The sequence below is a fragment of the Nocardia niigatensis NBRC 100131 genome, from assembly GCF_000308655.1.
Lineage (GTDB): Bacteria > Actinomycetota > Actinomycetes > Mycobacteriales > Mycobacteriaceae > Nocardia > Nocardia niigatensis.
In genome coordinates, this window is sequence record NZ_BAGC01000003.1 from 1 (window position 1) to 57,671 (window position 57,671).

Annotated in this window: 48 protein-coding genes and 1 pseudogene (1 of these 49 running past the window's edge); 29 read left to right on the forward strand and 20 right to left on the reverse strand. The window is 68.6% G+C overall.

Annotated features, from left to right (window positions below):
• From ON33_RS01510 to ON33_RS01530, 5 genes and pseudogenes are all read left to right on the forward strand, one after another.
• Window positions 1-802, forward strand: a pseudogene (locus ON33_RS01510) (hypothetical protein); the annotation flags it as partial.
• Between the two features lie 256 nt (window positions 803-1,058).
• On the forward strand, window positions 1,059-2,270 hold the full coding sequence (locus ON33_RS01515) for an acetyl-CoA C-acetyltransferase (protein ID WP_040854022.1): 1,212 nt from the start codon (window positions 1,059-1,061) through the stop codon (window positions 2,268-2,270).
• 37 nt (window positions 2,271-2,307) lie between these two features.
• Window positions 2,308-4,461: a 3-hydroxyacyl-CoA dehydrogenase NAD-binding domain-containing protein gene (locus ON33_RS01520; RefSeq protein ID WP_040854025.1), complete on the forward strand. Its 2,154-nt coding sequence runs from the start codon at window positions 2,308-2,310 to the stop codon at window positions 4,459-4,461.
• A 258-nt stretch (window positions 4,462-4,719) separates the two neighbouring features.
• Complete coding sequence (locus ON33_RS01525; RefSeq protein ID WP_245550256.1) at window positions 4,720-8,250, forward strand: serine/threonine-protein kinase; 3,531 nt, start codon at window positions 4,720-4,722, stop codon at window positions 8,248-8,250.
• Between the two features lie 93 nt (window positions 8,251-8,343).
• The gene (locus ON33_RS01530) at window positions 8,344-9,798 is read left to right on the forward strand and encodes an alpha/beta hydrolase (RefSeq protein WP_083868521.1); all 1,455 of its coding nucleotides are present in this window, start codon (window positions 8,344-8,346) and stop codon (window positions 9,796-9,798) included.
• Between the two features lie 52 nt (window positions 9,799-9,850).
• Here the strand turns inward: ON33_RS01530 and ON33_RS01535 are convergent, their stop codons facing one another.
• From ON33_RS01535 to ON33_RS01545, 3 genes are all read right to left on the reverse strand, one after another.
• Complete coding sequence (locus tag ON33_RS01535; RefSeq protein WP_040854029.1) at window positions 9,851-11,167, reverse strand: class I SAM-dependent methyltransferase; 1,317 nt, start codon at window positions 11,165-11,167, stop codon at window positions 9,851-9,853.
• Window positions 11,164-12,594 carry an FAD-binding oxidoreductase gene (locus ON33_RS01540; RefSeq protein WP_051151528.1) on the reverse strand — a complete coding sequence of 477 codons (1,431 nt, stop codon included), beginning with the start codon at window positions 12,592-12,594 and terminating at the stop codon, window positions 11,164-11,166. Before ON33_RS01540 ends, ON33_RS01535 begins: the two co-directional genes overlap by 4 nt.
• Window positions 12,595-12,796: 202 nt before the next feature.
• Window positions 12,797-18,619 (reverse strand): WD40 domain-containing protein, encoded by a 5,823-nt coding sequence (locus tag ON33_RS01545; protein ID WP_063710927.1) that lies wholly within the window; start codon window positions 18,617-18,619, stop codon window positions 12,797-12,799.
• A gap of 414 nt (window positions 18,620-19,033) precedes the next feature.
• On the opposite strand from ON33_RS01545, the gene ON33_RS01550 reads away from it, so the two are divergent.
• Entirely contained in the window at window positions 19,034-20,191 is a 1,158-nt protein-coding gene (locus tag ON33_RS01550) for an SLC13 family permease (protein WP_245550257.1), read from the forward strand.
• Here the strand turns inward: ON33_RS01550 and ON33_RS01555 are convergent.
• Window positions 20,188-21,081: a hypothetical protein gene (locus ON33_RS01555; RefSeq protein ID WP_040854035.1), complete on the reverse strand. Its 894-nt coding sequence runs from the start codon at window positions 21,079-21,081 to the stop codon at window positions 20,188-20,190. The genes ON33_RS01550 and ON33_RS01555 overlap by 4 nt on opposite strands.
• Window positions 21,082-21,229: 148 nt before the next feature.
• Between ON33_RS01555 and ON33_RS01560 the strand changes: the two genes are divergently transcribed.
• Window positions 21,230-21,664: an SRPBCC family protein gene (locus tag ON33_RS01560; RefSeq protein WP_040854488.1), complete on the forward strand. Its 435-nt coding sequence runs from the start codon at window positions 21,230-21,232 to the stop codon at window positions 21,662-21,664.
• 12 nt (window positions 21,665-21,676) lie between these two features.
• On the opposite strand, the gene ON33_RS01565 is transcribed toward ON33_RS01560, so the two are convergent.
• Window positions 21,677-22,024 carry a VOC family protein gene (locus ON33_RS01565; protein ID WP_040854038.1) on the reverse strand — a complete coding sequence of 116 codons (348 nt, stop codon included), beginning with the start codon at window positions 22,022-22,024 and terminating at the stop codon, window positions 21,677-21,679.
• A 13-nt stretch (window positions 22,025-22,037) separates the two neighbouring features.
• Window positions 22,038-22,847, reverse strand: a complete 810-nt coding sequence (locus ON33_RS01570) for a MerR family transcriptional regulator (RefSeq protein WP_040854042.1) — start codon at window positions 22,845-22,847, stop codon at window positions 22,038-22,040.
• 101 nt (window positions 22,848-22,948) lie between these two features.
• Here ON33_RS01570 and ON33_RS01575 point away from each other — a divergent pair, with 101 nt between their 5' ends.
• Both ON33_RS01575 and recR read left to right on the forward strand, forming a co-directional pair.
• Window positions 22,949-23,281 carry a YbaB/EbfC family nucleoid-associated protein gene (locus ON33_RS01575; RefSeq protein ID WP_040854044.1) on the forward strand — a complete coding sequence of 111 codons (333 nt, stop codon included), beginning with the start codon at window positions 22,949-22,951 and terminating at the stop codon, window positions 23,279-23,281.
• Window positions 23,282-23,295: 14 nt separating this feature from the next.
• On the forward strand, window positions 23,296-23,904 hold the full coding sequence (gene recR, locus ON33_RS01580; RefSeq protein ID WP_040854047.1) for a recombination mediator RecR: 609 nt from the start codon (window positions 23,296-23,298) through the stop codon (window positions 23,902-23,904).
• 3 nt (window positions 23,905-23,907) lie between these two features.
• On the opposite strand, the gene ON33_RS01585 is transcribed toward recR, so the two are convergent.
• The 3 genes from ON33_RS01585 to ON33_RS01595 all read right to left on the reverse strand — a co-directional run bounded on the left by ON33_RS01585 (window position 23,908) and on the right by ON33_RS01595 (window position 25,120).
• Complete coding sequence (locus ON33_RS01585; protein WP_040854049.1) at window positions 23,908-24,099, reverse strand: hypothetical protein; 192 nt, start codon at window positions 24,097-24,099, stop codon at window positions 23,908-23,910.
• Between the two features lie 144 nt (window positions 24,100-24,243).
• On the reverse strand, window positions 24,244-24,885 hold the full coding sequence (locus ON33_RS01590; protein ID WP_040854052.1) for a hypothetical protein: 642 nt from the start codon (window positions 24,883-24,885) through the stop codon (window positions 24,244-24,246).
• A 16-nt stretch (window positions 24,886-24,901) separates the two neighbouring features.
• Window positions 24,902-25,120, reverse strand: coding sequence for a hypothetical protein (locus ON33_RS01595; protein ID WP_063710928.1), 219 nt, complete (start codon window positions 25,118-25,120; stop codon window positions 24,902-24,904).
• Window positions 25,121-25,496: 376 nt separating this feature from the next.
• On the opposite strand from ON33_RS01595, the gene leuA reads away from it, so the two are divergent.
• Window positions 25,497-27,299: a 2-isopropylmalate synthase gene (gene leuA / locus ON33_RS01600; RefSeq protein WP_040854054.1), complete on the forward strand. Its 1,803-nt coding sequence runs from the start codon at window positions 25,497-25,499 to the stop codon at window positions 27,297-27,299.
• Window positions 27,300-27,435: 136 nt separating this feature from the next.
• Window positions 27,436-29,268 carry a MinD/ParA family ATP-binding protein gene (locus ON33_RS01605; protein WP_245550258.1) on the forward strand — a complete coding sequence of 611 codons (1,833 nt, stop codon included), beginning with the start codon at window positions 27,436-27,438 and terminating at the stop codon, window positions 29,266-29,268.
• A gap of 62 nt (window positions 29,269-29,330) precedes the next feature.
• Here ON33_RS01605 and ON33_RS01610 read toward each other — a convergent pair whose 3' ends face one another.
• Window positions 29,331-30,320: an LLM class F420-dependent oxidoreductase gene (locus ON33_RS01610; protein WP_040854056.1), complete on the reverse strand. Its 990-nt coding sequence runs from the start codon at window positions 30,318-30,320 to the stop codon at window positions 29,331-29,333.
• Between the two features lie 34 nt (window positions 30,321-30,354).
• The gene (locus ON33_RS01615; RefSeq protein ID WP_040854058.1) at window positions 30,355-31,263 is read right to left on the reverse strand and encodes a LysR family transcriptional regulator; all 909 of its coding nucleotides are present in this window, start codon (window positions 31,261-31,263) and stop codon (window positions 30,355-30,357) included.
• Window positions 31,264-31,536: 273 nt separating this feature from the next.
• On the opposite strand from ON33_RS01615, the gene ON33_RS01620 reads away from it, so the two are divergent.
• The 7 genes from ON33_RS01620 (at window position 31,537) to ON33_RS01650 (ending at window position 39,817) form a co-directional block, all read left to right on the forward strand.
• On the forward strand, window positions 31,537-32,508 hold the full coding sequence (locus ON33_RS01620) for an EamA family transporter (protein WP_051151529.1): 972 nt from the start codon (window positions 31,537-31,539) through the stop codon (window positions 32,506-32,508).
• A gap of 125 nt (window positions 32,509-32,633) precedes the next feature.
• Window positions 32,634-34,400 carry a hydroxysqualene dehydroxylase gene (locus ON33_RS01625; RefSeq protein ID WP_040854060.1) on the forward strand — a complete coding sequence of 589 codons (1,767 nt, stop codon included), beginning with the start codon at window positions 32,634-32,636 and terminating at the stop codon, window positions 34,398-34,400.
• A gap of 83 nt (window positions 34,401-34,483) precedes the next feature.
• On the forward strand, window positions 34,484-35,107 hold the full coding sequence (locus ON33_RS01630) for a pyridoxamine 5'-phosphate oxidase family protein (RefSeq protein ID WP_040854062.1): 624 nt from the start codon (window positions 34,484-34,486) through the stop codon (window positions 35,105-35,107).
• Window positions 35,108-35,195: 88 nt separating this feature from the next.
• Window positions 35,196-36,446, forward strand: a complete 1,251-nt coding sequence (locus ON33_RS01635; RefSeq protein ID WP_040854498.1) for a Mur ligase family protein — start codon at window positions 35,196-35,198, stop codon at window positions 36,444-36,446.
• The gene (locus ON33_RS01640; RefSeq protein ID WP_040854063.1) at window positions 36,443-37,153 is read left to right on the forward strand and encodes a type 1 glutamine amidotransferase; all 711 of its coding nucleotides are present in this window, start codon (window positions 36,443-36,445) and stop codon (window positions 37,151-37,153) included. The genes ON33_RS01635 and ON33_RS01640 overlap by 4 nt, the downstream gene beginning before the upstream one ends.
• 168 nt (window positions 37,154-37,321) lie before the next feature.
• Window positions 37,322-38,935: a GMC oxidoreductase gene (locus tag ON33_RS01645; protein WP_505790763.1), complete on the forward strand. Its 1,614-nt coding sequence runs from the start codon at window positions 37,322-37,324 to the stop codon at window positions 38,933-38,935.
• A 90-nt stretch (window positions 38,936-39,025) separates the two neighbouring features.
• Complete coding sequence (locus tag ON33_RS01650) at window positions 39,026-39,817, forward strand: hypothetical protein (protein ID WP_040854066.1); 792 nt, start codon at window positions 39,026-39,028, stop codon at window positions 39,815-39,817.
• Between the two features lie 22 nt (window positions 39,818-39,839).
• On the opposite strand, the gene ON33_RS01655 is transcribed toward ON33_RS01650, so the two are convergent.
• From ON33_RS01655 to ON33_RS01670, 4 genes are all read right to left on the reverse strand, one after another.
• Complete coding sequence (locus ON33_RS01655; RefSeq protein ID WP_040854501.1) at window positions 39,840-41,048, reverse strand: low temperature requirement protein A; 1,209 nt, start codon at window positions 41,046-41,048, stop codon at window positions 39,840-39,842.
• Window positions 41,049-41,113: 65 nt separating this feature from the next.
• On the reverse strand, window positions 41,114-41,674 hold the full coding sequence (locus ON33_RS01660) for an SRPBCC family protein (protein ID WP_063710922.1): 561 nt from the start codon (window positions 41,672-41,674) through the stop codon (window positions 41,114-41,116).
• Between the two features lie 194 nt (window positions 41,675-41,868).
• Window positions 41,869-42,051, reverse strand: a complete 183-nt coding sequence (locus ON33_RS01665) for a DUF1918 domain-containing protein (protein WP_040854068.1) — start codon at window positions 42,049-42,051, stop codon at window positions 41,869-41,871.
• 32 nt (window positions 42,052-42,083) lie between these two features.
• The gene (locus ON33_RS01670; protein WP_040854069.1) at window positions 42,084-42,662 is read right to left on the reverse strand and encodes a TetR/AcrR family transcriptional regulator; all 579 of its coding nucleotides are present in this window, start codon (window positions 42,660-42,662) and stop codon (window positions 42,084-42,086) included.
• Between the two features lie 72 nt (window positions 42,663-42,734).
• Between ON33_RS01670 and ON33_RS01675 the strand changes: the two genes are divergently transcribed.
• Window positions 42,735-43,310 carry a dihydrofolate reductase family protein gene (locus tag ON33_RS01675; protein ID WP_040854071.1) on the forward strand — a complete coding sequence of 192 codons (576 nt, stop codon included), beginning with the start codon at window positions 42,735-42,737 and terminating at the stop codon, window positions 43,308-43,310.
• 34 nt (window positions 43,311-43,344) lie between these two features.
• Here the strand turns inward: ON33_RS01675 and ON33_RS01680 are convergent, their stop codons facing one another.
• Complete coding sequence (locus ON33_RS01680) at window positions 43,345-43,809, reverse strand: MarR family winged helix-turn-helix transcriptional regulator (protein ID WP_051151530.1); 465 nt, start codon at window positions 43,807-43,809, stop codon at window positions 43,345-43,347.
• Window positions 43,810-43,905: 96 nt separating this feature from the next.
• Here ON33_RS01680 and ON33_RS01685 point away from each other — a divergent pair, with 96 nt between their 5' ends.
• From ON33_RS01685 to ON33_RS01695, 3 genes are all read left to right on the forward strand, one after another.
• On the forward strand, window positions 43,906-44,364 hold the full coding sequence (locus tag ON33_RS01685; protein WP_051151531.1) for an SgcJ/EcaC family oxidoreductase: 459 nt from the start codon (window positions 43,906-43,908) through the stop codon (window positions 44,362-44,364).
• 112 nt (window positions 44,365-44,476) lie between these two features.
• Window positions 44,477-45,742, forward strand: coding sequence for an aspartate kinase (locus tag ON33_RS01690; protein ID WP_040854073.1), 1,266 nt, complete (start codon window positions 44,477-44,479; stop codon window positions 45,740-45,742).
• A 3-nt stretch (window positions 45,743-45,745) separates the two neighbouring features.
• Window positions 45,746-46,777 carry an aspartate-semialdehyde dehydrogenase gene (locus ON33_RS01695; protein WP_040854075.1) on the forward strand — a complete coding sequence of 344 codons (1,032 nt, stop codon included), beginning with the start codon at window positions 45,746-45,748 and terminating at the stop codon, window positions 46,775-46,777.
• Window positions 46,778-47,071: 294 nt separating this feature from the next.
• On the opposite strand, the gene ON33_RS01705 is transcribed toward ON33_RS01695, so the two are convergent.
• Window positions 47,072-47,368, reverse strand: a complete 297-nt coding sequence (locus ON33_RS01705; RefSeq protein ID WP_040854078.1) for a hypothetical protein — start codon at window positions 47,366-47,368, stop codon at window positions 47,072-47,074.
• Between the two features lie 160 nt (window positions 47,369-47,528).
• Between ON33_RS01705 and ON33_RS01710 the strand changes: the two genes are divergently transcribed.
• The 3 genes from ON33_RS01710 to ON33_RS01720 all read left to right on the forward strand — a co-directional run bounded on the left by ON33_RS01710 (window position 47,529) and on the right by ON33_RS01720 (window position 52,010).
• Window positions 47,529-48,779: a helix-turn-helix domain-containing protein gene (locus tag ON33_RS01710; protein ID WP_040854081.1), complete on the forward strand. Its 1,251-nt coding sequence runs from the start codon at window positions 47,529-47,531 to the stop codon at window positions 48,777-48,779.
• 849 nt (window positions 48,780-49,628) lie between these two features.
• Complete coding sequence (locus ON33_RS01715) at window positions 49,629-50,918, forward strand: ATP-binding protein (protein ID WP_040854082.1); 1,290 nt, start codon at window positions 49,629-49,631, stop codon at window positions 50,916-50,918.
• Between the two features lie 21 nt (window positions 50,919-50,939).
• Window positions 50,940-52,010, forward strand: coding sequence for a tetratricopeptide repeat protein (locus ON33_RS01720; RefSeq protein WP_040854086.1), 1,071 nt, complete (start codon window positions 50,940-50,942; stop codon window positions 52,008-52,010).
• Between the two features lie 359 nt (window positions 52,011-52,369).
• On the opposite strand, the gene ON33_RS01725 is transcribed toward ON33_RS01720, so the two are convergent.
• Window positions 52,370-52,969, reverse strand: coding sequence for a TetR/AcrR family transcriptional regulator (locus ON33_RS01725; protein ID WP_040854088.1), 600 nt, complete (start codon window positions 52,967-52,969; stop codon window positions 52,370-52,372).
• Window positions 52,970-53,088: 119 nt separating this feature from the next.
• On the opposite strand from ON33_RS01725, the gene ON33_RS01730 reads away from it, so the two are divergent.
• From ON33_RS01730 to ON33_RS40855, 3 genes are read left to right on the forward strand one after another with little or no spacing between them, the layout of a single operon-like run.
• Window positions 53,089-53,814 carry an SDR family oxidoreductase gene (locus ON33_RS01730; RefSeq protein WP_040854090.1) on the forward strand — a complete coding sequence of 242 codons (726 nt, stop codon included), beginning with the start codon at window positions 53,089-53,091 and terminating at the stop codon, window positions 53,812-53,814.
• 21 nt (window positions 53,815-53,835) lie between these two features.
• Entirely contained in the window at window positions 53,836-54,024 is a 189-nt protein-coding gene (locus ON33_RS01735) for a hypothetical protein (RefSeq protein ID WP_040854093.1), read from the forward strand.
• Entirely contained in the window at window positions 54,021-54,176 is a 156-nt protein-coding gene (locus ON33_RS40855) for a hypothetical protein (RefSeq protein ID WP_157184377.1), read from the forward strand. Before ON33_RS01735 ends, ON33_RS40855 begins: the two co-directional genes overlap by 4 nt.
• A 21-nt stretch (window positions 54,177-54,197) precedes the next feature.
• On the opposite strand, the gene ON33_RS01740 is transcribed toward ON33_RS40855, so the two are convergent.
• Window positions 54,198-54,941 (reverse strand): TetR/AcrR family transcriptional regulator, encoded by a 744-nt coding sequence (locus ON33_RS01740; protein ID WP_040854096.1) that lies wholly within the window; start codon window positions 54,939-54,941, stop codon window positions 54,198-54,200.
• Between the two features lie 156 nt (window positions 54,942-55,097).
• Between ON33_RS01740 and ON33_RS01745 the strand changes: the two genes are divergently transcribed.
• Complete coding sequence (locus ON33_RS01745) at window positions 55,098-56,639, forward strand: MFS transporter (protein WP_051151532.1); 1,542 nt, start codon at window positions 55,098-55,100, stop codon at window positions 56,637-56,639.
• Between the two features lie 112 nt (window positions 56,640-56,751).
• On the opposite strand, the gene ON33_RS01750 is transcribed toward ON33_RS01745, so the two are convergent.
• Window positions 56,752-57,671, reverse strand: partial view of a phosphotransferase family protein gene (locus ON33_RS01750; RefSeq protein ID WP_040854097.1) — the 3' portion only. It continues 106 nt past the right edge of the window; 920 of the gene's 1,026 nt are visible here — the last part of the coding sequence; its start codon lies off the right edge, out of view; the stop codon is at window positions 56,752-56,754.

The following is a 57,671-nucleotide window of genomic DNA, read 5'->3' on the forward strand; positions in this document are numbered from 1 at the left end:
GGCCGCGGCCGAACCGGTCGAGGCCGCGGCTCCGGTGGCGGCCGTGCCCGTCGGCGATGCCGTGCTGCAGGAGATCGAGGCGGCGTGGGCCGATATCCGCGCCAAGGTGCGTGATTTCGGTGCGGCGGTGCAGGCCTTGCTGACCGGGGCCAGTGTGGCCCGGGTCGAGGGGGAGACGATCGTCTTCGCGCATCTGCACGCGCCGCTGGCGCAGCGGTTGTCGCAGCCGCAGAACCTGGACGCGGTGCGGTCGGCGGTCCGGGCCGTGCTGGGCCGGGATCACGACGTGCGGTGGGAGGTCGGGGGACCGGCCGCCGGTGGCGGAGCGCCGGCCAAGGCGGCGGCGACCCGTGGCCCGGCGAGTGGTCAGCCCGCGCCGAAGAAGGCCGCGCAGAAGTTCTCACGGCCGAGTCAGGCCAAGGCCGCGGCGGCGCCGGTCGCCGAGCCCGCGGCGGCGAGCGGCTGGGGGAGCGCCCCCACACCCGCCGCGCCGACCGCTCCGGCGCCCGCGGACCCGGGTCCTGCGGGCGGGGATCCGTTCGATGCGGACAGTGCCCGTTTCGCGCCGCCCGACGACGATATTCCGCTGCCTGACGGGCCCGACCTTCCGGATGATCCCGGGCCCGGGGACTACTCGCCGGTAGGTTATGACGGCGTCCCACCTGCTACTACGCCGGAGGAGGAGCGGGAGATGCTGGAGGAGTCGGCGAAGCCGGTGCCTCCGGAGGAGCGCCGCGACCCGGATGAGGTGGCCCTTGCGCTGCTGCGGTCGGAGTTGGGGGCCACACCTCTCGAGGGTTGACAGTTCCCCTGGGGGCCGACTTAAGTTAACCGGAGTTCGCATAGTTCGGTACTATGATCGGGTGGCCGTGAGTATCGGTTTCGCGAGGTTCTAAGGTATGCCCAGGCGTACGGGTTACTGGAGCGTCAAGAAACCTGCTCGTGACGATGTTTGTACACCGTCAGGCGGTCGGTCGTAAGGCCGGTCGGCGAGGTTATGGCCATGGCACTGCCCGCACAACGCGGTGACGGCGCACCCAAGAGAGGAAAACTCCGATATGACCACAGAGGCCTACATTTACGAGGCCATCCGCACCCCGCGCGGCAAGAACCGCGGCGGTGCACTGCACTCGGTCAAGCCGATCGACCTGACCACCGGTCTGGTCCAGGAGCTGCGGAACCGGTTCCCGAACCTGGACGAGGATCGCATCTCGGACATCATCCTGGGTTGCGTCTCGCCGGTCGGTGACCAGGGCGCGGACATCGCCCGCACCACCGTGCTGACCGCGGGCATGCCCGACACCGTCGGCGGCGTGCAGCTGAACCGCTTCTGCTCCTCCGGCCTCGAGGCCGTGAACCTCGCGGGCGCGCGCATCCGCGCGGGCTTCGACGACCTGGTGATCGCCGGTGGCGTCGAGTCCATGTCCCGCGTGCCGATGGGCTCCGACGGCGGCGCCATGTTCATGGACCCGAAGACCAGCTACGACGCTTACATTGTGCCGCAGGGCATCTCGGCCGACCTCATCGCCACCATCGAGGGCTTCACCCGTGACGACGTGGACGCCTACGCCGTCCGCTCGCAGGAGCTGTCCGCCAAGGCCTGGGACAACGGCTACTTCGCCCGCTCGGTCGTCCCGGTCAAGGACATCAACGGCCTGACCGTCCTGGACAACGACGAGCACATGCGCCGCGGCACCACCGCCGCCGACCTCGGCAAGCTGAAGCCTGCCTTCGCGGGCATCGGCGAGATGGGTGGCTTCGACGCCGTCGCCATGCAGCGCTACACCTACGTCGAGAAGATCGACCACATCCACACCGGCGGTAACTCTTCCGGCATCGTCGACGGCGCCGCCATGGTGCTGATCGGCAACGAGGCCGCCGGCCAGGCGTCGGGCCTGAAGCCGCGCGCCCGCATCGTCGCCGCCGCCACCTCCGGCGCGGACGCCACCATCATGCTGACCGGTCCGACTCCGGCCTCGCTCAAGGCCCTGGCGCAGGCCGGCCTGAAGCCGGAGGACATCGATCTCTACGAGATCAACGAGGCCTTCGCCTCGGTCGTCCTGAAGTTCCAGAAGGACCTGCAGATCCCGGACGAGAAGCTCAACGTCAACGGCGGCGCCATCGCCATGGGCCACCCGCTGGGCGCCACCGGCGCCATGATCCTCGGCACCATGGTCGACGAGCTGGAGCGCCGCAACGGCCGCTACGCCCTGCTGACCCTGTGCATCGGCGGCGGTATGGGTGTCGCCACCATCATCGAGCGCGTCTGACGCCCACCGACTTTTCTCAAGGGAGACACGAAAAACTATGACCGAGAACATGATCGGCTGGGAAAAGGACGCCGACGGCATCGTCGTGCTGACCATGGACGACCCGAACCAGGGCGCCAACACCATGAACCAGCTCTACAAGGACTCCATGCGGGCCACCGTGGACCGCCTGGTCGCCGAGAAGGACGACATCACCGGTGTCGTCATCACCTCCGCGAAGAAGACCTTCTTCGCCGGCGGTGACCTCAAGAACATGATGCAGACCACCCCGGCGGACGCCGCGGCCATCATGGAAGAGCTGACCTTCATCAAGGACGACCTGCGTCGCCTGGAAACCCTTGGCAAGCCGGTGGTTTCGGCCATCAACGGCGCTGCCCTGGGCGGCGGCCTGGAGATCACCCTGGCCACCCACCACCGCATCGCGGCTGACATCAAGGCCGTGCAGCTGGGTCTGCCCGAGGTCTCGCTCGGCCTGCTCCCCGCCGGTGGCGGCGTCACCCGCATCACCCGCATGCTCGGCATCGCGAACGGCCTGATGGGCGTGCTGCTGCAGGGCCAGAAGTTCACCGCGCAGAAGGCCAAGGCCACCGGCCTCATCCACGAGACCGTCGCCTCCGTCGAGGAACTGGTCCCGGCCGCCAAGGCGTGGATCAAGGCCAACCCCGAGGGCGGCGTGCAGCCGTGGGACGTCAAGGGCTACAAGATCCCGGGCGGCACTCCGTCCAGCCCGGCGCTGGCCGCCAACCTCCCGGCCTTCCCGGCCAACCTGCGCAAGCAGCTCAAGGGCCAGAACATGCCGGCCCCGCAGGCCATCATGGCCGCCGCGGTCGAGGGCGCCCAGGTCGACTTCGACAACGCCTCGCTGATCGAGTCGCGCTACTTCGTGTCCCTGCTGACCGGCCCGGTCGCCAAGAACATGATCCAGGCGTTCTTCTTCGACCTGCAGCACATCAACAACGGCGGTTCGCGTCCGAAGGACGTGCCGAAGCGTGAGATCAAGAAGGTCGGCGTGATCGGCGCGGGCATGATGGGCGCGGGCATCGCGTACGTCACCGCCAAGGCCGGCATCGACGTCGTCCTCAAGGACGTCACCATCGAGGCCGCCAACAAGGGCAAGGACTACTCGGTCAAGCTCGAGGAGAAGGCCCTCTCCCGTGGCAAGACCACCGAGGAGAAGTCCAAGACCCTGCTCGACCGCATCAAGCCGACCGCCGACGCGGCCGACTTCGCCGGTGTCGACTTCGTCATCGAGGCCGTGTTCGAGAACCCCGATCTGAAGGCCAAGGTCTTCCAGGAGATCGAGGACATCGTGGACGCCGACGCGCTGCTCGGCTCCAACACCTCGACCCTGCCGATCACCCTGCTGGCCAACGGCGTGAAGCGGGCCGAGGACTTCATCGGCATCCACTTCTTCTCGCCGGTCGACAAGATGCCGCTGGTCGAGATCATCAAGGGCGAGAAGACCTCCGACGAGGCACTGGCCCGGGTGTACGACTACACCCTCGCGATCCGCAAGACCCCGATCGTGGTGAACGACTCGCGCGGCTTCTACACCTCGCGCGTCATCGGCAAGTTCATCAACGAGGCCATCATGATGCTCGGTGAGGGCATCGACCCGCAGACCATCGAGCAGGCCGGTCTGCAGGCGGGCTACCCGGCGGCGCCGCTGAAGCTGTCGGACGAGCTGAACTTCACCACCATGCAGAAGATCTACAAGGAGACCGCCGAGGCGATCACCGCCGCCGGCGGCGAGATCGACGCCGCCTCGGGCGCGACCGCGCAGATCCTCGACAAGATGGTGGGCGAGTTCGACCGCAAGGGCAAGGCCGGCGGCGCGGGCTTCTACGACTACGTCGACGGCAAGGCCACCGGTCTGTGGTCGGAGCTGCGCTCCACCTTCAAGACCTCGACCGCGCTCCCCGAGGGTGTCACCCTGCAGGACCTCAAGGACCGCATGCTGTTCGCCGAGGCCATCGAGACCCAGAAGTGCTTCGACGAGAACGTGCTGACCTCGACCGCCGACGCCAACATCGGCTCGATCTTCGGTATCGGCTTCCCGGCCTGGACCGGTGGCACCCACCAGTTCATCGTGGGCTACCCGGGTGGACAGGAAGCCTTCGTGGCCCGCGCCGACGAGCTGGCCGCCAAGTTCGGCAGCCGCTTCGAGGTTCCGGCTTCGCTGCGCAAGTAGTACCGGCGCTCCAGCGCTGAAATACCCGGCCCGGGTCGCGAATACGCGACCCGGGCCGGTTGTTTTACAGGTACGGGGCGAGGATCGGCCCGGACGCCACAGCTGGGTGAAAGGGGCACACGCCCGTGCGGTCCGCGCTACGTTGGAAGTTGCGCGTGAGAACACCGGAGGCAGATCCAGATGAATCCACAGGCGCGCCCGGGCGGCTCGCGGAGTGAGCAGACCCCTCCCGAAAACTCCACGCAGTCCTACCTTCCCGTGACCATCGACGACGAGCTCGAGGCCATGGGCCTGTTCGACGCGAAGGAGATCGGGCGGGGCGGTTTCGGGGTGGTGTATCGCTGTGCGCAGCGCGCCCTGGACCGGGTGGTGGCGGTCAAGGTGCTGTCCACCGAGATCGACGACGAGAGCCGGGAGCGGTTCCTGCGTGAGGAACACGCCATGGGCCGGCTGTCCGGGCATCCGAACATCGTCGACATTCTGCAGGTGGACGTGACGCCCAGCGGGCAGCCGTTCATCGTGATGCCCTACGCCACCCGCGGTTCCCTGGAGCAGGTGGTGCGCGACAGCGGGCCGCTGTCCTGGACGGATTCGCTGCGGGTCGGGGTGAAACTGGCGGGGGCCATCGAGACCGCGCACCGGGCCGAGGTGCTGCACCGGGATGTGAAGCCGGCCAATGTGCTGCTGAGCCGGTACGGGGAGCCGCAGCTCACCGACTTCGGAATCGCCCGCATCCCAGGGGGTTTCCGCACCTCGACCAGTCTGATCACCGGTTCGCCCGCGTTCACCGCGCCCGAGGTGCTCAAGGGCGACGAGCCGACCGTGCGCTCGGATGTGTACGGGCTCGGTTCCACCCTCTTCGCGCTGCTGACCGGTCACGCCGCCTTCGAACGGCGGGCCGGGGAGAAGATCGTGGCGCAGTTCCTGCGCATCACCAGCCAGCCGGTGCCGGATCTGCGGGAGCTCGAGATCCCGGCCGACGTGGCCGCGGCCATCGAGGCCGCCATGTCGCCGGAGCCGCGCGAAAGGCCCGGTAGCGCCGTGGAATTCGGCGAGCTGCTGCGCACCGTGCAGGGCGAGCACGGACAGACCCCGGACGAGATGGCGCTGATCGACGGGGCCGGGACCGGCGCCGACGGCGCGGATTCCGCTGTCACCGGGACGCATTCGCGCCGGCGCTCACACACCGTGATCGCCGTTCCGCCCACCCGCTCGCTGACGCTGCGCCCGCAGGGCAACCCCAGCGCCGTCTTCGGATCCGGCGCTGCCGGGGTCGTCGGCAATACGCTGCCGCCCACGGCCACAACGAAATTCCTGCCCCCGACCCCGCCGCGCGAGCCGATTCCGCGTCCCCGGCTGCTGGAACCGCTGCGTGCCGGCGGTCGCCGCCGGCTGGCGATGATCCACGCCCCGGCCGGATTCGGCAAGAGCACGCTCGCCGCGCAGTGGTGCGCCGAGCTCACCGATCGCGGGGTGACGGTGGCCTGGATCGGCATCGACCGTGACGACGACAACGAGGTGTGGCTGCTGGCCCACATCATCGCCGCCATCCGCAAGGTGCGGCCGGAGATCGGCGCGGGACTCGAGCAGCTGCTGGAGGAGCGGCCCGCCGAGGCGGTGCCGTACGCGGTGTCGGCGCTGATCGACGAGGTGCACGCGAGCGGCAGCCCGGTGGTCGTGGTGGTGGACGACTGGCACCGGATCACCGACGCGGGGGCGCAGCGGGTGATGGAGTCGCTGCTCGACAACTGTTCGCACGACCTGCGTTTCGTCATCACCAGCCGGGAGCGGACCGGGCTGCCGCTGAGCCGCCTGCAGGTGGCCGACGAACTGGTGGAGATCGGATCCGGCCAGCTGCGGCTCACCGCGGCGGAGACCCGGCAGATCCTGGTCGAGCACCTGGGGCTGGAGCTGAGCGACAAGCAGGTGGAGCAGATCCACACCGCCACCGACGGCTGGCCCGCCGCGATCCAGCTGGCGGGGCTGTCGCTGCGCTCGGCCGATCACGACGTGGACCGGCTGATCACCGGACTCTCCGGCGACAACCAGGCGATTCGCGAATATCTCGCCGAGGACGTGCTCGGCGCCATCGAGCCGCGCATGCTCGAATTCCTCACCGCCATAGCGGTTCCCGAACGTGTGAACGCCTCGCTGGCCGAGGCGCTGTCCGGTGCGAAGGACGCCGCCGATCTGCTGGATCAGGCCGAGCGGCGAGAACTGTTCGTGCACCGCGTCGCCGACGATCCGAGCTGGTACCGGATGCAGCCGATGGTGGCCGAGCACTTGCGCGCCCGCCTGGACCGGGCCCAGCCCGGGCAGCTGAAGAAGTTGCACGGCAAGGCCTCTCGCTGGTTCGCCGAGCACAATCTGATCAAGCAGTCGGTCGATCACGCGCTGGCCGCCACCGATCTGAAGTACGCGCTCGACCTGGTCGAGAAGGGCGGCATGGACCTGATCGACAGTTCCCGGCTGGCGACCCTGTTCGGCATGGTGTCGAAACTGCCGGTGCAGCAGGTGACTTCGCGCTCCAAGCTGCTGATGGCGCTGGCCCGCGCGAATGTGAACCTGCAGCAGTCCGGTGCGGCCCGCACCACGCTGGGCCGGTTGTCGAACATGCTGGCGCGCGGCGGTGCCGACGATGCCGAGACGGTGAACCAGCGCTGTCAGGCGGCGGTGCTGGCGGCCGCCGACCAGGTGGCCCGCGACCGCACCGAGGGCGTGCTCGACAAGATCACCGAATGCCTGAAGCTGGCCGACGAACTCCCGGCGTGGACGGTGTCGACGGCCGCGAATCTGGCCTCCTTCGTGCGCCTGTGCGACTTCGACTTCGACGGCGCGCGGGACATGCAGGAGTGGGCCGCGCCCTATCACGCGCGGTCGGCCGATCCGCTGGGGGAGGTGTTCGGGCGGTGCGCGCAGGGCGCCATCGCCTACGAGCAGCTCGATATCGACACCGCCACCCGCTGTTTCGAACATGCCTGGCAGACCGCCCGCGATCGCGCGGGGTCCCGCTCGGATTCGACGCGGGTCGCGGCCGCGCTGCTGGGTGAGGTGGCCTACCGGCGCGGTGATCTCGACAGTGCCGAGCGGCTGCTGGATCAGAGTCACGAACTGACCGCGCGGGTCGGTCCGGTGGACTTCCTGGTCACCATCTTCGTGAGCGGCGCCCGGGTGAAGGCGGTCCGCGGCGACCTGGAGACCGCCGCGGCGCGCCTGGACGAGGGCGCGCGCATCGCCGCCGACCGCCGGCTCACCCGGCTGACCGCCCAGGTCGGGGCCGAGCGGCTGCGGCTGGGCCTGCCCGCCGACGCGCTGACCGCGGGCCTGGTCACCGATCCTTCGATTCGCCAGCTGCGGCACGCCACCGGTGCGGCGGCGCTGGCCGCCGAGGCCGAGGAGATCGCGACCATCCGGGCGCTGCTGGCCCGGCACTATCGCGGCGAGGACCGGGCCACCGACGACCTGGCCCCGCTCGGCACCGACGACACCGCGGTCAAGCACGCCCGCGCCCTGTATTCGCGCATCCGCGAACAACATCGGCCGCGGGCCGAACTCGACGCGGCGCTGCTGCTGGCCGAATGCCTGTCGGTCTCCGGGTGGCTCGGGGAGTCCATCGCGGTGCTGACGCCGGTGGTGATCCGCTGCGCCGGGCTGGGCTGGTCCCGGCCGCTGCTCGATGCGGGGCCCGGAGTGGTGAACATTCTGCGGACCATGCGCCACGAGATGCCGCTGGGCGCCGATACCGAGACGCCGGACCTGCCGCGCCGATTTCTGGATTCCCTGCTCTGAACGGCGGATCGCGGGCATCCAGGCTTCATCCAGCCTATTCACAGGGTTTCTCGAGGAATCGTGTCGAGAATCGCCGACGTGCCTGTGACGCCGATGCTGCAATCACCGCCCGCCGTGCCGCCGGCGCCGCAGTTGCCCGCACAGACCCAGTCCGGGTTCGGCGGCGGGTTCCACCACGGGGTTTCGCTGCTGCACGGCTGGCTGCCCCAGGTGATCACCTTCGTCGCGGTCTTGCTGCTGGTGGTGGCGTTCGCGCGGGCCACCCGCCGGTGGTGGCTGCTGTGGGTGCCGGCCAGTGTGGCGTTCGCGCTCGGCGTGGTGTGGGCGTCGTGGATTTACACCAATGACGAGGGGCTGGCCTCGGATCCGGCGCCGGCACTGCTGTGGGTCGCGATCGGCCTGGCGGGCGCGGCGCTGGCGGCCGCGGTGGTCGGCATCCGGACCGGCGGCTGGTGGCAGCGGATCGTGGCGGTGCTGGCGGTGCCGGCGGCGCTGCTCAACGTGGGTGTCGTGCTGAATCAATGGGTGGGCTACTACCCGACCGCGAACGCGGCCTGGGCCGCCCTGACCGCGGAACCGCTGCCGCACCAGACCAGCCTGGATGCGCTGGCGTCGCTGCGGAACACGAATGTGGGCGCCGGGCGGATCGTGCCGGTGGACATTCCGGAATCGGGCAGCCATTTCAATCACCGCACCGAATACGTGTACCTGCCGCCGGCCTGGTTCCGGGGCGACGAGCCGCCCGCGCTGCCGACGGTCATGATGATCGGCGGCGAGTTCAATACGCCCGCGGACTGGGTGCGCAGCGGTCAGATCATGGGCGGCGTGGACGATTTCGCGAAGTCCAACAACGGTCGGACGCCGATCCTGGTGTTCGTCGATTCCGGCGGCAGCTTCAACAACGACACCGAGTGCGTGAACGGCCCACGCGGTGACGCCGCCGACCACCTCACCAATGATGTTCCCGGATATGTGGAATCGACGTTCGGCGCCTCCGCGGACCCCGCGAAGTGGGGCATCGTCGGATGGTCCATGGGCGGCACCTGTGCGGTGGATCTGGCGACCATGCATCCGGAACTGTTCGGCACCTTCGTGGACATCGCGGGCGATATCGGTCCGGCCGCGGGCACCAAGGAGCAGACCGTCAAGCGGCTCTTCGGCGGCGACGAGCAGGCCTGGGCGGCCTTCGATCCCATGACGGTCATGCAGAAGCACGGCCCGTACGCCGACACGGTCGGCCTGTTCGACGATCTGACGCCGCCCGCGTGGCAGAAGCGGATGGCCTCCGACCCCAAGGTGAAGGCCTACCTGCAGCAGCCCATCGACGAGAGCAAGGTCGGCATGGGCGGCAAGGACGGCGTCTTCGATACCGGCGAGGTCGGCGCGGCCGAGGCGCTCTGCGCCCAGGGGCAGCAGGTCGATATCGACTGCACGGTGCACACCACCGAGGGCGGGCATACCTGGCAGTTCGCGGCGGCGGCCTTCACCTCGTCGTTCCCGTGGATGACCGCGCGCCTGGGTCTTCCCGTGCCGGGATTGTCGTCGTAGCCGAGAGTGGGCGTGCGGCCGAACCGCACGCCCACCTGCGCTACGAGAGTTGTTATGCCTTCCACCAGGGGCGCAGCGGCACGGTCCAGGCCTGGTCCGCGCCGAGCTTGACGCCCAGGATCTGGTGCAGCTGCACCACATTGCGCTCGAAGCCGAGCTGACAGCCCGCCATGTACAGACCCCACACCTTGGCGGTGCCCTCGCCGACCTCGGTCACCGCGGCGTCCCAGTTCTTCACCAGGTTGTCGCACCATTCGGCGAGGGTGAGGGCGTAGTGCCGGCGCAGGTTCTCCTCGTGCAGCACCTCGAGGCCCACGTTCTGGACCTCGGAGATGATGCGGCCGGAGCCGGCCAGTTCGCCGTCGGGGAAGACGTAGCGGTCGATGAAGTCGCCCGCCTTGGTGGTGCGGGTGTTGTCCGGCCGGGTGATGGAGTGGTTCAGGAACAGGCCGCCGACCCTCAGCTTCGACTTGATGAATTCGAAGTAGGCCGGGTAGTTGTGCACGCCGATGTGCTCGGTGAGCCCGATGGAGGACACCGCGTCGAAGTCGCCCTCGCGGACGTCGCGGTAGTCGCTGTGGCGCACCTCGGCGAGGTCGGACAGGCCGTCCTCGGCGATCTTGGCCTGTGCCCACTCGGCCTGCTCGGCCGACAGGGTGGCGCCGATGACCCGCACACCCCGCGCGGCGGCGTAGCGCGCCATGCCGCCCCAGCCGCAGCCGATGTCGAGCAGCCGGTCGCCGGGCTTCAGGTTCAGCTTTTCGAAGACCAGGCGGTACTTGTTCTCCTGGGCCTGTTCCAGCGTCCAGGCCGGGTCCTCGTAGGTCGCGCAGGTGTAGGTCATGGACGGGCCCAGCACGTACTCGTAGAACGCATTGGAGACGTCGTAGTGGTGGTGGATGGCCTCGGCGTCGCGAGTCTTGCTGTGCCGCAGGCCTTCCAGTGCGATGCGCCGCCAGCGCGGCAGGGTCTCCTGGGGCGGCGGGGGCACCGGCTTGAGCAGTTCCCAGCCCAGCGAGCGGGCGATGACCACCAGCTGCAGGGCGGTGGGGCGGCGGAACTTCATGCCCGCGATGGCCTTCAGCAGTGCGTAGGGGTCGCCGGGTTCGACGCCGTGGGCGATCAGGTCGCCCGAGATGTAGGCGCGGGCCATGCCGAGATCGCCGGGCGCGGTGGCGATGTAGTTGACGCCGCGCGGGGTGGTGATCTCCAGGCCGAATTCGGAGTCCTCGGGCCCGGCGCTGCTGCCGTCGTAACAGGTCAGGCGGATCGGGACGGGGCCGTCGACGAGGGTCTCGAAGATCTCTGCAATGCTGAGTTTGGTTCCGAGCTCGGCGAATACGTCGGAACGATCCTTGTATGTGGTCACTTGCGTTGCACCGCCTTCGAATACAGATCCAGTAGACGAGAATCCGGGTCGTAGCGTTTCTTCAGAGTGGAGTACGTATCGCCGCCGTAGTAGAGGCCGGCGAATTCATCCTGGTCGTAGAAGGCGTCCGAATACAGCGATTTGTGACCGTCCAGTTCGGACACCTTGCGCTCGATGGCGCGGTTGGCGGCGCCGTCGGGCTGTCCCGGCACCGTCGGCACGGCCGACCAGAAACCGACATTGACGTAGTCGCGGCCGGGCTCGAGCGGATAGAGCGGCCAAGGGCGTTCACCCTCGGTGTCGCGCAATCGCAAGGGGCACAACCAGATCGGCTCGATCGGGATTTCGCGGAGGAACCATTCCACGAAGTCCGCGGTGTGCTCGATGGGCACCTCGATATCCTGCACCACGCGCTCACGCGGCGGATTCCCGTGCCGCGCCTCGATCCTGTCGCCGATCGCGTACTTGTGATCCAGCGCGATGAGCTTCCAGTAGAAGCTGGAGCGCCGGTACTGCTGGGGCCAGAAGCGCCGGATCTTCGGGTTCTGCGCCCCGAATGCCCGTGAGCACCAGAACCAGTCGGTGTCCCAGCGCCACAGGTAGTCGTGGATGGTCAGCCGATCGCGCTTGGGCCGCGCCGAATCGTGCTGAATGGACCGGTAGTAGATGTCCATGCCGGTGTAGTCGCTGACCGGTCCGGGCTCGTCGGTCTGGCGGCCCAGGATCAGGTAGCTCTCGTCGGCGGTGAACACCACGCCGTCGAGGTAGTCCACCGGTTCGCCGTCGTAGGAGCGGTCCGCGATGATCTGTGCCATCGTCGCCTCCAGCGCGCGCAGATCGTGGAACCGGACGTGCCGGACCTCCACGTACGGCCGCACCGGCTCGAGTTCTATCTTCAGTCTGGTCGAGTACCCCAGCGTGCCGTAGGAATTCGGGAATCCGCGGAAGAGATCCGCGTGCGCGCCGTCCCGGGTGGCGGTGATGATCTCACCGGCGCCGGTCAGCACGTCGATCTCGAGCACGGATTCGTGCGGGAGCCCGTTACGGAACGAGGTGGACTCGATGCCCAGTCCGGTGACCGCGCCGCCCAGGGTGATGGTCTTCAGCTGCGGCACCACGAACGGGGCGAGCCCGTAGGGCAGGGTGGTGGCGACCAGGTCCTCGTAGGTGGTCATGCCGGCCACGTCGGCGGTGCGGGCCCCCGGGTCCACCGTGATGACCTGCGTCAATCCGGAGACGTCGAGGCCGGGTGCGGTGCTGCGCGCCCGGGCCCGGAAGAGGTTGGACGTTTTCTTGGCCAGCCGGATGTTGGCATCCGGCGGGATGGCGCGGTACGAGGCCAGGAGGCGATCGACTCCGGCTCGATGCGCGGCGAAACCTGATTCCTGTGCGGCCGGTGCGCGGCCGGCCTTCCCCAACAGACTCACTGCCACCTTCGAAAACCTAGCGTGCACCGACCGGTACGGCCAGCAGGCGAGCACCGGCGGGGCGGTTTTTCACGCACAGTTTGCATGCGTGCCGGCGGGTGCGACCTGCCGCGTAGCGAGGGTATTCCCGTCCTCGCCGTGATGATTGTTACTTCAGCTAACAATTGGGTTACGGTGCGGCCGAGCCCCCTACAACGGGTCGTCACAGTGGGTCGTCGAGCTCCATCTGCCGGATCTGTGGCAGATAGGGATCCAGTTCGCCCGCCTCGAAACGGCACAGTCCGATCACGTGCCAGAACTGGCCCGCCGTCAGGCCCTCGGTCTTGTAGCGGCCGTCCGGCGTGAAGGCCACCCAGCCCTCGGGCAGCCCGAGCAGAGTGCCGCACGGCTGCGGCGCCACGCCGGGGTCCGCCAGTGACCACAGCATGATCGAGCCGTCGTTGCCGGCGCTGGCCAGCAGGCGGCCAGACGGGGCGAAAGCCAAGGATCGCACTCGGTTTCGATGGCCGTGCAGGGTGTGCAGATGCCGGCCCGAGGCAATGTCCCACAGGCGGACGACCAGATCGTCGCCCGCGGTGGCCAGCGTGCCCGACACCGGATCCACCGCCACGCACCACAGCCGCCCGCGGTGCAGGTCCAGCCGGTGCAGCGGGGGACCGCCGGTCAGACTCCAGATTCGCACCGTGCCGTCCCAGGAGATGCTGGCCAGCCTCTCCTCGTGGAAGGCCACCCCGTAGACCCGGTGGCCGCCGGCGCTCTCACGGACCGGGTCCGACAGGGTCTCCAGCAGTTCCCCGGAGGCCACGTCCCAGAGCCGGATATGGCCATCGTCGCAGCCGGTGGCCATTCTCGCGCCGGCCGCGTCGAAGGCGATCGAGCGCACCCGGCCGCGATGCTCGGCGCAGACTGCGTGCTCGCCGCCGGTCTCGCGGGTCCACAGGGTGACGGTGTCGTCGTCATTGGCGGTGGCGATGTAGCGGGCCGTCGGGTCGTAGGCGATGGCCCAGACCGGGGCGGAGTCGACGGTGATCTCGCGTTCGGCGGTGGCGGCGTCGATATCGAACACCCGCAGCCGCCCGGCATTGCCCACGGTCACCAGCTGGGCGGGATGGGCCGGGCTGAAGACGCCGGACTCCAAGGTGATCAGCCCGTCCGGGCTGCCCTGCAGGCGCTGGGCCAGCCGCCCGGTGGCGGCGTCCCAGAGCCGGACGCTGCCGTCGTTGCCGCAGCCCGCGAGCAGGGTGCCGTCGGCATTGAAGGAGACAGCGCGTACGTGGCGGCCGTGCCCGTTGAGGGTATGCAGGCGCTCGCCGGACGCCGGATCCCAGATGCGCAGGGCGAACTGGTCGTCGGCGACGGCCAGTTGGGTGCCGTCGGGGCGGAAGGCGAAGGGCCAGATGGATCCGGTGTGACCGGTGAGCCGGTGCAGCGGCGCGCCCGTGCGGCCGTCGCGCACGTAGACCGCGCCCGCGGTATCGCCGGAGGCGAGCATGTCGCCGGCCGGATCGAAGCCGAGCCAGTGGATGCGCGCGCTGCCGTGCTCGGCGCGGGTGTGCAGGGTCTGACCGGTGCCGTTGTCCCACAGGCGAATTCCGCCCCCGGTGTCGCCGCTGGCCAGGATCGGCTCGACCGGGTGGAAGGCCAGGGTGTACACGATGTCGCCGTGCCCGGACAGGTCCCGGATCAGTTCCCCCGTGGCCGGATCCCACAGGCCCAGTACGCCGTCCGCACCGCCGGCCGCGAGCAGCGTGCCGTCGGGATCCCAGCAGACGCGGCGGATCGGGCCCGGCGCGCCCCGGAACCCGGCGACCTCGGTGCCGGTCGAGAGCTGCCAGATGCGTACCGTGCCATCGTGATACGCGGCGGCCACCCGGTCGCGGTGGAAGGCGATGCAGTAGATGCGTTGCGGATTCCCGTCCGGGGGCGGGAACTCGTGCCGCTGTTCGCCGTCGGGGAGCCGCCAGACGCGCAGTACCCCGGCCGCGTCACCGGTGGCGAGCAACGTTCCGGCCGCGTCGGTTTCGAGCGGCCACGGCCAATTCTCGTGGCCGGACAGGATCTTCCGGACCGCGCCGCTGGCCGCGTCCCAGATCCGGACGGTGCTGTCGGCCGAACCGGTGACCAGGACCTGCTCGGTGTAGACGACGGCGAAGGTGCGGGCGCGATGGCCGTGCAGGGTGCGCAGCGTGCGCCCGGTGTCGGCGCCGTAGACGACCACGCTGCCGGAATCGCAGCCCACCGCGACCGTGCCGCCGTCCGGGCTGTAGGCCAGCGGGCGGGGCAGGCGTCCGCTCTGCGCGTCCACACCGTGCTTGACACCGATGGCGGCAGGGGCGAATTCGGTCAGCGGCGGCGTACCCGGCACCCGCCCGGACCCCGCCAGGTCGGTGCCGATCGGGCTGCCGACCACGTCGAGCAGCGCCGCCCGGGTCCAGCGGCTGCCCTCGCCGCGCGCGCCGGTGAGATCGGTGCGGGCCAGCCGCGCCCCGGTCAGGTCGGCGCGACCCAGATTCGCGCGTATCAGGGACGCCTGATCCAGGTGCGCCCGGTGCAGGCGGGCGCCGCGCAGGTCGGCGTTCTGCAGGTTGGCGCTGGTCAACTGGGCCTCGGTCATATCCGCTCCGCGGAGATCGGTGCCGACCAAGGAGGCTTGGTCGAGTTGGGCGCCCGTCAATCGCACGCCGCGCAGGACCGCCTGGTCCAGCACCGCGCCCGTCAGCCGGGTCTCGGTCATGGTCGCGCCGGTGAAGTCGAGCTGCTGCAGATTGCGGAAGGAGAGGTCCTCGCGCGAGAGGTCCAGGCCGCGCAGGTCCCGGTCGGGCGAGATACGCAGCCGGGCCGCGATCCGCGCGGCATTGGTCCGGGTGATCTCGTGCTCGTCCGGATCGTCGTGGGTGCGCTCCACCCAGGACTGCAGCTGTTCGACTTCGGCCAGATCACAAAGGAATTCGACGGCCAGGGGTTCGAGCTGCGCCTGCGCCAAGGGCGCGGGAACGATGGCTCCGGCGCGCAGCTGGGTGGCGATGTGTTTGGCCACCAGCCAGTCCCGCACCGACGAGTGGATGAAGCCGAACCGGTTGTCCGCCGCCCGCACGATGAGGCTGCGGGAACCGAGGGTGTGCACGAACTGCGCGACATTGAGCCGGCTCGCGTCGATCTCCTCCACGGCGGCGAGCGCGACCTCGGTGAGCTCGGCCAGGTCCAGATAGGGCTGCCCGGTCTCCCACACCCGCAGCGCGAAATAGGTGACGGCGAGCCACAGTTCGTCGATCCGCAGGGTGGGCTGCGAGCTGGCGCGCTCGGGGGAGCGTTCGATCTCGTAGCTCAGCCAGCTGGTCAGGATCTCCTGGTAGAGCCGGGTCGGCCCGATGATCCGGCGGGCCCCGGCCGCGGTACGCAGCCGCTGCTCGTCCAGATCGGCGATGAAGCTCAGCATGCGCGGGTTGCAGGCCAGCTCGAGCAGGCCGGGGATGCCGCGCAGCAGCCGCATCCGGGCGTCGGCCGAGGGGCCGGCGGTGCCGTAGCGATTGACCAGGAAGGCGTGCACCTGCTCGGCGGTGAAGTTCTCCACGCTCAGCAGGTAGCGATCCGGATGGGGTTCCGCCTGCGTCTCCAGCGCGGTCGCGATCTGGTCGTAGGACTTGAAATGCTGGGTGCGCCCGGCCACCACGACCTTGGCCCGGCCCACCGCGGCCTGCAGCAGGGTGGCCATGTGTTCGGCGGCGCTGTCGTAGTTGAGGCGGGTGAGCAATTCGTCGAAGCCGTCGAAGAGCAGCACCACCCTGCCCTGTTCGAGCATGTAGCGCAGGGCGCGCAGATCGATACGGGATTCACCGTTGTTGGCCAGGTGCGCGGCCAGCAGGGTGTCGAGGGAGCTGGTGCGGTCCAGGTCGCGCAACTCGATGAGGATGGGGACGAGCCGGCCGGCGTTCGCGGTGATGCGGCGGGTCAGCTCGCGCAGGGCGAAGGTCTTGCCGAGGCCGAAATCGCCGAGCAGTAGCACGAATCGACCGTCGTCGGCGGTCACCAGACGCATGAGTTCGGCGACCAGATCGCTCTGCACCTCGCGGCCGTGCGGGGCGAGCATGCGGAAGCGTTGCGGCACATACAGATCGGGCGGGTAGGCGGGGTCTTCATGCAGGCGGGCCGACTGTTTGCGCAGGTAGTCGCTCAGATTGGCCATGCCCTGGAAATCGGGGAAGCTGCGGATCCGCACACCCTCGGCGGCCGCGCGGTCGAGCAGTTCCCGGCTCGGCGCGGGACCCAGGTAGATGAGCTGGGAGCCGGGTTTGGGTTCCGGGCCGAGGAATTCGTCGAGGACCTGGCCGGTCACCTCGCCCACGTGCGCGCCGATGATGAGCTGCTCGATCACCGGCTCCGAATTCACGGTGACCAGCAGGTACGGCGGATCGGAGGCGATGCGGCGGATGCGCGCGCCCGGATAGCGGACCTCGCACACCTCGGCCACCTGCTCCAGCAGCATGTCGTGGGGCCGGGCGGTCTCGCTCGCGCGGAGCTCGGGCCGTCGCGGTTCGGGCTGCGGGGTGGGCGGCAGTTCGGGGCGTGCGGCCCGGCTCGACAGCGCGACAGCGCAATTCGTCCAGGCGAGTTCCTGCGGGATGGGCGTCTCGAAGGCGTCGTCGCACCGATAGCGGGTCAGGCCCGCGACGGTGATGTGGAGGAGTTCGGCCTGGCCCGGCGCGGGAGCCGACAGCACGGGCAGGGTGCCGGTGGGATGGGCGAGCGAGCGGCCCGCCCGGCCGGGGCCGCGCAGCAGCAGGTTCAGGCGCGGGCCCAGGCGGCGGAAGGTGCGTTCGGCGTCGCGGAGCACGCCCGGGTCGTACGGCGACACGTTCGGGCCGGGCGCGGGATCGTGGCGGAGGACGCCCAGCCGGAACCAGCCCTGCTGTTCGTGGACGCGCAGCTGCTCGGCGAACCAGTCCTTCTGCTCGGTGCCGATGAAGCCGTAGTCGTCCTCGGGTCGATGCGTGGCGGCCATGGTCGAGTTCAATCCGGCGACCACGAGCCGTAATTCGGGCACCGGGAACAGGGTCCAGGGCTGGCCGACATCGAAGACCAGATTGTCGAGTCCGCGGTACAGGGTGTTGAACGTCTGCTCGAACAGCCGCAGTTTCGCGTAGTAGGGCGCGCGGGGGAGGCGGTCGTTGGCCTCGCAGTCGAGGAAGTGGGCCCGGCAGAGGAGCCGGGAGATGTCGTGATTGCCCGGCACTACGACCAACCGGTCGGGCTCCAGCTTGAGCAGCACCCGCAGCCCGGTGAGAAACGAGACGGCCTTGCGGAATTCGGTCGGGTGGGCGGACTCGGTGAGGTCACCGCTCACCACGATCAGATCCGGCGCCGGCACCTCCCGATCGATGAGCTCGGTGACCGCGCCGTAGATATGCGACTGCAACCCTTCGGGATCGGCGGGAATATCGGCCGACGTGACGGCGCGGCCGAACCGCGGGCCACCGACGTGCAGGATCGACAGTCCGGAATGCCTGCGACTCGCCGCCATGTCCGCCGGGAACGCGGGCGGTGACAGCGGCCGTCGGCGGACCACGGCGGATTCCGGTGCCGGAGACAAGATCTCGTCCGCGCGCGGGTCCGGCTGCCGCCGCGGCGTCCACCGGTCCGAGAGCATCCGCTCGACCCGGTCCAGCACCGCCCGCCGCATCTCGGACGCATCGCTCACCCCGAGCAGATCGAGACACGCCACACCCGTGGGCAGCCACTCCAGCGAACACTCGCTGACCCGAACCGCCAGCAGCTTCCCCGGATCCACATCCAGCGCGGCCTGCCACTCCCGGTTCGCGTGCCGCGAGGACACGTAATCCCGCGTCAGCACCGCCAGCACCAGATCGGACTCCCGCACCCCGCGCTGCACGAAGTCCGCATAGTTGGTCACCGGATCGAAATCCCACGACGACAACACGGTTCGATACCGCGCCTCGGCATGCTCCAACTGCCAGGCCAGCCAGATGGCCCACCGCTCGTCGGCCGGTGAGTAACTCGTGAAGAGCATCCGCGACCGCCCACCCCACAGCGTCACCCCGCCAGTATCCCGCCATCGAAAGCGTCTCGAGGCCAATCGAATTGATCTCTTTCGCAATTCTCGGCCGTGCGACAGTCCTCGGCCTCCCCCCAACCCTGCGATCATTGGCCAATGCCCGAACAACTGGGTCCCATCCCATGAACGCCTTACTACTTGCCGTGGCGATGGGCATTTCTGCCCCGACGGCCAAAGCGCTCGCGCGGATCTTCGTTGTCGAGATTGCGCTGAACGGGGTGCCGGCCGGACGAAGGGCTGCCGTCCTCGGGGCTGCCGCTGAGATCGTGGGTAGCCGCCGCCGAAGCCCCAGGCGGACGCGTGGATAAGCTGGTCGAAGGCGGTGCTGTGCCCACGGCGTGGCGGCCGAGTGGGTTGGACCTTGTGCGGGTGACGGTGTTGGTCGTCGGGTTGTTGTGTGTGGCAACGGGTTTGCTGCCCAGGCACGAGGCGGCGGAGAACATGCGGCGGATCGCGCCGTTGTTGTTGTTCCTGGCCAGCGTGATCGTGCTGGCGAATCTGGCCCGGCGGGCCAAGGTGTTCGACGTGATCGCCCATCGGCTGGCGATCATTGCCGGTGGGAATTATGCCGGGTTGTTCCTGCTGTGCGTGCTGTTCGCGTCGACCACGACGACGGTGCTGAATCTGGATACCACGGCGGTGCTGCTGACGCCGGTGATGATCGCGCTGGCGGGCCCGGCGCGGATTCCGCCGCTGCCGCTGGCCATGACGACGCTGTGGCTGGCGAATACGGCGAGTCTGCTGCTGCCGGTCTCGAACCTGACCAATCTGCTGGCCGCGGACCGGGTGGCGCTGAACGCGACCGGTTTCGCGGCCAGAATGTGGCTGCCGCAACTGCTTTCGATCGCGGTCACCATGGTGTGCCTGTGGTGGTGGTACTGGCGGCGGTCGCAGCGCGGGGACGACCGATATGTGGTGCCGGAGCCGATCCGGCCGGCGGATCTGCGGGAGCGGGTGCTGCTGTACGCGTCCGGGGGCGCGTGCGTGCTGTTCGTGCTGGCCATCCCGTTCGTCGGGGATCGGATCGGGATCGCGGCCGCCGTGGCCGCCGCCATCGCGGTGCTGGCCTTCGCGATCTGCGATCGCCCGGCGCTGCGGCTGTCGCTGTTCCCCTGGCAGCTGCTGGTTTTCGTGTCCGGGCTGTTCCTGGTGGTGCCCACGCTGTCGGCGCACGGACTGTCGACGGTGATGGATCATCTGATCGGGCAGGACGCCGGCGGCCTCGGCGTGTTCCGGGCCGCCGGTGCGGGCGCGGCGCTGTCGAATGTCGTCAACAACCTGCCCGCCTACACCGCGGGCGAGGTCGTGATCTCCCCAGGTGAGCGGAATCAGTTGCTGGCTTTGCTGATCGGCACCAATGTCGGCCCGGTGATCACCCCGTGGGCCTCCCTGGCCACGCTGCTGTGCCTGGAGTTCTGCCGCACCCACAAGGTGCGCGTCCCCATGCGCCGGTTCGTGCTGACCGGCCTGGTGCTGGCGGTCGCCGCGACGGTCGCCGCCACCGCGGGACTGCTGCTCACCGGCTAGAACGTGGTCACCGGGTGCAGTGCGTATTCCACGATCTCGATGACGTCCTCGTCGGTGTAGACGGCCGGCAGGGGCAGCCCCAGGCTCTCCAGCAGTCTGCGCACCTGCCCGATCGTCGGCTCGCTCGGCGGCCGCAGATCGGCGTCGCGGCTGAGCTGCACCGGCCGCGCCTGTTTGAAACTCACCGCCAATTCCCGGGTGAAATCCGAATACTGGGACTTCCCGCGCTCGAACAGCAGCGCCGGGGTCTTCGAGCCGCGCTGGTTCATGATCACCACATTGTCGGACATGTCCCAGCGGTAGGTCGACAGCGTCGACGACAGCCCGAGCTCGACGGTCAGGAACTCCGACTGCTGCCGGTACCACGCGCAGGCCAGCACCGTGGCGTAGGACTGCTTGCGAATCCGGTCCGGCGTCCACGGCCGTCCGCTGATATCGCCCTGCGGCTGGAGCGAATTGCGGTACTGCGCGTCCGCCAGGCACAGCTGCTCGTTGCCCGGGTCCAGGACCTCCACCCGCAGATTCAGCAGGTGGCTTTCGTCGCGCGCGCGCCCCAGGAAATACGGCAGCGTGACCGCGCGCAGGTAGGTTCCGGTGCCGCCCTTGTAGATCCAGTTGTCGGTGTCGCGGCGGGCGCGCGCGTGCGCCTGATCGATCTCGGCGCCGTGCAGCAGCCGCACCGCCGCCAGCTCCCGGACCAACCGCGAGGTCCGGTTGCGGTCGCGCAGCAGAGTCAGCGCGAGCAGGCTCAACACCAGCAGCGTCGCGCCACTGACCGCATTCGGATTGGCGAACTTGTCGAAGGCCTCGACCACAATGGCCGTGGCCGCCACGACCAGCGTCACGACACCGTCGATATTGAGCCGGATCCAGGTCACGAACCGCGTCATCACCGCGTCCTCCCCCGCAGTAGTGCACCCAGAATAGGTGGCCGACCCGACGCGGCGCAGCGAACCGACGCACCCGGATGCGGCGTAGCATGACCGAGCGGTAACAGGGCAGAGTGCCGGTCAGCCCGCAATCACTAAGGAGCACATGGTGGGACAGGTCAGCGCCTCCAGTTCGATCGTCGTCGCGGCGGATCCGAAGCGCACCCTCGACGCGATCGCCGATTACGAGACAGTGCGGCCGAAGATCCTCTCCTCGCACTACCGCGACTACAAGGTGGTCGAGGGCGGCCAGGGCGCGGGCACGGTCGCGGAGTGGACGCTGCAGGCCACCGAGAAGCGGTCGCGCAATGTGCGCGCCGCCATCTCGGTCTCCGATTCCATGGTGACGGAACGGGATTCGAACTCGTCGATGGTGACCGCCTGGACCGTCACCCCGTCCGGCGCCGGCTCGCTGGTCACCGTGCGCACCACCTGGAAGGGCGCGGGCGGCATCGGCGGCATCTTCGAGGGCATCTTCGCGCCGCTCGGCCTGAAGAAGATCCAGGCCGAGGTGCTCGAGAACCTGAAGAAGGAACTGGCCTAGTTCGCGGAGCCGCTAGTCCTGCGCGATATCGAAGAGGTTTCCTTCGGGGTCCGACAGCGTCGCCCACTTCACGCCGTACTCGTCGAAGTCGGCGAGATGCTTGGCCCCGAGGGCGACAGCCTTCGCGATCTCGGCCTGCTGGTCGGGCGAGTGCAGGTCCAGGTGCACCACGTTCTTGCCCGGGTTCTTGTCGGGCACCTGGATGAACATGAACGTCGGTGTGGCGGCGGCGTTGTCGATGGTGGCGAAGTACTCGGTCGCGCCGTCGTCGACGGGACGCTCGAACAGCTGACCGTAGAACCCCGCCAGCTCGGCGGCGTTGTGGCAGTCGAAGGTGATGTTGCCGAGGGACAGTGCCATGATTCTCTCCTTTTCAGAGCCGGCCGATGGGCCAGCAGACTTCGGTGCGGTAGTCGGCGGGCTCGGCGTCACCGGGCCCGACCAGGTAGTTTTCGCGCACGGGTTCGGCGAGTGCGGTGTCGTGCTCGGCGACATGGCTGCCCAGCGCGCCGTAGGTGCGGTCGAATTCGGTGAACGGGCCGGCATGGACGGCGATCGCGAACCGGCGGGCCGGCAGGTCCACGACGTCCTCGATGCCGAAGCGGTCTCGGTGCCCCGGGTCGATGGGCACGAAGGTGACGACCTCGCCGCGGTCGTATTCGAAGAATTGCGGCGCGTAGGTGGCGCCGCCCGGCCCGGCGGGCGGGAGATTCGCCGCGGCCAGCCGCTCGTACATGGTTCCGTAGCTGTGCTCGCACCACTGGTCGCAGTCCTCGCGCGCCACCTCCGATCGCATGGCCAGCGCCGGATAGCTTGCGATGGAACGATATTCGACGCTGATCCCGGCCGACGGCAGCAGCAGCGCCCGGAGCGAGGCCACCACGTCGCGGGTGCGCACCAGCTCGGCCTCCATCCGCTCGAGATGCGCCCGGATGGCGGCGTCCCGCGTCGTCTGATCGGGGGCGGCCAGCACCCCTTTGATCTCCGGCAGCGGCATGTTCAGTTCGCGCAGGCGCTTGATCAGGTGCGCCTGGTCCACCTGCTGGGTCGAGTAGAACCGGTAGCCGGAGCCCGGGTCGATCGCGACCGGCGCCAGCAGATCGATCTCGTGGTAGTACCGCAGCGTCTTGATGGTCAGGTAGGTGAGCCGGGAGAACTCGCCGATCGGAACCGTTGCCGTCATGCCCTGAGCGAACACCCTCCAGCGGGGGGAGAGTCAAGCAGCGGGGCGCGCGTCGCCGACTAGGCTGGGGACCGATCACCATCCCCCAGGAAGGACGCGCCGTGCAGCCCGGTGAAGGTTTCGATTTCCAGCAGTTGATGGCCCAGGCCCAGCAGATGCAGCAGGCCGTCATGGCCGCACAGCAGGAGATCGCGGAGTCGGAGGTCGAGGGCGAGGCGGGCGGTGGCCTGGTGCGCGCCCGGATCCGTGCGACCGGCGAGGTGCTGGCGCTGACCATCGACCCGAAGGTGGTCGATCCCGAGGACGTGGAGACGCTGCAGGATCTGATCATCGGCGCGCTCAACGACGCCATGGCGACCGCGCAGAACCTGGCCGCCGAGCGGCTGGGCCCGCTCGCCGGCGGTCTCGGCGGCGGCGCGCTGCCCGGGCTCTGATCGGGGCTGGGTAGGTGTACGAGGGTCCGGTTCAGGATCTCATCGACGAGCTCGGCAAACTGCCCGGCGTCGGCCCGAAGAGCGCGCAGCGCATCGCGTTTCATCTGCTCTCGGTGGAGCCGCCGGAGATCGACCGGCTGCAGGCGGCCCTGCAGAAGGTGCGGGACGGCGTGCGGTTCTGCGGTGTCTGCGGCACCGTCTCCGACGGTGAACTGTGCCGTATCTGCGCCGATCCGCGGCGTGACCGCACCATGATCTGTGTGGTCGAGGAACCCAAGGATGTACAGGCCATCGAACGCACCCGGGAATTCCGCGGGCGCTATCACGTGCTCGGCGGCGCGCTCGACCCGCTGTCGGGTATCGGCCCCGACCAGTTGCGCATCCGGGAATTGCTGACCCGCATCGGAAATCAGGACGACGGCGTGGACGTCACCGAGGTGATCATCGCCACCGACCCGAATACCGAGGGTGAGGCGACGGCCACCTATCTGGTCCGCATGCTCCGCGATTTCCCGGGACTGAGCGTGACGCGCCTGGCCTCGGGCCTGCCCATGGGCGGCGATCTGGAATTCGCCGACGAATTGACACTGGGCCGCGCTCTTTCCGGACGGCGGGCTTTGTAACGATTATGTCCAGGTCGGCGGCGCGGGCAGCGCCGCCGGCTGCGGGCAGGGGATGTGCTGAACGTTCCTGGGGATATCCGCTCCCGCCCCGCTGGCGTGCAATGCCACGGCGATAGCGAAGGTGGCCGCCAAACCGGCGATAACTGCCAAGCCCTTACGCAAGGTCCCGGTCTTGAAGGACGGGCGTAGCTTCATGTTTCGCTCCTCGCCTCGGTGAGTAATGCGTACAAACTCGGAAACACCGCGTGCAATTAGCGAAATGCTAGCTTTCCTGCCCGTGCACAGCCTTCATTCCGGGGGGTTGGAGGTGGAAATTGAAATCTGTCCGTTATTCGACGGTCAGAACGTGAGACGCTGCCAATCCAGCGCGGCGAATCCCGAACGATCTCCGGTGGCCCAGCCCCAGATGAGATTCGCCACAATTCGCGTGTCGTCAGCGGTGGCGGCGAAATGCTTGTCGGCGGACCCTTCCCGGTATTCGAGGTCGTAATGTCCGTCCGGATGTCGATAGGTCTGGATGTAGATCTGCTCCCCGGTTTCCACGATCAGATACGGGCCGGGCTGTCCCAGCTCCGGAATCCACACGTCCACCAGTTCTCGTGTCAGATACGGGAATTCACCGGCCCCGCCGTGTGTGACCGCGGCCGTGACCGATCCGGCCGGATCCATCAGCCAGGCCAGCTGCGGATCCCACAGCGCGTAATCGCGCGGGGTGCCCAGCTCGAACAGCAGCCCGCGCACATGCCCGATGGCGTCGTAGGGCGTGGAGACGAACAGGGCGTCGCCGAGCACGCCGTCGGCGGCGGGTGAACCCAGGAAGCTGTCCGCCTCCGGCAGTTCGGCATTGCGCTTGTCGAGTTCGGCCGCGATCTCGGTGACGGCGTCACCGGCCGGCCTGCCGTCCTGCGCGGTCAGATACGCGTCCACCTGGGCGGGGGACACGGCAGCTCCGGACGGCAGCAGAACGAGGTCGTAGCTCACCCGGCCAGGCTAGTGGCTAGCCCGCGCGGGTCCGCCGCCCGGTCTTCGCGGCATCGGCGGAGCAGGCGCAACCGCCGGCCATGTCGGAGCAGTCGGCCACGAACAGGTGCCGCGGCCGATCGGTGTCGAAGCAGTCGGATTCGGTGCACTCCACCGATCCGGCGGCGTGCACGATCAGAGTCCCGTGACAGTGATCGAGGGCCGATTCGCACAGTGAACAACCCGCAGGATGCACCGCAACCTCCTTCACGCGTCGTTACGGTGATATCACCTGCCTGCGACATCTGCGGGAGCTGACCGCGTGTCGCCCGAACTGTCGGGACTGTCCCTGCGCGGCATCATCTACACCGATGCCCGGGAATCCGCCATCAGCGTGTCGGTGGATGTCGCACCGATCCCGGCCGAGGAGTGACACACTCGGACTGTGGCCCCCGCCTCCCCGACTTCCAGGCGTCTATTGCGCCCCTGTAAACTCCTGATCATCATGCAGCGGGCACTTCTCCTCGGCCGCCGCGACGGGGTCTGATTCGGACCGGCTCCCGCCGCGGGGCTCTGCCGTGCCGGTCTACCCCATAACTGGGATCCAGCCACACCCTCGGAGATAAATCGCCATGTCATCTGCTGATGCTTTCGTATCCGGTACGCGCTCCATCACCCCGCCGTCCAAGCCGGCGCCGGCCGAGCAGCCCGCCTGGAACACGCAGAAGAACTCCTCCATGCCGGTCTTCCGGTACCGGCCCTTCGCCGACGAGGTCGAGCCCGTCACCGTGCCCGACCGCACCTGGCCGGACAAGATCATCGACCGCGCGCCCGGCTGGTGTGCCGTGGACCTGCGCGACGGCAACCAGGCGCTGATCGACCCGATGAGCCCCGCCCGCAAGCGCCGCATGTTCGACCTGCTGGTGCGCATGGGCTACAAGGAGATCGAGGTCGGCTTCCCGTCCGCCTCGCAGACCGACTTCGACTTCGTCCGCGAGATCATCGAGGACGGCGCGATTCCGGACGACGTCACCATCCAGGTGCTGACCCAGTCCCGTCCCGAGCTGATCGAGCGCACCTTCGAGGCCTGCGCCGGCGCGACCAATGTGATCGTGCACTTCTACAATTCGACCTCGATCCTGCAGCGCCGCGTGGTCTTCCGCGCCGACCGCGACGCCGTCAAGAAGATCGCGACCGACGCCGCGAAGCTGTGCCTGGAGGTCGAGAAGCGCTACCCGGACACCAACTGGCGCTACGAGTACAGCCCGGAGTCCTACACCGGCACCGAGCTGGACTACGCCCGCGAGGTGTGCGACGCGGTCTCCGAGATCATCGCGCCGACCCCCGAGAAGCCGCTGATCATCAACCTGCCCGCGACCGTGGAGATGGCGACGCCCAACGTCTACGCCGACTCCATCGAGTGGATGCACCGCAACCTGGCCCGCCGCGACGCCATCGTGCTGTCGCTGCACCCGCACAACGACCGCGGCACCGCCGTGGCCGCCGCGGAACTGGGCTACCAGGCCGGCGCCGACCGCATCGAGGGCTGCCTGTTCGGCAATGGCGAGCGCACCGGCAATGTCTGCCTGGTGACGCTGGGCATGAACATGTTCTCCCGCGGCATCGATCCGCAGATCGATTTCTCCAACATCGACGAGATCCGCCGCACGGTCGAGTACTGCAACCAGCTGCCGGTCGCCGAGCGCCACCCCTATGGCGGCGACCTGGTCTACACGGCCTTCTCCGGCTCGCACCAGGACGCCATCAACAAGGGCCTGGACGCCATGAAGGCCGCGGCCGACGCGCAGGGCGCCGATGTGGACGACATCGTGTGGGAGGTTCCGTACCTGCCCATCGACCCGAAGGACGTGGGCCGCACCTACGAGGCCGTGATCCGGGTGAACTCGCAGTCCGGCAAGGGCGGCGTGGCCTACATCATGAAGACCGATCACGGACTGGTGCTGCCGCGCCGCCTGCAGATCGAGTTCTCGCAGGCCGTACAGCGGATCACCGACGGCGAGGGCGGCGAGGTCACCCCGAAGGAGATGTGGGACGTCTTCTCCGAGGAGTACCTGACCCCGATCCTGCCGCTGGAGCGCATCCGTCAGAAGGTGACCGCGTCCGAGACCGACGGTGGCGTCGACCACATCGAGGCCGTCGTCAAGGTGGACGGTGTCGAGCACGCCGTCTCCGGTGAGGGCAACGGCCCGCTGGCCGCCTTCGTCGACGCGCTGGCCACCATCGACTACGACGTGCGCGTGCTGGACTACAGCGAGCACGCCATGTCCTCCGGCGACGACGCGCAGGCGGCCGCCTACGTCGAGTGCGCCATCGGCGATCAGGTCACCTGGGGTGTGGGCATCGCCACTTCCATCACGACCGCCTCGCTGCGCGCGGTCGTCTCCGCGGTCAACCGCGCTGCCCGCAAGGCCTGAGGGAAATCGCAGGTAGGAGAGCCCGTCTCGACGTCGTCGAGGCGGGCTCGCCGCGTCCGAGCCGGTCAACAATGCTAGCGTTGGGTCGCATTAGCGCCGAGCTCTCTGTTCGAGCCGTCGAGCAGATGGGGGACACGTGACCACGAAAGATCAGAATTCGAAGCCGGTTACGGCGGAGGACGCCGACGACGCCGTCAAGGTTTCGGAGGCGAAAGACGCGGCAGCGCAGGACGAGTCCGCCGAGATCCGCGAAACCGGAACCGACGCCGAGGAGCAGGTGGCCGGATTCTTCCCGCCGGTGCCGGATTCGATCGACCAGACCGTGCTGCACGGGGGACCGGGCGAGGGGCCCAATCCCTTCGCTGCGCCGGGCGGCCCCTTCCCGGGACCTTATGGGCCGGAAGGCCACAACCCTTTCGCGGCTGACGGTCACAATCAGTTCGCGCCGGGCGGTCCCGGGCCGTACGGCCAGCCGGGCTTCCCGCCCGCCGGGGCGTTCCCGCCGCCGGACGCCGGGCAGTTCGCGCCGCCGCCGAATCCCGGTGCGCCGGGCGGTTTTCCGCCTCCGGGCGCGCCGCTGGGCGAGGTGCGCGATCAGACTCCCTATGGTGAGATCCGGCAGGAGATCGGCAGCGACGGCATGGTGCGCCGGGTGTTCTCCGAACCGCCGGGCGCGCGCGGTGACGGCGAAAGGCCCGGGGAGCCAGGGCATTTCGGTGGTCCGGGACATCCTGGACAGTTCGCGCCGTCCAATGATCAACCGGGCGGGCCGATCTACAGCTGGTCGCCGCCCCCGGCCGTGGCGCCGCACACGCAGCAGTCCCAGCCGCAGCCGCAGGTGGGTTTCCAGCCGGGCTGGAATCCGCAGCAGCAGGGTTTTCCGCAGCAGCAGAACGGTTTCGGGCAGCAGGGCTTCGGTCAGCAATTACCGCCCGGGCATTCGGTCAATGATCTGAACCTGTTGAAGCGCGCCAAACGGGCGCCGCGCAGCGGGTGGCGGCGGGCCGTGCACAAGGCGTCCGGCGGCGCCATCAATCCGGGCGAGTCGGCCGCGGACGTCGTGTACCGGCAGCTGGTGGACCGGGTCAACCAGCCGGTGCGCGGGGACTACCGGATCGCCATCCTGTCGCTCAAGGGCGGCGTCGGAAAGACCACCACCACAGTCGGTCTGGGCTCCACCTTCGCCTCGCTGCGCGGTGACCGGGTGATCGCCATCGACGCCAACCCCGACCTCGGGACGCTGGCGCACCGCGTGCCCCGGCAGACCCGATCCACGGTGCGGAATCTGTTGGAGGACGGGCACATCTCGCGCTACTCGGATGTGCGCGCCCACACCTCGCAGGCGCCGAGCCGGCTGGAAGTGCTCGCCAGCGAACAGGATCCGGCGGTGTCGGAGGCGTTCTCCGAGGCGGACTACCGCAAGGCCATCGGCATCCTGCAGCAGTTCTACAACATCATCCTCACCGACTGCGGCACCGGACTGATGCACTCGGCCATGTCCGGCGTGCTCGATATGGCCAGCTCGCTGGTGCTGGTGACCTCCCCGGCCATCGACGGCGCGCGCAGCGCCTCGGCGACCCTGGACTGGCTCGACCACCACGGCTACCACAAGCTGGTGGAGCGAACCGTGGTGGTGGTCAACGCTTCTCGCAAGGGTTCCTCGACGGTGGACCTGGATCAGCTGCGTAAGCTGTTCCTGGACCGGACCCGGGCCGTGCAGGTCGTCCCGTTCGACGACCACCTGGCCGAGGGCGCGGAGATCGACCTCGAACTCGTCGGCAAGCCGACCCGGCGGGCGCTGCTGGAACTGGCCGCCATGGTGGCCGACGACTTCGGCTATCAGGCTGCGCAGCAAGGCTTCCCGCCCCAGGGTGGCATGCCGCCGGGCGGTCCGCAGGGTGGCTTCGCGCCGCCGCCGGGTGGCGGTTTCGCGCCGCCCCAGGGCGGTGGCTTCCCGCCCCAGGGCTGAGCCCGCCGACAACGGAAGGCCCCGCGGTTCAACGGAACCGCGGGGCATCGTCCATTTCCGGGTCAGCCGTGGACCAGCGGGGCCAGCGCGCGCCCGGCGAGCTCGACGGTGCCCGCCTCGTGGCCGTTGGTGACCAGGTTGACGATGACGCCGTCGATGCCCTGGTCGAGCACGCGGGCCTGGATCTGCTCGGCGACCTGGTCCGGGGTGCCCACGAACTGACGGTCGGCCGGGGTGTTGCGCAGCGCCTCGTTGGGCAGCGCGCCCAGATCGGTGATGCCGATGCGGGCCAGCATCTCGGCCTGGGTCTTGCGGGCGCGGTCGCCGTCCTCGTCGACGATGACGAAGGCCAGGAAGCTGGTCTCGAGGGTCTTCGGGTCGCGGCCCGCCTCGTCCAGGCGCGCGTGCAGGGCCTCCAGCTTGCGCGGAATCTCCGAGGCGTTGCAGATGATGTTCAGGTGGTCCGCGAAGCGGGCGGCCAGCCCGAAGGTCTTCTTCTCACCGCCGCCGCCGAGCAGGATCGGCAGGTCATCGCGCACCCGCGGCTCGTTCATGGCGTCGTTGGTGCGGTACCACTTGCCGTCGAAGGTGGAGTGCTGCCCGCGCAGCATCGGGGTGATGATCTCCAGCGCCTCCTCGAGCTTCTCGAACCGCTCGGTGAAGGTGCCGAACTCGTAGCCGTAGGCCTGGTGTTCGAGCTCGAACCAGCCCGCGCCGATACCCAGCACGGCCCGGCCGCGGCTCACCACGTCCAGGGTGGTGACGGTCTTGGCGGTGAGCGCCGGATTGCGGTAGGTGTTGCCGGTTACCAAGGCGGACAACTGGATTCGCTCGGTCGAGGCGGCCAGGCCGGACAGCGCGGTGTACGCCTCCAGCATGGGCTCGTCGGGCGCGCCGAGCAGCGGCAACTGGTAGAAGTGGTCCATCACGAAGGCCGCGTCGAAGCCGGCCGCCTCGGCCTCCCGTGCTTGCGCCACCACCGCCGGGAACAGGTCCCGCGGCGCGACCCCGTAGCTGAAGTTCGGCATCTGATACCCGAGTCGAATGCTCATGCCGCACACGCTATGACTTGGAGCGCACTCCAAGTCAACCGCTGATTTCCGCGCCCGTCGCGTGGCGTGCCGCGGCGCGGAAGGCGGCGATGACCATGGCGACCGCGGGGCGCTTGTCGGCGTGGGGGCGGGTGGCGAGATCGTAGACGCGGGCGGCGCGGACGCCGGCCAGCCGGAGCATCGCCAGGTCGGGGTGGCGGACGGCGTAGCGGGGCATGAGGGCCACGCCGTAGCCGGTGGCGACCAGGGCCTCGATGACCCCGAACTCGTTGAGGCGCTGGGCTATTCGGGGTTGAACTCCGGTCACGGTGGCGATGGAGCGCAGGACGTCGTCGACGGGGAAGCCGGTGCGCACGCTGATCCAGGTCTCGTCGGACAGTTCCGCCGGGACCACCGCGCCCTGCCGGGCCAGCCGGTGGTCGGGGGCGACCACCACGTCGATCGGCTCCCGCATCAGCACGCGCGAGGACACCCGGGGCCCGCCCAGCGACGGCGCGCGCTCGTCCCGATGGGTCAGTACCAGGTCGTAATCTGCCAGCAAACGCGGTACCTCGCTCGGTGGCACATCCTCGTCGCGGGCCACCACGTCCACGCCGGAGTCCGCCAGCTCGGCCAGCACGTGCGGCAGCAGCAGTGCCGCCCCGGATGGAAACAGCGCCACCCGCACCCGTCCGCGCGGCGACCCGCGATACTCCGCCATCTCGCTGACCGCGCGTTCCATGGCCTCGAGCACCTCATCGGCCCGCACCACCAGCGCCCGTCCCGCATCGGTCAGCCGCACCCGGCGCCCATCCGGTTCCAGCAGCGCCACCCCCGCCTCCCGCGCCAGCACCTTCAACTGCTGCGACACCGCCGACGGCGTCATCGAGAGCGCTTCGGCCGCTGCGGCAACCGTCCCGCGATCGGCCAGTTCCCGCAGCACGCGCAACCTCTCGAGCGACATGAGCGGCCCATCGGACCGCCCGGTGCCGAACTCGCCGGGTTGTGTCGCGCCTGGCTCCGCGGGGCCGGGCTTCGCGGCTTTATCCGTGCCTCGACCCGCTCGAACCGGGGCCGTGTCGGGGCGGGGCGGTTTGACGCGCGTCGCCCGGGGGACGCGGCGCGGGGGTGGGACTGAGCGAGGTGGGTCGGGGCTCGGCATAGTTAAGTTCTACTACCTTATCGGTGCAGAATTATTCGATTGTTCTTATCTATTAGCGTCAGCAAGATCTTCGGCATGACCAATCGTGATCGCGTGCTCGGGCTGGCCGTCGTGGTGCTGTGGGGGTTGAACTTCCTGGCCATCCACGTGGGGCTCGAGCACTTTCCGCCGTTCTTCTTCGCGGGGCTGCGGTTCGCTGTGATCGCGATTCCGGTGCTGGTGTTCGTGCCGCGGCCGCGGGTGCCGTGGAAGTGGTTGCTGTTGTACGGGATCGGGTTCGGGATTCTCCAATTCGCGTTCCTGTTCACGGCCATGCGGGCGGGGATGCCGACAGGTTTGTCGTCGCTGGTGTTGCAGTCGTCCGCGCCGTTCACCGTGCTGCTGGGCGCGGTGTTCCTGCGGGAGCGGCTGCGAGGCATCCAGCTGGCGGGGATCGCGGTGGCCATGGCGGGGATGGCCCTGATCGGGTGGGATCGCTCGCAGCACGCGGCGCTGCTGCCCCTGGTGCTGACGCTGCTGGGCGGATTGGGCTGGGCCTTCGGCAATATCGGGTCCCGCCTGGCGGCGGCCTCGTCCGCGGAGGTGAACCCGCTGCACCTGACCCTGTGGATGGCCGTGGTGCCGCCGATTCCCATGTTCGCGCTGTCCGCGCTCACCGAGGGGCCGGCCACCGGCTGGAACGATCTGATCGGTTCCTGCTCGGCGACCGGGTGGCCCGCCTTCGCGGCCCTGGCCTACATCGTCGCGCTGGGGACCATCGCGGGATCGGGGCTGTGGACGTACCTGATGAGCCGCTATCCCGCGGGCACGGTGGCGCCCCTGTCGCTGGCCGTGCCGGTGGTGGGGATCGCCGCGTCCTGGGCTTTCCTGCGCGAGACCCCGTCCGTGCTGTGCCTGTGCGGGGCCGTGATCGTGATCGCCGGCGCCTTCACCGCCACCTCGGCGGGCCGCCGGGTCCCGGCCACCGCGCTCGACACGCCCGGACCCATCCGACCCGCCAGAACGACACGCCGGTCAGAACGGGATTCAACTCTTGTCGAGGCCTAGCTGAGCAGTCCTATTTGTGGGAATTTGCCCTTTTTCGGGTCTTCGGGATGAAAATTTCCACCCCAACCGACCATCTGTCTGCGACAGCTCCATAGGATGCGGACCAGGCGTGGGAGGTAACGGGTATGGCAGGACAACGTTTGTCCGTCACGCGGCGATCAGTGCTGCGTGGAGCGGTCGCGGCCGGAGCGATGGCAGGCGCGGTGACGGCGGGGGTCGCCCGGCCGGCCGCCGTCCGGGCCGAGACCGGACGTCGGGTAGCGGTGCTGGGCGGCGGGGTCGCGGGACTGACCGCGGCACACGAACTGGCGGAGCGCGGCTTCGAGGTGACCGTCTACGAACGGCGGGCCCTGGGCGGCAAGGCGCGCAGCATCGCGGTCCCGGGCAGTGGCAAGGACGGGCGGCCGGAACTGTGGGGTGAGCACGGATTCCGGTTCTTCCCCGGCTTCTACCGCCACATTCCCGACACCATGCGGCGAATTCCGTTCGCGGGCAACGCCAATGGTGTGTGGGACAACCTGGTCGCCGCGCCCGAGGCGCGGTTCTCGCGCAAGGACGCGGACGACACCATCATTCCGATGGGCAAATTCGGCAAGACCTGGTCCAGCCCCGACGATTTCCGCGAGACCGTCGGCTCGGCCATTTCGACCTCGACCAATATGGGCACCAGCGATGCCCTCTATTTCGCGAGTCGCCTGCTGGTGTTCAACTCCAGCTGCGACGCCCGCCGATACGGACAGTGGGACAACGTGCCATGGCGCGATTTCGTGGGCGCGGGCAAGCGTTCCAAGGAATTCCGCATGCTGCTCTCGCGCACGCTCACCACGCTGCTGGTGGCCGCACGGGAGGACAAGGCCAGCACGCTGACCATCGGCACCATGGGAGAGCAGTTCCTGGGCAACCCGCTCGAGGTCGGCAATGACGGTGCGCTGGACCGATTATTGAACAGTTCCACCAACGAGGCATGGATCGATCCCTGGGCGAACCGGCTCCGGGATCTCGGCGTCACCTTCGTCAACGCCGAGGTCAAGGGTCTGGATCTGGAGGGCGCGCGCATTTCCGGTGCGCGCGTGGTGGATGCGTCGGGGGCGGCTCGGACGGTCACGGCCGACCATTTCGTGAGCGCGCTGCCCGTGGAAGTGGCGCGTACTCTGCTCACGCCCGAAATCCTGTCGCTGCGACCGGAATTGGCGGGCATGAGCCAGTTGACGGTGGACTGGATGACCGGTATCCAGTTTTTCCTGCGCCGCCCCACCGATATCGCGCGCGGCCACACCGCGTACGTCGATTCCCCGTGGTCGCTGACCTCCATTGCGCAGGGCCAGTTCTGGAATCGCACCCCGGTCACCGGCATGGGCGACGGCACCGTGCAGGACTGCCTGTCGGTCGACATCTCCGACTGGAACACGCCGGGCATGCTCTACGGCAAGACGGCCAAGGACTGCACCCACGAAGAGATCGCGCGTGAGGTGTGGGCGCAGCTGAAGGCGCACCTCAACGATCGCGCCGACCTGCTGCGCGACGAGGATCTGCACTCCTGGTTCCTCGACAGCGGCGTCGCCTGGGATGCCGGGCAGAAGCGCAACACCAATGCCGATCCGCTGCTGATCAATACGGCGGGCTCGTGGGCGCTGCGCCCGGAATCGCATTCCGACTCGCTCCAGAACCTGTATCTGGCAGGCGATTACGTGCGCACCAATGTGGACCTGGCCACCATGGAGGGCGCGTCCGAGGCGGCCCGCACCGCGGTGAACAAGCTGCTTGACGTGGCGGGTTCGGATGCCCCGCGCTGCAAGCTGTTCACGCTGTACCGCACCGAGGTGCTGGAGCCCTTCCGGCAGCTCGACATTCAGCGCTACGCGGCCGGCCAGCCGAACATGTTCGACTCCTAGCGGCCGCCCCCACGCCCGGACGGATTCCTCGCACCGGTGAAAAAGGCTGGTGCGAGGCTCTTTCCCCGCGTTGAATCGGAAGCATGAGCGAGATCACCGATCCTGTCGAACTGCGGGAACTGCTGGGGGAGGTCGCACCGCGGCCGCGGAACAAGGACCGGTACTCCCTGCATCACTGGGATCGGGAATGGATCGCGCGCTCACCGTACGTGGTGCTGGCCACCAGTGACGCCGACGGCAATTGCGACGCCTCGCCGAAGGGCGATCCGGCGGGCTTCGTGAAGGTGCTCGACGACACGACTATCGCCATTCCCGAGCGGCCCGGCAATCGCCGCGCGGACGGCTATCTCAATATCCTGAGCAATCCGCATGTCGGCGTGCTGTTCCTGATTCCGGGCCGCGGCGACACCCTGCGCATCAACGGCCGCGCCCGGCTGGTGCGCGAGGCGCCGTATTTCGACGACATGATCGTGCAGGGCAACCGCCCGATCCTGGCCATCGAGGTCGCCATCGAGCAGATCCTGTTCCACTGCTCCAAATCGGCCATGCGCAGTGGGATATGGCAGCCGGAGCGGTGGGCGCAGGACACGCTGCCGAGCGTCGCGCGCCTGGTGAAGGACGTGCAGCCGACCACACCCGAGACCTTCGAGCAGCTCGAGGCCTACTACACGGGTGAGGGCTATCGAAAGATGCTCTACAGAGGCTGACTGCGGCGTGAATCACGCCGCGGGCCCCGATGCCGGGTGCACGCCCACCCCGCCATCCCCATAAACTCGCGTCGTGGCAGACATCTCGATGCGCGGACAGCTGGCGCTGCGGGCGGCGACGGCGGCGTCGTGGGCCTCGCGGCGGGCCGGGCGCGGCAACGGCTCGATGATCGGCGGGCTGATCGCGCTGAAGATCGATCCCTCCCTCATGACGCAGCTGGGGCGCGGCAAACGCACGGTGCTGGTGACCGGCACCAACGGCAAGTCCACCACCACCCGCATGACCGCGGCGGCGTTGCAGACGCTGGGCGGCGCTGACCGGCGGGGACCGAGCCGGGTCGCCACCCAGGCCGACGGCGCGAACATGGACGCCGGGATCGTCGCCGCGCTCACCGCGCACCGCGCCGCACCGCTGGCCGCCATCGAGGTGGACGAACTGCACCTGCCGCACGTGGCCGACGCGCTGAACCCGTCGGTCGTGGTGCTGCTGAACCTCTCCCGGGATCAGCTGGACCGGGTCGGCGAGATCAATATGATCGAGCGCCGCCTGCGTGAGGGCATGGCGCGGCATCCCGCGGCCGTGCTCATCGCCAACTGTGACGACGTGCTGGTCACCTCCATCGCCTACGACCACCCGAACGTGGTGTGGGTGTCGGCCGGCAGCGGCTGGTCCGTGGACGCCACCAGCTGCCCGCGCAGCGGCGAGCCCATCGTGTGGGAGGGCGAGCACTGGTACAGCACCGGCGCCGACTTCCAGCGGCCCGAACCGCAGTGGCGGGTCGACGAGCACGTGCTGCACGGCCCCGACGGCCTGGAAATCCCACTGGCCCTTGCCCTTCCGGGGCGCGCCAACCGCGGCAATGCCGCGCAGGCGGTGGCCGCCGCCGTCGCACTCGGCGCCGATCCGGCCGAGGCCGCCGCCGCGACCGGCACCGTGCGCGAGATCGCGGGCCGCTACCGGAGTGTCGACGTGGACGGCCGCAGCACCCGCATGCTGCTGGCCAAGAACCCGGCCGGCTGGCAGGAGGCGCTGTCCATGATCGACCCGGCCGCAACGGGTCTGGTGATCGCGGTCAACGGCCAGGTGCCCGACGGCGAGGACCTGTCCTGGCTGTGGGACGTGCACTTCGAACACTTCGAAGGCACCCAGGTGGTGGCCGCCGGCGAGCGCGCCACCGATCTCGCGGTCCGGCTCACCTATGCCGGCGTCGAGCACATCACCGTCGCCGATCCGCTGGACGCCATCGCCGCCTGCCCGCCGGGGCGGGTCGAGGTGCTGGCCAACTACACCGCGTTCCGCGACCTGAACCGCGACCTGGAGACGGGGGCCCGCGCATGAGTGAATCGATCGTCCGCATCGGCCTGGTCCTGCCCGACGTCATGGGCACCTACGGCGACGGCGGCAATGCCGTGGTGCTGCGCCAGCGTCTGCGCATGCGCGGCCACGCCGCCGAGATCATCGAAATCCCGCTCACCGAGCCGGTTCCCAACTCGCTCGACGTCTATACCCTCGGCGGCGCGGAGGACTCGGCGCAGCGCCTGGCCACCCGCCACCTGCAGCGCTACCCGGGCCTGCAGGAGGCCGCGGAGCGCGGCGCGCCGGTGCTGGCCATCTGCGCGGCCATCCAGGTGCTCGGCCACTGGTACGAGACCTCCGCGGGCGAACGCGTCGACGGCGTCGGCCTTTTCGACGTCACCACCTCCCCGCAGGACAAGCGCACCATCGGCGAGGTCGCCACCCAGCCCCTTGTTCCCGGCCTCTCGCAGCCCCTCACAGGCTTCGAGAACCACCGCGGCGGAACCAAACTCGGCGGCGACGCCAAACCGCTGGGACGGGTCACCAGGGGCGTCGGCAATGGCGTGGGCGACGGCCTCGAGGGTGTCATCCAGGGTTCGGTGCTCGGCACCTACATGCACGGCCCGGCGCTGGCCCGGAACCCGGAGCTCGCCGACTATCTGCTGTGCCGGGCCCTCGGCGTGGATTCCCTTCCGCCGCTGGATCTCCCGGAGGTCGATCAGCTCCGCCGCGAACGCCTGCGGGCCTGACGCGGCGGTTCCGCCTCGTCGCGCGGGTGTGCGGACGCCCATCGGGCACCCATGCCCCGACGGCCCCGGTAGTGATCTCTCACGAAGGTGTTGAGGGCACGCTGAGCGACCGGTAGTCTCGCGCGCGGCCATGCGTGATGAGGGAGGTGGCCGTTGCGAAGGCGCGCCGTGTTGAAGGGTGCCGCGATAGCGGCTCTGCTGGCGGGTGCCGGGATGGGTGCCGCCGGTCGCGGCGCCGGACCGGCCTCGGCCAATCCGTTGTGGAACGCGCTGTTCCAGGCATGGGTCCCGGAAATCTTTGCGCCGCTGCCGGATCCGCCGGAGCACACCGAGGCCATTGTCATCGGCTCCGGTTTCGGGGCCGCGGTCACCGCGCTGCGGCTGGCCGAGGCGGGCGTGCAGAACACGGTGCTGGAGCGCGGCTCCCGCTGGCCCAACGACCCGTGGCGCGAGATCTTCACCGGCGACGACCTGCCCGACGGGCGCGGCTTCTGGCATCGCACCAGCTTCACCGGCGTGACCAAGGTGCCCATGCCGTGCTCGGATTTCGGTGGCGTGCTGGATGTCACGCAGTATCCGGGCATCGACGTGTGGCGCGCGGCCGCGGTCGGCGGTGGGTCCATCGTGTTCACCGGCGCCATGGTCGCGCCGCCGAAGCACCTGTTCGACCAGGTCTTCGGGGGCGTCGTGAGCTACGACGAACTGGATGCCGTCTACTACCCGCGGGTTCGGGACATGCTGCGGCTGTCCACCATGCCGCCGGATGTGTACAACTCCGCGCCCTTCGCCCATTCGCGGGCGTGGGATCAGCAGGTGCGGGCCGCGGGTTACGAACCGCAGGCCAATGATTCGATCTTCAACTGGGATGTCATCCGCGCCGAGCTGTCGGGCGGCAGCCGGCCCTCGGCCATCGCGTCGCGCAGCAATCTCGGCAACTCCAACGGCGCCAAGTTCGATCTGAACCAGAACTACCTGCGCTACGCCGAGGGCACCGGCCGGTCGGCCATCTACCCGGGCCACCGGGTGGACTCCATCGGCCAGGACGGCAACGGCCGGTACGTGGTCGCGGTCACCAAGCTGGCCCCCACCGGCCAGGTCCTGGCCACCCGCACCCTCACCTGCGATCGCCTGTTCCTGGGCGCGGGTTCGGTCGGCACCTCCGAACTGCTGGTGCGCGCGCAGGCCACCGGCACCCTGCCCAACCTCAACGAGCACGTCGGCGACGGCTGGGGCACCAATGGCGATGTGGTGCTGGCCCGCAGCATCAGTTCGCTGTCCGCGACCGGTGGCGGCGTGCCCAGCGCCAGCCGCATCTTCGACGACTCGGGCATGCCACTGCACCTCGAAAGCTGGTTCGTGCCCGGCATTCCGGTGGACGTCGGCGCCATCGCCTCGCTGGGCATGGTGCTGGACCCGACCCGCGCGCGCTTCGGCTACGACCGCGGCAGCAACGGCGTCGGGCTGAGCTGGCCCCGGGCGGCTCAGGACGCGGTGGTCGCGGCCAGCCGCGCGGTGGACCACAGGGTGGCGCAGGCGGGCGGCTCGGTCGTGGACTACGCCCCGATCGCCTATGACGCGCAGGGCTTCTTCACCGCGCACCCGCTGGGCGGGGCGGTGCTGGGGCAGGCCACCGACGCCTACGGCCGGGTCATCGGGCATCCGGGCCTGTATGTGATGGACGGCGCCGCCATTCCGGGCAGTACCGCGACGGTGAACCCGTCGCTCACCATCACCGCTGTGGCGGAACGCAATATCGAGGCGATCATCCGGGCGGGGAGGTAGCCCGTCCGGGGTCCCCGCCGCTCGAAGCCCGTCTCGCGATCATGTGCGCCGACTACGCTGACGGGACCGTTCGATGAGGAAGGGGACGTCGTGACCGCGCTCGGCGCACCGGAGGCGGATGAGGAGTTTCCCCACAAGCCGCCCACCCTCTGGACCGATTTCGTCATGCTCGGCCTCGCGGTGGTCTCGGTAGCCCTCGTCGCCTGGGTGGTCTTCTTCCCGGTCGCCGACCACACCTACCGGACGATCCGGATCGTGGACTACAGCATCTGCGCGGTGTTCGCGGCCGAATTCCTGTGGCGCTGGCGGCGTGAGGGCTGGAGTTGGACCTTCCCCTTCATCTACTGGTACGAGGTCCTCGGCATGATCCCGGTGACCAGCCCGTTCTTCCGCGGGTTCCGGTTGCTGCGCATCGTGGTGATCGCGGTCCGGGTGGGCCGGGTGGCCGACCGCGCGTTCGGCGACCGGATCACCGCGGCGATCGTGAACCGGTCGATCGGCGCGATCGTCGAGGCCATCGAGCGCCCGATCACGGTGGCCGTGCTGGACGAGGTCGCCGAGGTGTTGCGGTGTGGCCGCTACACGCGCAATATCGCCAGCGCGCTGGAGGAGAACCGCTCCGAGATCGATCAGATGATCCTGGACGTCATCCGCGACGATCCCCAGCTGGGGAAGCTGCGCTATGTTCCGTTCCACGAGGACTTGATTCGCGGCATCGTCGACGCCAGCTTCCGCGTCGTCCTGCAGGTGCTCGCCGATCCCCGCACCGACGAACTGGTGGCGGATGCCCTGCGCGAGAACATCGATCAGATCCGTGAGGCCGTGCACGCGGGGGAGCGGGTGCCGGAGGCCATCGACCACCGGATCGCCCCGCGCCACTGACCCGTCCAGCGTTTCCGTGCCCTCAGTCGAGCCCGTGCCGGATCAGATCGCGTGGCTGGGCATACCGCACCACCTCGAACACGATGAGCGCCAGCAGAACCGCGCACAGCATGCCCAGCGCGGCCAGCGCGGGCAGCGCCGACGCCACCGGGATCAGCGCCAGCAGCACCACCGCGGCCACCACTCGCGGGAACAGCACCTTGCCGGTCGCGTAGTGCCGGAAGCCGATCAGGGCCACCAGGTACGTGATCACACCGCCGTACAGGGCGAACAGCGGGATCCCGTGCAGCTCGTCGCTGAGCGAATGTCCTTGCGCGCCACCCACGTAGCTGAGCACCTTCTTCAAACCCAGCGCCATGGCCACGATTCCGGCGATCATCGGGAAGTGCCAGAAGGTGTAGCAGTTACGCGCGATCTGGATGCGGCGTTCGCCCCCGGCACGATGCATGGCGTGCTCCACGACCAGCGCGGCCACATCGAAGTAGGCCCACCACAGCAGCCCCGCCACGCCCAGGCCCAGCATCGAGCCCACGGTGATGGACCACGAGATCGGCAGCCCGGCCACGCCGACGCCGATGGACACGATGGATTCGCCCAGCGCGATGATGACGATCAGCCCGTACCGCTCGGCGAAGTGCGAGGCCGAGTAGAGCCGCCACTCGTTGCCCGCGAAGAACGTCCAGCCCATGTCCCACACCAGCGCCGCCAGCCACAGCACCAGCTGGGTGGTCCCGTGGCTGACCGCACCGCACACCAGCAGCACGCTGGCCACGCTGAGTGAGCCTGCGGCCCAGCGGATCACCTGCCGGCGCAGCTGGGCGTCGTCGGTGCTGGCCATCCAGAACACGACCAGGTGGACCAGTCGCACGGCCAGGTACGCGATGACGAACACCAGCGGCCCGTACCAGCCGCCGGGCAGATCGTGGAAGGACTCGGGAATGGTGAGCGCGACGATGAACACCGCGCCCATGGCCACGAACATGGCCACCCGGGCGACGCCCTCATCGGCCTTGACCACGTTCCCGAGCCAGGAGTAGCCGATCCAGGCCCACCACAGCATGGCCAGAATGAGCAGCGCGCGCAGCAGATTGACCGCGGTGGTCTCGTGTGCGGCGAAGTCTGTGACCATGGTGAACGCGAAGACGATCACCAGGTCGAAGAACAGTTCCAGCTGCGTCACCGAGGCGTCCTCGGCGACGGGCATCATGCGGGTGCGAACGGGACCGGGCATGAGGGACATCCTGCCCAATGCACGGCCCGAAAGGCAGTGTCAGCTGCGCACGTTCGCGGTCGGCGTTACGCGGTGCCGAAGCCGGGCTCGAAATTGCGGCCGTAGTCCAGGCGCTGGGCGTAGCCGGGCTGCTCGTAGGCGGCCGGCTCCGTGTAGGTCGCCTCCTCCACGTCGCCGAGTCCTTCGACGCCGGTGACGGATTCGACGAAGGCGATGAAGTTGGTGATCATCGCTTCGCCCTCGCGGCGCGCGGTGCGCTTGAGCAGCATGCCCGGAGCGGGAATCGGGAGGTAGAGCTCGGAGTGGTACCAGACCTCGGTGGCGCCGTCCTCGGTTTCGCCGAGATCGAACCAGCCCTTGCCGCCGGCGCCCGCGCTGGACTCGGAAACCCGCCATTCGACGCGGTTCTCGGTGCAGGTGTACTCGACGACCTGCCGGTCGGGGCGGCCCATGAGGTTGGCGGACACGTAGACGCGCTTGGGGCGGCCGCGCTTGTCGCGGGTGGCGACTCGGACGTCCTGATGGTAGGGGGACCAGTCGGGCATCTGCTCGACCAAGAGCAACGCATCCATCACCTGTCCGGGATCGATGTCGATGACGAACCGGTGATCAGTCTTCGTGCGCATATCTACCCTTCCATCCGGGCACCGATTGTGACCAGGGTCGCTCGAGGAGTCAACTGTGCGACCCCTCGCTCCTGACCGACTGGTCGGTCTGGTAAGTCCCGATTTACCTGCTCGGCAGGGCAATTCGTTCGCGCCCGGACATGATCGGAAAATATTGGGCGAACGCCGGTGATCGGGGCTGTGACCGGACCCCGTCAGCCCGGTTTCACCTCCGAGTCCGGACCCGGAAACACCAGGCTCGTCCGGCCGTCGGCGAACCGCACCACATAGGGCGGCTCACCGTCCGCGCCGCGCACTTCGACGATTTCCGCGGTGTGATCGGGGAGGCCGACATTGCGTCCGTGAATGATCAGATGGTCACCGATAGTTGCTCGCATGCCTTGCGATTATTCGCCCGGAGTGATGCTGGTCACAAGGCGGGTATGGCACGTTCCACTGCGATGCGCACCAGGCGCGCGGCCTCTTCGTCGGTGAAGACGTCCGGCAGCGTCAACTGCTCGACGATCAGCCAGTTCAGGGCCAGGTAGAGCAGGGTCACGGAGTCGGCGTCGCCCGGCAGGCCGGAGTCCAGATGGTTGCGGACATTGAAATCGAGGTCGGCGCGCACCCGCTCGGCGAGGATCGCCTGCAGCTCCGGACGGCGGGTGGCCTCCAGCCGCAGTTCCAGCAGGGCGAGATAGCCGGTGCGGAACTCGGTGATGCGGGCGACGGTCTCCCGCATCAATTCCGCGATGGTCTCGCGGGTGCGCGGGCCGGTGAACAGGTGGTCCATCGTTTCCTTGCCGGGGTGTAGCCGCTCATAGAAGCGGTGCCCGGCCTGGATCAGCAGTTCGTCCCGATTGGGGAAGTAGTTCGAGGTCGTGCCCGCGGGCACCCGGGCCTCCTTGTCTACCGCGCGGAACGTGAGGCCGCGCGCACCGTCGCGGGCCAGGACCTCGATGGCCGCGTCGATCAGGGCATTGCGTCGTTCCGGATTCGTTCGAACCATTGACACCACTCCATGTGTAGTACTACGTTCGTAATCACTACGGACATAGTACTACGAACAAGGCGGTACAACATGCGAAAGCTCGTCTACTACGTCGCGGTCTCCCTCGACGGCTTCATCGCAGGTCCGGAGGGTCAGTACGACTTCTATCCGGTCGACGGCGAGATGACGGCCTGGATCAACGAGCGCTACCCCGACTCGGTCCCGACCCATATCCGCCCGCACTTCGGCCTGCCCGTCGACACTCCGAACAAGGAGTGGGACACGATCCTGATGGGTCGCGGCGCCTACGAGCCCGGTCTCGCGGCCGGTGTCCCGAGCCCGTACGACCACATGAAGCAGTACGTCTTCTCCCGCACCCTCGCCCCGGCCGACTACCCGCGGGTCGAGATCGTCTCGGGTGATCCGGTCGAGCTGGTGCGCCGGTTGAAGAAGGAAGAGGGCAAGGACATCTGGCTCTGCGGCGGCGGCAAGCTGGCCGGCCAGCTGATCGGCGAGATCGACCGGCTGATCATCAAGAGTTACCCGGTGATCGCCGGCGCGGGCATTCCGATGGTCTCCGGCGGGTTCGACCCGACCCGGTTCACGGTCACTCAGCGCCGGGATTTCGGCAACGGCACCCAGGTCACCTGGTTCGACCGGGCCTGATCGCCCAGCCGCGCTTCATTGATTCCCTTCTCGCTCAGTCGTTTTCGCGCAGCATCCGGGTGACGTGGACCGAGGTCTCGTGTAGGCGGTCGAAGATCTCCCGGAGCAGTTCCAGCTGCTCGTCGGAGTAGTCGCGGGCGATCTTGGCGAATTCGGTGGCCAGCAGCTCGTAGTGCGGCGCGATCTCGGCGATGCGGTCGTCCAGGGCGGTGATGATCACCCGTCGCCGGTCCTTCGAATCGTGTTCGCGCCGGACGAATCCGGCCTTCAGCAGCCGGTCGATCATCCGGGTGATGGCCCCGGTGGTGAGGCCGGTGCGCTGGGCCAGTTCGCCGGCCGTGGCGGGTCCGTTCGCGCGCAGCATGGTGAGACAGCGCAGGTCGGTGACGTGCAGGCCGAGCCGATCGGCCATGGCTCCGTGCAGCATCACGGCGTCGGTGGCGCTGCGCTGGGCGGCGAAGGTGAGGGCGGCGCCCAGCTCGTCGTGTTTCTCGCTCATCCCTTGACAGCTTAGTCTCACCCGGACAATATCTGAATAACTCAACTAATGCTCAATTCAATTGATGCCTGGATCAGATATTTCGGGAGGGATGTCATGACCACTTCGCAGATCACCGACGAAGCCGCTGTCCGCGAGCTGTTCGAACGGTCGAATCAGGCGTGGGCGGACGGGGATGCCGCCGCCTACGCGGCCGTCTTCACGCCGGACGCCGACTACGTCACCTGGTTCGGCGCGCACCTGAAGGGCCGCGAGGCGATCCGGGCCTCGCACGAACCGCTGTTCGCCAAGTACATGGGGGGCACCCACCTCGACGGTGAGATCACCGGCCTGCGGTTCGTCACCCCGGATGTCGCGATCGTGCACGGCCGCGGCGCGGTGGTGAAGGGCCGCCGTCGGCGCAACCGTTTCAACACCAAGGTGAACATGTACGTCGCGGTACGCCGCGACGGTGACTGGAGCTTCGCCGCCTTCCACAACACCAAGTACGGCTGGGTGTTCAACGCCCTTGTCGCCAAGCATGATCCGGGTGTGCTGATGTCGGCGGCGAGTTAGCTGCCGGGTGGCGGGAATTCGCTGGCAGGAGGTGGGACGAAAACTCGCGGACCTGGGCCGGTACTGTTGTGGGTCGGTAGCAGCAGTTTGTCGATCTTGGAGGATTTCCGCCGTGGCTCTCGTCGTCCAGAAGTACGGAGGATCCTCGGTCGCCACCGCCGAGCGCATCCGGAGGGTCGCCGAGCGGATCGTCGAGACCAAGAAGCTGGGCCACGATGTGGTCGTCGTGTGTTCCGCCATGGGCGACACCACCGACGAACTCCTGGATCTGGCCCAGCAGGTCGCGCCGGCCGCCCCGGCCCGTGAGATGGACATGCTCCTCACCTCGGGTGAGCGCATCTCCAATGCGTTGGTCGCCATGGCCATTCACTCGCTGGGCGCCGAGGCTCGTTCGTTCACCGGCTCGCAGGCAGGTGTCATCACCACCGGCACGCACGGCAACGCCAAGATCATCGACGTGGCGCCGGGTCGGGTGCAGCAGGCGCTGGGCCAGGGCACCATCGTGCTGGTCGCGGGCTTCCAGGGCGTGAGCCAGGACAGCAAGGACGTGACCACGCTGGGCCGTGGCGGTTCCGATACCACCGCCGTCGCGCTGGCCGCCGCGCTCAATGCCGATGTGTGCGAGATCTACACCGATGTGGACGGCGTTTTCTCCGCCGACCCGCGCATCGTCTCCGACGCCCAGAAGCTGGACTCCGTCTCCTACGAGGAGATGCTGGAAATGGCGGCCTGCGGCTCGAAAGTTCTCATGCTGCGTTGCGTCGAGTACGCGCGCCGCTACAACGTGCCCGTCCATGTGCGGTCCTCGTACACGGACAAGACGGGCACCATGATTACCGGATCGATGGAGGACATCCCCTTGGAGCAAGCAATCCTCACGGGCGTCGCGCACGACCGCAGCGAGGCCAAGGTGACCGTGGTCGGTATTCCGGACAAGCCGGGCTACGCCGCCAAGGTGTTCCGCGCGGTCGCCGATGCCGAGATCAATATCGACATGGTGCTGCAGAACATCTCCAAGGTGGAGACCGGTAAGACCGACATCACCTTCACCCTGCCCAAGCTCGAGGGCCCGCGCGCCGTCGAGCTGCTCACCAAGCAGCAGGGCGAGATCGGCTTCTCGCAGGTCGTGTACGACGACCACATCGGCAAGGTATCGCTGGTCGGCGCGGGCATGAAGTCACACCCTGGCGTGACCGCCACTTTCTGCGAGTCGCTCGCCGACGCCGGTATCAATATCGACCTCATCTCGACCTCCGAGATCCGGATCTCGGTGCTGGTCAAGGACACCGATCTGGACGAGGCCGTGAAGGTGCTGCACTCGGCGTTCGAGCTGGGCGGCGACGAGGTGGCCGTGGTCCACGGCGGAACGGGGCGATAGGCCATGGGTGTGCGTGTAGGCGTCGTCGGCGCGACCGGTCAGGTCGGCGCGGTCATGCGAAAGCTGCTGGAGGAGCGCAACTTCCCGGCCGACGAGGTGCGCTTCTTCGCGTCCTCGCGCTCGGCGGGCAAGACGCTCCCGTTCCGCGGCAAGGACATCGTGGTCGAGGACACCGAGACCGCCGACCCGAGCGGACTGGACATCGCGCTGTTCTCGGCCGGCGCCACCATGTCCCGGGTGCAGGCGCCGCGGTTCGCGGCCGCCGGTGTCACCGTCATCGACAACTCCTCGGCCTGGCGCAAGGATCCCGAGGTGCCGCTGGTCGTCTCCGAGGTGAACCCGGAGGCCACCCGCAACCTGGTCAAGGGCATCATCGCCAACCCGAACTGCACCACCATGGCAGCCATGCCGGTGCTCAAGGTGCTGCACGACGAGGCCGGGCTGCAGCGGCTGATCGTGTCGAGCTACCAGGCGGTTTCGGGCTCCGGCCTGGCCGGTGTCGAGGAGCTGGCCTCGCAGGTGCGCGCGGTCATCGGCGACGCCGAGAAGCTGGTGCACGACGGTTCGGCCGTGGAGTTCCCGGCCCCGAACAAGTACGTGGCCCCCATCGCCTTCGATGTGATTCCGCTCGCGGGCTCACTGGTGGACGACGGCAGCGGTGAGACCGACGAGGATCAGAAGCTGCGCAACGAGTCCCGCAAGATCCTGGGTCTGCCGGAGCTGCTGGTGAGCGGCACCTGCGTGCGCGTCCCGGTCTTCACCGGTCACTCGCTGTCGATCAATGCCGAATTCGCGCAGCCGATTTCGGTGGAGCGGGCCGAGGAGCTGCTGGCGAAGGCGCCGGGCGTGAAGCTCACCGACGTGCCGACCCCGCTGGCCGCCGCCGGTATCGACGAGTCGCTGGTGGGCCGCATCCGCCAGGATCCGGGTGTGCCGGAGGGCCGCGGTCTGGCGCTGTTCATCTCCGGTGACAACCTGCGTAAGGGCGCCGCGCTCAACACGATTCAGATCGCGGAAGTTCTTTTGAACAACTGATCAGATCTATCCGTAACGGACCGTGCACAACAATAGTGCACGGTCCGTTTTCGGATATTGTCGAAGTGTCAATGCGATAGGCTTGCGCGGCCGGTCAATCCGCCCATAGTTCCGCGCAGGGGAGCGGCGCCAGTCGATCGGTGGGGAGTCCGTCGATGGTGACTTCAATGCGATGCGGGCGCAAATGCGCTGCGAGGCGTTCGGCAATTGCGCGTTCCGCGCGGTAATCCAAGATCATTCCTCCGGGAAACCGCAGGCGCACACGGACTTCGCCGGTTTTCGGCGCGGCCGTCATCAGGGCGTCGCCCGATGTGCGGGTGGTCGGCCTTTCATCGAGGGCGAGTTCCGGATACCCTCGCGTTCGAGGCGCGCGGTGATGCTTTGCACCGTGGCTCCGTCGGCAGTGGAGGAATACCCGGTGGCCGCAAGGGCGCACGCCACAAACCACATTGCCGCGCCGCCGATTCCGGCTCCGAGTAGGAAGAAGAGAAGTTCGCCGGGCATGACCACCTCTATGTCGTCCGTTTGGTTCGACGGGTCCTCTTCAAACGTTAAACACAGAAAAATTGCGGTGCAATAAGAAAAATCCATGTTCCATACTGTGCGTCGTAAGCTCGCCCGGTCTGCAATCCTTGTCGGCAGATCCCCCTCTGGCGGGAATGGGCGGAAGGAGAAGGGCATGGTAGACATCGGCGAAACAAGCGGGCGGTGACGGCCGGGAAAGCCGATCAGGCAGAAGGAGTTTGACCCGGTGGCCGAAAGTACCCTTGGGGCACGGGTAGCGGAGTTGCGCCGGCGGCGGGGACTATCGCAGAAAGAGTTGGGAGCGGCGATTCGGCGCTCGGAAAGCTGGGTGTCGCAGGTCGAGCGAGACGTGCTGCCTGTTGAGCGACTGTCCGTTCTGCAAAGACTGGCGGACGTGCTCGGAGTGGCGGTACGCGATCTGCGTCCCGAAGCGGCCGAACCGATGGCCGCCGACCGCGGTGACGGGCATCGGCCCGGCTCGGCGGTTTTCGAGCAGTTGCGGCTGTTGCTCACCGGGCATCCCGCCCTCGAGCAGCTCTTCGGAGACGAGGCCGATCGCGGTCCCGGCACCGGCACCGCGGCGGCGAAAATTCCGGAGCTGCGACAGCGGGTGGACCTGGCCTGGCAGCTGGCGCACGAATCCCGGCTGGTCGAGGTGGGCAGCATTCTGCTGGAACTGATTCCGGATCTCGAGCACGCCGCGCGGGCGAACGCCACGCGGCGGCCGGAGGTGCTGACCCTGCTCTCGCGCGCCTATCAGGTGGCCGCGACCGCGTTCACCCGTCAGGAGGAGGTCGACGCGGCGTGGGTCGCGGCCGATCGCGCACTGTCCGCGGCCGAGGAATCCGGTGACGCGCTCAGCGTGGTGGCCGGAACCTACCGCATGGCACAGGCATTCCTGCGCCTGCAACGCCTGGAGCAGGCCGAGCAGGCGGCACGGGTGTCGGTGGCCGCGCTGGCCGCGCAGGTGGCGGCCGAGCGGCCGCGCCCGGAAGTGCTGTCGCTCTACGGATCTCTGCAGCTGATGCTGGCGGTGATCGCGGCGACGGACGGGAATCGCACGGCGGCCCGCACCGGGCTGGCGGCGGCGCGCGCCGCCGCCGACCGGCTGGGCGAGGGCCGCAATGATTTCGACACCGAGTTCGGTCCGACCGGGGTCGCCGTGCACGCGGTGGCCGTTGCCGTCGAACTGGGTGACGCCGGCGAGGCGCTCGATACCGCGCGCACCGTCGACGCCTCGATCCTGTCTCCGGAACGGCAGGCGCGCTTCCTGGTCGACGTGGCCCGCGCGCACGCCCAGCGACGGCAGGCGAGCGAGGCTCTGGAAGCGTTGCTCAATGCCGAGCGACTAACCCCCGAACTGATCCACACCGATCATCGCGCCCGCGAAGTGGTGCGAGATCTGCTGCAGTTCGCCGGTCGCCGACCGGCCGACGAATTACGGGAGCTGGCGGGCCGCGCCGCGGTCACCCCCTGAGCGAATCAGGGGTGGCGGCCGGTCAGCGAATCCCGGGTGTACGCGGGTCGGGTCCGACGCCTGCTGGTAACAGGCAGCCCGGCGGCGCGTCGCCGAAGGGCGTCGCGAGCGGGAGATCGAGACAGGACACCGCGGTGCAGTCCGGGTAGGCGTCAGCGCCGCCGCCGAACATGGCCAGCGCGATATCGCCGTCGACGCACGAGCGGTAGTCGACCGAGAGTGGCGCCCCGACTAGAGGCCGGGATTTCGGTCCACACGACCATGAGATCCAGGCCGGGCACCACGAAGACGTGTTGCGGGCCGAGTCCGGACATGGAATAGGTGTCGGCGGGCAGGAATTCGGGATTCTCCGCGCATCCCGGGCCGGTCCAGAACAGGTATCCGTAGCAGGGATCGGCGTCCGAGGGGGTGTGGCGCGTTTCAGATAGTCGGCGGAAATGATGGTGTGCCCGTTCCATTCGCCGTATTCGGCGGGAGATGGCGATCCAGGGGCGCGTCGATATCGAGTTTCCCTTGATCCCAGGCAATTCCGGCGATCATCACGCTGCTTGCCGTCGGTACCGCCGCTATCGCGCCGGCCAACCCCCTGCGCATGCGCCGCATGGAGCTCGGGCTGATCCGGAAAGTTGAGGCCGACGCCCAACAAGCGCCTCTCGGCGAGTGGTCGCTCGTAGCGACGAAGGGTGCGGCCCGGGGCTGTTCCGACGCCGGCAAGAGGGATCAACTTGGCGCCCGCCGAATCTATTCCGGCACCGGCACTGTGATCTGAGCAACGGTCCCGGGGTAGTGTCCGGTGTCACCCTCAGCGTTTAGCATTCGGCGAGATACCTGCACATCTCTGGGGGAGCCTTGACCGACGATCCGGTGATCACCAATCTGCTGACCGTGCTCGACACCAATCCCGAGCTGCTGCCGGTCCGGATCAGCGTGATCGAACTGCTGGCCGCGGCCGGCCGGCACGCCGAGGCGCTGTCGCACTGCGCCACCGCGCTGGCGCAGGATCCGCACAACGAGCAGGTGACGGGGTTGCTGCAGCGGTGCACGGCGGCACTGGCGGGAGGAGCGTCGGCCGCGGTTCCGGCCGCGATGACCGCCGGATCGGATGAAGCGAGCACGGCGGCACCGGCTTCCGCGGAGTCTCGCGAATCCGCCGCGGCCACTGCCGACTACGACTGGGACGCGGCCGAGGAGCAGGTCGGCGACATCATCCAGCCGGCCTTCGTGAACGAGCAGCCCGAGCCGTACGCCGAGGGCGATGTGGGCATGTTCGAGCGGCCGAAACTGACCCTCGCCGATGTGGGCGGCATGGAGCACGTCAAGCAGCAGCTGGAGTTGTCGCTGCTCGGCCCGGTGCGAAACCCCGAGCTGGCCAAGGCCTTCGGCACCAGCGCACGGGGCGGCCTGCTGCTCTACGGCCCGCCCGGGTGCGGCAAGACCTTCGTGGCCTCGGCGGTCGCCGGCGAGTTGGGCGCGAATTTCTACGCCATCGAGATCGCCGACATCCTGAACTGGTACACCGGCCGCAGCGAATACAACCTCAAACAGGTCTTCCGCACCGCCCGTCGCAAGGCGCCCTGTGTGCTGTTCTTCGACGAGATCGACGCCCTGGGCCACAAGCGCAGCCACCTCTCGGGCTCCAATTCCCTGCGTTCCACGGTCAATCAGCTGCTCACCGAGATGGATTCGATGACCAGCGACAACGAGGGCGTCTACATCATCGGCGCGACCAACCACCCGTGGGATGTCGATGTCGCCCTGCGCCGTCCCGGCCGCTTCGACCGCATGGTCCTGGTCGCCCTCCCCGACGCCGAGGCTCGCGTCAGCATCCTGCGCCACCATCTGAAGGACCGTCCCGTCGAGGGCATCGACCTCAATGCGGTGGCCGCCCGCACCGACGGCTACTCCGGCGCCGACCTGGCCCAGATCTGCAAGTCCGCAACCCAGTTGGCCATGGCCGACTCCATCCGCACCGGCACCGTCCGCCCGGTCCGCATGCCCGACATCGCCACCGCCCTCGGCCAAACCCGCCCCAGCACCGGCGCCTGGTTCGAATCCGCCCGCAACGTGGTCGAATTCGCCAACAACGACGGCAGCTACGACGAACTCGCCGCCTACATGCGCACCCGGAAGGAGCGCTGACCCGGGGGGATCGACGAGCACATGAGCGAGAAGATCGAGAAGGCCCGGATGCTGGCGGATCTCGGGCGGTATGACGGGGCCCGGGAGATGCTGGCCGAGGTGCTGGCGAGTGAGCCGGAGCACGCGGCGGCGCTGGCGGATATGGCGAATCTGGCCTATCGGGTGGGGGAGTACGAGCGGGCGCTGGAGTTCGCGGCTTCCGCGCTGCGAGTGACGCCTGATGACGTGTTCGTGTGGCGGGTGCGGGCGCTGTCGGAGTTGCAGCTGGCGCGGGCGGCCGACGGGGAGGCGGTCGTCGAGCGGCGGGAGCGGGCGGTATCGGCGGCGCGGCGGGCCGTCGAACTGGATCCCGGCAATGTGGACAGCGTGCGGATTCTGGCTGCGACGCAACGGGATACCGATCCGGCGGCCGCGCTGGCGAATCTGGACCAGGCACTGGAGCTGGATCCGGACAATGTGCACGTCCACCTGCTGCGGGGGCTGACGCTGCGCCGGAATGTGCAGGGGCCGGAGGCGCCGGCGCAGGCCGAGGCCGCCTTCCGGGAGGTGCTGCGGCTGGAGCCGGAGAACACCGAGGCGCTCTACGAGCTCGCGCTGCTCACGGTGGACCAGGGCGACCGGGAAGCGGGAGCGACACAATTGCGACGGGTCGCGCAGCTGGACCCGGCCTACGGCGATGTCGTGCGCGAGCAACTGGAGTGGCTGGCCAAGCAGGACGCGCTGCGCGCGCAGGCCGCGCGCGAGGCGGCCACGGCCCGGGTGCGCAGCCGGTACGGCGGCGCCGCGGCTGGTGCGCCGCTGCCCGTTCCGCCGCCGGCGCCGGGCGCACCGCAACCGGCGCAGAAACCGGGTGGCGGACGGTTCGGTCGCTGGGCAGCGGGTTTCGTGGTGCTCATGGTGATCCGCGGCCTGATCGCCGCGGGCTCCCACCACGACTCCACACCGGCGACCCACTACACCCCGCCGTCGGCCGTGCCGTCGTACTGGCAGCGGCCCATCACAATCCAGCCGCTGCCCAGCTTCGCCTGGCCGTCCGATATTCCACGACCGCCGTACCAGCTACGGACCCCGGCCCCCACGGCACCGCGCTAGTTCTCGTAGCCGGCTATTCGCCAGGTCTGCTGGGCCCGGAATGTATACGCCTTTGTTTACTCGCCACCTCGCCGAGTTTTCTTGATTCGTTCCAGAAAACTCGGCACGCTCGGAACCATGGCCAAGGCGACCACCACCAACACCGGCGCCCCGGTGCCCAGCGACACCTGGGCGGCGTGCGCGAGCCCATCCTGAGCCGCGTGTTCGAGTACTGGAAGAGCGTGGACGCCGAACTCGGCAAGCGCATGGAGGTGGACGTTCGCGCCCGGCTCGCGGGCTGGCCGCCGGACTCCCGAAGGCCCGCACCGCATTCCGTGGTGCGGGCCTTCGCTGTCGGCGGGGCCGCTACCGCCGGCCGGTCAGCGACCGGCCAATATCGAGTCGGTGAGGCGTTCGGCCAGCGCGTCGTCCAGCGGCGCGTGGCCGAGGATGAAGCGGTACCAGAACACCCCGTAGAACTGGTCGATCATGAGGTCCACGTCGGCGCCGGCGGACAGTTCGCCGCGCTGCCGCCCACGCTCGAGGACGGCCCGCACCGCCTCCCGCCGCTGGGCGGTGAAGGTCCGCAGCAGTTCCGCGAGATGCGGGTCGTGCGCGGCCTCGCGGACCAGGGTGCGCAGTGCGGGGGCCGTCGAACTGCGCTGTGCGCCAAGGAAAGTCGAGGCCATGAGGGTGCGCAGGTCGGTGCGCAGCGAGCCGCTGTCGAGCGGCGGCACCTCGAGCGCGGACCGTTCGGTGAGCGCGTCCAGCAGGACCGCGCCCTTGGACGGCCACCATCGGTACACGGTCTGCTTCCCGACTCCGGCCGCCCGCGCGATGGCGTCGATGGTGACGGGTGCGCCGTCGGATTCGCCGAGCAGTCGCAGTGAGGCGTCGAGGATGGCCTGCCGGGTGGCTTCGTTGCGCCGGCGTCCGGTGTGCGGTCGTGCTGGATTGGGCTGTGCCCCCGTGCTTTCCATCGTTCTTCCTCCTGTGACTGACCTCACCACTTTGTCGAGACTAAAAGTCTCGTCAATGCTGTTGTCGAGACTGTCAGTTCCGCAAGATTAGACGGACAGTGACAGAGAGGTTTCCGACAATGACCACAACACCACGCGTCGTCGTCATGGGTGGCAGCTCCGGCATCGGCGAGGCCACCGCCGCCGCCTTCGCGGCCGACGGCGCCGAGGTCGTCATCACCGGCCGCGGCCGGGACAAGCTCGACGCGGCCGTAGCCCGCATCGGCGGCAAGACCACCGGCTACGCCCTGGATGCCACCAGCCAAACCGATATCGACGCCTTCTTCGCTCAGGCCGGCGCCATCGACCACCTGGTCATCTCGGTGAGCGGCTCGGCCGGCAGCGGCCCCTTCGCCGACCTCGATCTGGACCAGCTGGCCGCCGGCTTCGACGGCAAGTTCTGGCCGCAGGTCCGCATCCTGAAAGCCGCGCTCCCGCACCTGGATTCGCAGGGCTCGGTCACCCTGGTGACCGCGGGCTCGTCCCGCTCGGCCTTCCCCGGCACCGCGGGCCTGGCCGCCATCAACGGCGCACTCGACGCCATGGTGCCGCCACTCGCCGTCGAACTCGCCCCGCTGCGCGTCAATGCCGTCTCCCCGGGCGTCATCGACACCCCGTGGTGGGACCGGGTTCCCGAGGCCCAGCGCACCGCCCTGTTCGACGGCCTGGTGGCGACCACCCCGGTCGGCCGCGTCGGCCGCCCCGAGGACATCGCCCGTGCCATCCACCTGCTGGCCACCAATGGATTCATCACCGGCGTCGTGCTCGACGCCAATGGCGGGACCAGTCTCGCGACAGGACGCTGACCGGCCGCCAGTTCGGTCGGCATGCTCGAAAGCTCCGCCGCCGCACCGGAAATCATCACACCACGCCGGGTCACCTGGTTCGAGTGCTTCGGGGATCTGGTGTTCGCGGCGGCAGTCGGGCAGATCACGCATCGGGTGGGCGCGCACCTCGATGCCGCATCGGTGGCCGCGGCCGCTGGGCTGTTCGGCCGCCGCGGTGGGCACGGGTGATCCGGCCGATCACGGCGGTACCGGTGGCGGTCCTGCTGCCGATCGCCACCCGCATTCCGGTGGCCGCGCTGCTGACCGGGCTCGCGGTGCCGGGGATCGGCACGGTGAGCGTGGAGACTCCGGCCCGGCGGCGGCCGGCGGCACTGGGCTGAATCATCCGGCGCGCCAGGGGCTCAGCGCCCTTCGGCGCGACTGCGCTGTAGCTCCAGTCCGTCGAGGATGAGTTCGAGTTCGGCGTTGAAGAAGTCCTCGCGCGACTGCGTGGGATCGAGCTCGCGGTAGACGTCATAGCGCTTGGCGACGTGCGGATAGCCCTGCACGGCCTGTTCGGCCACGGCCATCATTCGGGTGAACCATTCCCGCTCGCCGAGTCCGCTGCGCGCGACGCTGGTGAGCATGGCGGTCTCGGTTCCGGCGGAGCCGAGGACGAAGGCGAAGATGGCGTTGGACGCCCGGTCCGCGGTGGCGTCGTCGAACCCGGCGGCCTCGAGGATGGCGAGCATGGTATCGGACGCGCGCAGCAGATTCGGGCCCAGATAGGCGAGTCCCGCCCCGGTGATGGCGATGCTGATCCAGGGATGCCGCAGGACGGCCGCCCGCACATCCTTCCCGAGGCCGAGCAGATCGGCGCGCCAGTTCTCCGGCTCGATGGCGGTGGGCGTCCGGACGTCGCCGAAGGCCTCGTCGATCGCCAACTCCAGGATCTCGTCCTTGTTGGCGACGTGCGTGTACAGCGAGGTGGCGCCGGCATTCAGGCGGCTGCCGAGCTTGCGCATGCTGAGCGCGTCGTAGCCTTCGGTATCGAGCAGGGCGAGCGCTTCGCTGACGATCTGTTCCCGGCTCAGGGCGGGCTGGTCGCGCCGCTCACGTTGCGGGCGGGTCCACACCGACGAGAATTCCAGGGTTTTGGCCGCCATGGCTCTTCCTCCTTCGTCCGTGGAACAGCATAACCCCAGCTAGAACGCCGTTCGTCCAGGCGTACACCGTTCCTAGTTGCGAACACTGTACGGAGATCGTACAGTGTTCGGCAGCGCCGCACAGTGTGCGGAACGGCTTCTCGAAGGGGACCTGAAATGACTGCCGAAGACTTGACCGAGGCGCTGACATCGCCTGCGGCACAGCGCAATCCGAAGCGCTGGCTGATTCTGGTCGTGCTCTGCCTGGCCACGCTCGTGCTGGTGATCGACAATATGGTCCTCACCGTGGCGCTGCCGCAGATCGCGATCGACCTGCACGCCGGGTCCCAGGCCCTGCAGTGGGTGATCGACTCCTACATCCTGGTCTTCGCGGGCCTGCTGCTCACCACCGGCAGCCTGTCGGACCGCTTCGGCCGCCGGCTGGTGATGGTGCTCGGGCTCGCGCTCTTCGGTGCGGCCTCACTCATCGCCGCCTACGCGACCAGCGCGGGGATGCTCATCTCCGGCCGCGTGATCATGGCGGCGGGCGGCGCGCTCATCATGCCGAGCACGTTGTCCATCCTGATCACCGTGTTCGGTGAGGACGAGCGGCCCCGGGCGATCGCGGCCTGGACCGGTGTGTCCGTGCTGGGCATGGTCGGCGGCCCGGTGCTGGGCGGTATACTGCTGAACCACTTCTGGTGGGGTTCGGTGTTCCTGCTGAACGTGCCGATCGCGGCGCTGGCCATCGTGGCCGCCTTCGCCCTGATGCCGGAATCCCAGGGTCCCGCCCGCCCGATCGATCTGCCGGGAATGGTGCTCTCCATCGTCGGCATGGTCTCGCTGGTGTGGTCCATCATCGAGTTCCCGGCCAAGGGTCTCGGTGGTACCTGGGTGACGCTGGTGCTCGCGGTCGTCGTGCTGGCGGGCTTCGTGATCCGGGAACTGCGGGCCGAGCACCCGATGGTGCCGCTGCAGCTGTTCCGCAACCGGGTCTTCACCGGATCCAGCTTCTCCCTGGTGCTGGCCACCTTCGCCAATGCCGGCCTCACCCTGGTGCTGACCCAGTACCTGCAGTTCGTGCTCGGCTACTCGCCGATCAAGACGGCCCTCGCCTTCACGCCGTTCGCACTGACCGCGCTGGTGTTCAACGGCCTGGGTGCCGCGCTGGTGCAGAAGCTGGGCGTGCGGCCCGTCGCCCTGGTCGGCATGCTGGTGCTGGCCGGCGGCTTCGGCGCCCTGGCCGCGCTGACCTCCGAGTCCGGCTTCTGGCTGCCCGCCCTGGCCATGTCGCTGGTCGGCGCCGGTGCGGGCCTGGCCATGCCGGCCGCGGTCGGTGCGCTGATGGGTGCGATCCCGCCGGAGCAGGCGGGTGTGGGTTCCGCGCTGAACGACACCATCCAGCAGACCGGTGGTGCGCTCGGTGTGGCGGTGCTCGGCGCGGTGCTGGCCGGGACCTACACCGACGGCATGCCCGCCGATGCCCCGGCGGCGGCCCGGGAGGGCATCGCCGGCGCCTTCGCCATCGGCGACGGCGCCCTGGTGGCCGCGGCCCGCGACGCCTTCACCGACGCCATGTCGAACACGTTCCTGGCCGGTGGCGCGGCGGTGCTGGCCGCGACGGTGGTCGCCTTCTTCCTCATGAAGGGCGCGAAGTCGGCTGCGCCGGAGAGTGTTCCGGTCGGCGCGCAGGCCGAGGAGCTGATCGAAGCCCGCTAGTCTTCGACCTCGTCAGGGCGAGGACGCCCGCAACGGACTCCGCCCCCGGCAGCATGCCGGGGGCGGAGGAGTCGTTCGCGTTTGCGCCTGCACGGCCTCGGTGTCAGCAGCGTCAGCCGAGCAACTGCTCGATACGGGCGGTGCAGAACCCGGTGATATTCATTTCCGGCGGGAGCTGCACGCGGTGAGTCATGCGCAGCAAGGGAATCGACAGCAGAGCGGCCGAGAAGATCTCCTGGTATTCGATATTCCGAACCTCGTGTCCGGTCCGGTTCTCGTAGTACGCGATGGTCTCCGCGCGGGTCGGCGTGCCCGGCAGCGGGGCATGGCCCTCGTACTCGCTGCACGCCCAATCCAGGAACAGTAGCCAGCCCAGATCCGACTCCGGTGCGCCGAGGTGGGCGATCTCCCAGTCGAGAACGCCGCTGACCTGGAAGTCGTTGTCGTACAGTATGTTCGACATGCGGGCGTCGCCCCAGCACAGGCACGGCCGATCCGGCTCGTACCGGTTGTCCCGCAGATGGGCGATGGCGCGCCGGTAGGTCTCCGGCGGATCGCCCTCGCATGCCCAGCGCAGCGCGGCCTCGAGGTAGTTCACACCCTGCTCGATGACCCCGGCGCCGTGCTGCGGATAGGCGAGAAAGTCCAATCGCAGTGCGCGCCAATCCAGCTGGTTCACCTCGGCGATGGTGTCCACACACCCCCACCACATGCGGGACCGCTGCTCCGGCGTGGCCTCGAAGTAGTTCCCGGCGGTGTGATACGAGGGAAAGTCGCTCGGGGCCTTGCCCGCCAGCCGGTTCATGACGAAATACGGACTGCCGAGCGGATTGTCGCCGCGTTCGAGCCAGGAGACCGTCGGCACCGGCAGTGCGGTGTCGGCCAGGCGCCGCATGACCAGTACCTGCCGCAGCAGGTCGTAGTCCGGGAACAGTGACATGTCCGGTGGTCGCCGCATGACCAGGGGCGTGCGGCCGGATTCGTCCTCGACCTCGAAAAGATAGGTCTCGGTGGCGAATCCGCGTTCGGTGC

Excerpts from the sequence above, each read along its gene's own strand:
- ON33_RS01515 (WP_040854022.1), top strand. The coding sequence starts at position 1,059 with ATGACCACAGAGGCCTACATTTACGAGGCCATCCGCACCCCGCGCGGC.
- ON33_RS01520 (WP_040854025.1), top strand. The coding sequence starts at position 2,308 with ATGACCGAGAACATGATCGGCTGGGAAAAGGACGCCGACGGCATCGTC.
- ON33_RS01530 (WP_083868521.1), top strand. The coding sequence starts at position 8,344 with ATGCTGCAATCACCGCCCGCCGTGCCGCCGGCGCCGCAGTTGCCCGCA.
- ON33_RS01545 (WP_063710927.1), bottom strand. The coding sequence starts at position 18,619 with ATGCTCTTCACGAGTTACTCACCGGCCGACGAGCGGTGGGCCATCTGG.
- ON33_RS01555 (WP_040854035.1), bottom strand. The coding sequence starts at position 21,081 with ATGACGCGGTTCGTGACCTGGATCCGGCTCAATATCGACGGTGTCGTG.
- ON33_RS01565 (WP_040854038.1), bottom strand. The coding sequence starts at position 22,024 with ATGGCACTGTCCCTCGGCAACATCACCTTCGACTGCCACAACGCCGCC.
- ON33_RS01570 (WP_040854042.1), bottom strand. The coding sequence starts at position 22,847 with ATGACGGCAACGGTTCCGATCGGCGAGTTCTCCCGGCTCACCTACCTG.
- ON33_RS01585 (WP_040854049.1), bottom strand. The coding sequence starts at position 24,099 with ATGAAGCTACGCCCGTCCTTCAAGACCGGGACCTTGCGTAAGGGCTTG.
- leuA (WP_040854054.1), top strand. The coding sequence starts at position 25,497 with ATGTCATCTGCTGATGCTTTCGTATCCGGTACGCGCTCCATCACCCCG.
- ON33_RS01610 (WP_040854056.1), bottom strand. The coding sequence starts at position 30,320 with ATGAGCATTCGACTCGGGTATCAGATGCCGAACTTCAGCTACGGGGTC.
- ON33_RS01615 (WP_040854058.1), bottom strand. The coding sequence starts at position 31,263 with ATGTCGCTCGAGAGGTTGCGCGTGCTGCGGGAACTGGCCGATCGCGGG.
- ON33_RS01620 (WP_051151529.1), top strand. The coding sequence starts at position 31,537 with ATGACCAATCGTGATCGCGTGCTCGGGCTGGCCGTCGTGGTGCTGTGG.
- ON33_RS01625 (WP_040854060.1), top strand. The coding sequence starts at position 32,634 with ATGGCAGGACAACGTTTGTCCGTCACGCGGCGATCAGTGCTGCGTGGA.
- ON33_RS01630 (WP_040854062.1), top strand. The coding sequence starts at position 34,484 with ATGAGCGAGATCACCGATCCTGTCGAACTGCGGGAACTGCTGGGGGAG.
- ON33_RS01635 (WP_040854498.1), top strand. The coding sequence starts at position 35,196 with ATGCGCGGACAGCTGGCGCTGCGGGCGGCGACGGCGGCGTCGTGGGCC.
- ON33_RS01640 (WP_040854063.1), top strand. The coding sequence starts at position 36,443 with ATGAGTGAATCGATCGTCCGCATCGGCCTGGTCCTGCCCGACGTCATG.
- ON33_RS01655 (WP_040854501.1), bottom strand. The coding sequence starts at position 41,048 with ATGCCCGGTCCCGTTCGCACCCGCATGATGCCCGTCGCCGAGGACGCC.
- ON33_RS01660 (WP_063710922.1), bottom strand. The coding sequence starts at position 41,674 with ATGCGCACGAAGACTGATCACCGGTTCGTCATCGACATCGATCCCGGA.
- ON33_RS01665 (WP_040854068.1), bottom strand. The coding sequence starts at position 42,051 with ATGCGAGCAACTATCGGTGACCATCTGATCATTCACGGACGCAATGTC.
- ON33_RS01670 (WP_040854069.1), bottom strand. The coding sequence starts at position 42,662 with ATGGTTCGAACGAATCCGGAACGACGCAATGCCCTGATCGACGCGGCC.
- ON33_RS01675 (WP_040854071.1), top strand. The coding sequence starts at position 42,735 with ATGCGAAAGCTCGTCTACTACGTCGCGGTCTCCCTCGACGGCTTCATC.
- ON33_RS01680 (WP_051151530.1), bottom strand. The coding sequence starts at position 43,809 with ATGAGCGAGAAACACGACGAGCTGGGCGCCGCCCTCACCTTCGCCGCC.
- ON33_RS01685 (WP_051151531.1), top strand. The coding sequence starts at position 43,906 with ATGACCACTTCGCAGATCACCGACGAAGCCGCTGTCCGCGAGCTGTTC.
- ON33_RS01695 (WP_040854075.1), top strand. The coding sequence starts at position 45,746 with ATGGGTGTGCGTGTAGGCGTCGTCGGCGCGACCGGTCAGGTCGGCGCG.
- ON33_RS01705 (WP_040854078.1), bottom strand. The coding sequence starts at position 47,368 with ATGGATTTTTCTTATTGCACCGCAATTTTTCTGTGTTTAACGTTTGAA.
- ON33_RS01720 (WP_040854086.1), top strand. The coding sequence starts at position 50,940 with ATGAGCGAGAAGATCGAGAAGGCCCGGATGCTGGCGGATCTCGGGCGG.
- ON33_RS01725 (WP_040854088.1), bottom strand. The coding sequence starts at position 52,969 with ATGGAAAGCACGGGGGCACAGCCCAATCCAGCACGACCGCACACCGGA.
- ON33_RS01730 (WP_040854090.1), top strand. The coding sequence starts at position 53,089 with ATGACCACAACACCACGCGTCGTCGTCATGGGTGGCAGCTCCGGCATC.
- ON33_RS01735 (WP_040854093.1), top strand. The coding sequence starts at position 53,836 with ATGCTCGAAAGCTCCGCCGCCGCACCGGAAATCATCACACCACGCCGG.
- ON33_RS01740 (WP_040854096.1), bottom strand. The coding sequence starts at position 54,941 with ATGGCGGCCAAAACCCTGGAATTCTCGTCGGTGTGGACCCGCCCGCAA.
- ON33_RS01745 (WP_051151532.1), top strand. The coding sequence starts at position 55,098 with ATGACTGCCGAAGACTTGACCGAGGCGCTGACATCGCCTGCGGCACAG.